62 protein-coding genes (1 of these 62 running past the window's edge) are annotated in these 57671 nt (G+C 40.4%); 32 read left to right on the top strand and 30 right to left on the bottom strand.

Features of this window, described 5'->3' with window-relative positions; all coding sequences use genetic code 11:
• From AB9K32_RS05410 to AB9K32_RS05400, 3 genes are all read left to right on the top strand, one after another.
• Positions 1-454 carry the 3' portion of a hypothetical protein gene (locus AB9K32_RS05410; RefSeq protein WP_369884595.1) on the top strand. Its footprint begins 110 nt before the window's first position, so 454 of the gene's 564 nt are visible here — the last part of the coding sequence; its start codon lies beyond the left edge, outside the window; its stop codon occupies positions 452-454.
• Between the two features lie 55 nt (positions 455-509).
• Entirely contained in the window at positions 510-1061 is a 552-nt protein-coding gene (locus tag AB9K32_RS05405; protein WP_369884594.1) for a hypothetical protein, read from the top strand.
• Positions 1062-1556: 495 nt separating this feature from the next.
• Positions 1557-2207 carry a rhomboid family intramembrane serine protease gene (locus AB9K32_RS05400; protein ID WP_369884593.1) on the top strand — a complete coding sequence of 217 codons (651 nt, stop codon included), beginning with the start codon at positions 1557-1559 and terminating at the stop codon, positions 2205-2207.
• Positions 2208-2270: 63 nt separating this feature from the next.
• Here the strand turns inward: AB9K32_RS05400 and AB9K32_RS05395 are convergent, their stop codons facing one another.
• Both AB9K32_RS05395 and AB9K32_RS05390 read right to left on the bottom strand, forming a co-directional pair.
• Positions 2271-3386 (bottom strand): DUF4369 domain-containing protein, encoded by a 1116-nt coding sequence (locus tag AB9K32_RS05395; protein ID WP_369884592.1) that lies wholly within the window; start codon positions 3384-3386, stop codon positions 2271-2273.
• Between the two features lie 98 nt (positions 3387-3484).
• Positions 3485-3979, bottom strand: coding sequence for a hypothetical protein (locus tag AB9K32_RS05390; RefSeq protein ID WP_224836839.1), 495 nt, complete (start codon positions 3977-3979; stop codon positions 3485-3487).
• Positions 3980-4067: 88 nt separating this feature from the next.
• Here AB9K32_RS05390 and AB9K32_RS05385 point away from each other — a divergent pair, with 88 nt between their 5' ends.
• The gene (locus AB9K32_RS05385) at positions 4068-6983 is read left to right on the top strand and encodes an FAD-binding and (Fe-S)-binding domain-containing protein (RefSeq protein ID WP_369884591.1); all 2916 of its coding nucleotides are present in this window, start codon (positions 4068-4070) and stop codon (positions 6981-6983) included.
• Here AB9K32_RS05385 and AB9K32_RS05380 read toward each other — a convergent pair.
• Positions 6954-7874: a UDP-2,3-diacylglucosamine diphosphatase gene (locus AB9K32_RS05380; RefSeq protein WP_224836841.1), complete on the bottom strand. Its 921-nt coding sequence runs from the start codon at positions 7872-7874 to the stop codon at positions 6954-6956. The genes AB9K32_RS05385 and AB9K32_RS05380 overlap by 30 nt on opposite strands.
• 192 nt (positions 7875-8066) lie before the next feature.
• Here AB9K32_RS05380 and aroC point away from each other — a divergent pair, with 192 nt between their 5' ends.
• Complete coding sequence (gene aroC / locus AB9K32_RS05375; RefSeq protein WP_293295165.1) at positions 8067-9131, top strand: chorismate synthase; 1065 nt, start codon at positions 8067-8069, stop codon at positions 9129-9131.
• Positions 9132-9189: 58 nt separating this feature from the next.
• Positions 9190-10515: a dicarboxylate/amino acid:cation symporter gene (locus AB9K32_RS05370; protein ID WP_224836843.1), complete on the top strand. Its 1326-nt coding sequence runs from the start codon at positions 9190-9192 to the stop codon at positions 10513-10515.
• Between the two features lies 1 nt (position 10516).
• On the opposite strand, the gene AB9K32_RS05365 is transcribed toward AB9K32_RS05370, so the two are convergent.
• The 10 genes from AB9K32_RS05365 to AB9K32_RS05320 all read right to left on the bottom strand — a co-directional run bounded on the left by AB9K32_RS05365 (position 10517) and on the right by AB9K32_RS05320 (position 17543).
• Positions 10517-10924, bottom strand: a complete 408-nt coding sequence (locus tag AB9K32_RS05365; RefSeq protein WP_369884590.1) for a thiol-disulfide oxidoreductase DCC family protein — start codon at positions 10922-10924, stop codon at positions 10517-10519.
• A 65-nt stretch (positions 10925-10989) separates the two neighbouring features.
• Positions 10990-11733 (bottom strand): DUF2268 domain-containing putative Zn-dependent protease, encoded by a 744-nt coding sequence (locus AB9K32_RS05360; RefSeq protein WP_369884589.1) that lies wholly within the window; start codon positions 11731-11733, stop codon positions 10990-10992.
• Positions 11734-12019: 286 nt separating this feature from the next.
• Positions 12020-12433, bottom strand: coding sequence for a DUF6326 family protein (locus AB9K32_RS05355; RefSeq protein WP_252079812.1), 414 nt, complete (start codon positions 12431-12433; stop codon positions 12020-12022).
• 65 nt (positions 12434-12498) lie between these two features.
• A complete protein-coding gene (locus tag AB9K32_RS05350; RefSeq protein WP_252079811.1) occupies positions 12499-13038 on the bottom strand; it encodes a hypothetical protein in 540 nt (179 codons plus the stop codon).
• Between the two features lie 124 nt (positions 13039-13162).
• Complete coding sequence (locus AB9K32_RS05345; protein WP_252079810.1) at positions 13163-13405, bottom strand: hypothetical protein; 243 nt, start codon at positions 13403-13405, stop codon at positions 13163-13165.
• A 643-nt stretch (positions 13406-14048) separates the two neighbouring features.
• On the bottom strand, positions 14049-14969 hold the full coding sequence (locus AB9K32_RS05340; protein WP_369884588.1) for a hypothetical protein: 921 nt from the start codon (positions 14967-14969) through the stop codon (positions 14049-14051).
• Between the two features lie 206 nt (positions 14970-15175).
• On the bottom strand, positions 15176-15979 hold the full coding sequence (locus AB9K32_RS05335; RefSeq protein WP_369884587.1) for an SDR family NAD(P)-dependent oxidoreductase: 804 nt from the start codon (positions 15977-15979) through the stop codon (positions 15176-15178).
• Positions 15976-16857, bottom strand: a complete 882-nt coding sequence (locus AB9K32_RS05330) for a DUF4437 domain-containing protein (RefSeq protein ID WP_338195281.1) — start codon at positions 16855-16857, stop codon at positions 15976-15978. Before AB9K32_RS05330 ends, AB9K32_RS05335 begins: the two co-directional genes overlap by 4 nt.
• A gap of 6 nt (positions 16858-16863) precedes the next feature.
• Positions 16864-17103 carry a nitroreductase family protein gene (locus AB9K32_RS05325; RefSeq protein WP_369884586.1) on the bottom strand — a complete coding sequence of 80 codons (240 nt, stop codon included), beginning with the start codon at positions 17101-17103 and terminating at the stop codon, positions 16864-16866.
• Between the two features lie 17 nt (positions 17104-17120).
• Entirely contained in the window at positions 17121-17543 is a 423-nt protein-coding gene (locus tag AB9K32_RS05320; protein WP_369884585.1) for a nitroreductase family protein, read from the bottom strand.
• A gap of 120 nt (positions 17544-17663) precedes the next feature.
• On the opposite strand from AB9K32_RS05320, the gene AB9K32_RS05315 reads away from it, so the two are divergent.
• Positions 17664-18002, top strand: a complete 339-nt coding sequence (locus tag AB9K32_RS05315) for a winged helix-turn-helix transcriptional regulator (protein WP_338195276.1) — start codon at positions 17664-17666, stop codon at positions 18000-18002.
• 29 nt (positions 18003-18031) lie between these two features.
• On the opposite strand, the gene AB9K32_RS05310 is transcribed toward AB9K32_RS05315, so the two are convergent.
• A complete protein-coding gene (locus AB9K32_RS05310; RefSeq protein ID WP_369884584.1) occupies positions 18032-20206 on the bottom strand; it encodes a DNA mismatch repair protein MutS in 2175 nt (724 codons plus the stop codon).
• A 239-nt stretch (positions 20207-20445) separates the two neighbouring features.
• Here AB9K32_RS05310 and AB9K32_RS05305 point away from each other — a divergent pair, with 239 nt between their 5' ends.
• Entirely contained in the window at positions 20446-21111 is a 666-nt protein-coding gene (locus AB9K32_RS05305) for a uracil-DNA glycosylase (protein WP_369884583.1), read from the top strand.
• Positions 21112-21137: 26 nt separating this feature from the next.
• Here AB9K32_RS05305 and AB9K32_RS05300 read toward each other — a convergent pair whose 3' ends face one another.
• The 5 genes from AB9K32_RS05300 to AB9K32_RS05280 form a co-directional block, all read right to left on the bottom strand.
• Positions 21138-21986 (bottom strand): substrate-binding domain-containing protein, encoded by an 849-nt coding sequence (locus tag AB9K32_RS05300; RefSeq protein WP_369884582.1) that lies wholly within the window; start codon positions 21984-21986, stop codon positions 21138-21140.
• A gap of 80 nt (positions 21987-22066) precedes the next feature.
• A complete protein-coding gene (locus AB9K32_RS05295) occupies positions 22067-22945 on the bottom strand; it encodes a nucleoside phosphorylase (protein WP_369884581.1) in 879 nt (292 codons plus the stop codon).
• A 5-nt stretch (positions 22946-22950) separates the two neighbouring features.
• A complete protein-coding gene (locus tag AB9K32_RS05290; protein WP_224836859.1) occupies positions 22951-23883 on the bottom strand; it encodes a DUF1835 domain-containing protein in 933 nt (310 codons plus the stop codon).
• A gap of 143 nt (positions 23884-24026) precedes the next feature.
• Positions 24027-24356 carry a translation initiation factor gene (locus AB9K32_RS05285; protein WP_224836860.1) on the bottom strand — a complete coding sequence of 110 codons (330 nt, stop codon included), beginning with the start codon at positions 24354-24356 and terminating at the stop codon, positions 24027-24029.
• 2 nt (positions 24357-24358) lie between these two features.
• Positions 24359-25309 (bottom strand): isopenicillin N synthase family oxygenase, encoded by a 951-nt coding sequence (locus AB9K32_RS05280; protein WP_224836861.1) that lies wholly within the window; start codon positions 25307-25309, stop codon positions 24359-24361.
• A gap of 109 nt (positions 25310-25418) precedes the next feature.
• Here AB9K32_RS05280 and AB9K32_RS05275 point away from each other — a divergent pair, with 109 nt between their 5' ends.
• From AB9K32_RS05275 to AB9K32_RS05245, 7 genes are all read left to right on the top strand, one after another.
• The gene (locus AB9K32_RS05275) at positions 25419-27398 is read left to right on the top strand and encodes a thiamine pyrophosphate-dependent enzyme (RefSeq protein ID WP_369884580.1); all 1980 of its coding nucleotides are present in this window, start codon (positions 25419-25421) and stop codon (positions 27396-27398) included.
• An 87-nt stretch (positions 27399-27485) separates the two neighbouring features.
• The gene (locus AB9K32_RS05270; protein WP_293295180.1) at positions 27486-27971 is read left to right on the top strand and encodes a lipocalin family protein; all 486 of its coding nucleotides are present in this window, start codon (positions 27486-27488) and stop codon (positions 27969-27971) included.
• A gap of 4 nt (positions 27972-27975) precedes the next feature.
• Positions 27976-28668, top strand: coding sequence for an OmpA family protein (locus tag AB9K32_RS05265; RefSeq protein ID WP_224836864.1), 693 nt, complete (start codon positions 27976-27978; stop codon positions 28666-28668).
• Between the two features lie 161 nt (positions 28669-28829).
• Positions 28830-29165, top strand: a complete 336-nt coding sequence (locus AB9K32_RS05260; RefSeq protein ID WP_293295181.1) for a hypothetical protein — start codon at positions 28830-28832, stop codon at positions 29163-29165.
• Positions 29166-29259: 94 nt separating this feature from the next.
• The gene (locus AB9K32_RS05255) at positions 29260-30177 is read left to right on the top strand and encodes an EamA family transporter (protein WP_369884579.1); all 918 of its coding nucleotides are present in this window, start codon (positions 29260-29262) and stop codon (positions 30175-30177) included.
• 67 nt (positions 30178-30244) lie between these two features.
• Complete coding sequence (locus AB9K32_RS05250) at positions 30245-30799, top strand: DUF4251 domain-containing protein (protein ID WP_369884578.1); 555 nt, start codon at positions 30245-30247, stop codon at positions 30797-30799.
• Between the two features lie 96 nt (positions 30800-30895).
• Complete coding sequence (locus AB9K32_RS05245; RefSeq protein WP_369884577.1) at positions 30896-32086, top strand: sorbosone dehydrogenase family protein; 1191 nt, start codon at positions 30896-30898, stop codon at positions 32084-32086.
• A 10-nt stretch (positions 32087-32096) separates the two neighbouring features.
• Here AB9K32_RS05245 and AB9K32_RS05240 read toward each other — a convergent pair whose 3' ends face one another.
• Positions 32097-32330 carry a hypothetical protein gene (locus tag AB9K32_RS05240; protein ID WP_224836869.1) on the bottom strand — a complete coding sequence of 78 codons (234 nt, stop codon included), beginning with the start codon at positions 32328-32330 and terminating at the stop codon, positions 32097-32099.
• Positions 32331-32878: 548 nt separating this feature from the next.
• Here AB9K32_RS05240 and AB9K32_RS05235 point away from each other — a divergent pair.
• From AB9K32_RS05235 to AB9K32_RS05200, 8 genes are all read left to right on the top strand, one after another.
• A complete protein-coding gene (locus tag AB9K32_RS05235; RefSeq protein ID WP_369884576.1) occupies positions 32879-33613 on the top strand; it encodes a cysteine hydrolase in 735 nt (244 codons plus the stop codon).
• Positions 33614-33937: 324 nt separating this feature from the next.
• Positions 33938-34483, top strand: coding sequence for a carboxymuconolactone decarboxylase family protein (locus AB9K32_RS05230; RefSeq protein WP_224836871.1), 546 nt, complete (start codon positions 33938-33940; stop codon positions 34481-34483).
• Between the two features lie 30 nt (positions 34484-34513).
• Positions 34514-34981 (top strand): YHS domain-containing (seleno)protein, encoded by a 468-nt coding sequence (locus tag AB9K32_RS05225; RefSeq protein WP_369884575.1) that lies wholly within the window; start codon positions 34514-34516, stop codon positions 34979-34981.
• 67 nt (positions 34982-35048) lie between these two features.
• Complete coding sequence (locus tag AB9K32_RS05220; RefSeq protein ID WP_252079793.1) at positions 35049-35465, top strand: nuclear transport factor 2 family protein; 417 nt, start codon at positions 35049-35051, stop codon at positions 35463-35465.
• A gap of 51 nt (positions 35466-35516) precedes the next feature.
• The gene (locus AB9K32_RS05215; RefSeq protein WP_369884574.1) at positions 35517-36434 is read left to right on the top strand and encodes a helix-turn-helix domain-containing protein; all 918 of its coding nucleotides are present in this window, start codon (positions 35517-35519) and stop codon (positions 36432-36434) included.
• Between the two features lie 9 nt (positions 36435-36443).
• The gene (locus AB9K32_RS05210) at positions 36444-36821 is read left to right on the top strand and encodes a DUF302 domain-containing protein (protein ID WP_369884573.1); all 378 of its coding nucleotides are present in this window, start codon (positions 36444-36446) and stop codon (positions 36819-36821) included.
• A 250-nt stretch (positions 36822-37071) separates the two neighbouring features.
• On the top strand, positions 37072-37230 hold the full coding sequence (locus AB9K32_RS05205) for a DUF2158 domain-containing protein (RefSeq protein ID WP_369884571.1): 159 nt from the start codon (positions 37072-37074) through the stop codon (positions 37228-37230).
• A 10-nt stretch (positions 37231-37240) separates the two neighbouring features.
• Positions 37241-38701 carry a hypothetical protein gene (locus AB9K32_RS05200; protein ID WP_369884570.1) on the top strand — a complete coding sequence of 487 codons (1461 nt, stop codon included), beginning with the start codon at positions 37241-37243 and terminating at the stop codon, positions 38699-38701.
• An 8-nt stretch (positions 38702-38709) separates the two neighbouring features.
• Here the strand turns inward: AB9K32_RS05200 and AB9K32_RS05195 are convergent, their stop codons facing one another.
• Positions 38710-39330: a JAB domain-containing protein gene (locus AB9K32_RS05195; protein WP_369884569.1), complete on the bottom strand. Its 621-nt coding sequence runs from the start codon at positions 39328-39330 to the stop codon at positions 38710-38712.
• A gap of 254 nt (positions 39331-39584) precedes the next feature.
• On the opposite strand from AB9K32_RS05195, the gene AB9K32_RS05190 reads away from it, so the two are divergent.
• Together AB9K32_RS05190 and AB9K32_RS05185 are read left to right on the top strand one after the other, a co-directional pair.
• A complete protein-coding gene (locus tag AB9K32_RS05190) occupies positions 39585-40166 on the top strand; it encodes a YdeI family protein (protein WP_369884568.1) in 582 nt (193 codons plus the stop codon).
• A 55-nt stretch (positions 40167-40221) separates the two neighbouring features.
• On the top strand, positions 40222-41499 hold the full coding sequence (locus AB9K32_RS05185) for an aminotransferase class V-fold PLP-dependent enzyme (protein WP_369884567.1): 1278 nt from the start codon (positions 40222-40224) through the stop codon (positions 41497-41499).
• A gap of 3 nt (positions 41500-41502) precedes the next feature.
• On the opposite strand, the gene AB9K32_RS05180 is transcribed toward AB9K32_RS05185, so the two are convergent.
• Complete coding sequence (locus tag AB9K32_RS05180; RefSeq protein WP_369884566.1) at positions 41503-43113, bottom strand: alanine/glycine:cation symporter family protein; 1611 nt, start codon at positions 43111-43113, stop codon at positions 41503-41505.
• A gap of 106 nt (positions 43114-43219) precedes the next feature.
• The gene (locus tag AB9K32_RS05175; RefSeq protein ID WP_369884565.1) at positions 43220-44347 is read right to left on the bottom strand and encodes a hypothetical protein; all 1128 of its coding nucleotides are present in this window, start codon (positions 44345-44347) and stop codon (positions 43220-43222) included.
• A 111-nt stretch (positions 44348-44458) separates the two neighbouring features.
• Here AB9K32_RS05175 and AB9K32_RS05170 point away from each other — a divergent pair, with 111 nt between their 5' ends.
• From AB9K32_RS05170 to AB9K32_RS05160, 3 genes are all read left to right on the top strand, one after another.
• Positions 44459-44956 (top strand): hypothetical protein, encoded by a 498-nt coding sequence (locus tag AB9K32_RS05170; RefSeq protein WP_369884564.1) that lies wholly within the window; start codon positions 44459-44461, stop codon positions 44954-44956.
• Positions 44957-45751 carry a tetratricopeptide repeat protein gene (locus tag AB9K32_RS05165; RefSeq protein WP_369884563.1) on the top strand — a complete coding sequence of 265 codons (795 nt, stop codon included), beginning with the start codon at positions 44957-44959 and terminating at the stop codon, positions 45749-45751. It abuts the gene before it with no gap.
• Between the two features lie 124 nt (positions 45752-45875).
• Positions 45876-46304, top strand: coding sequence for a peptidylprolyl isomerase (locus AB9K32_RS05160; protein WP_224836886.1), 429 nt, complete (start codon positions 45876-45878; stop codon positions 46302-46304).
• A gap of 222 nt (positions 46305-46526) precedes the next feature.
• On the opposite strand, the gene AB9K32_RS05155 is transcribed toward AB9K32_RS05160, so the two are convergent.
• The 7 genes from AB9K32_RS05155 to AB9K32_RS05125 form a co-directional block, all read right to left on the bottom strand.
• Entirely contained in the window at positions 46527-47237 is a 711-nt protein-coding gene (locus AB9K32_RS05155) for a LytR/AlgR family response regulator transcription factor (protein ID WP_369884562.1), read from the bottom strand.
• Positions 47234-47995, bottom strand: a complete 762-nt coding sequence (locus AB9K32_RS05150) for a sensor histidine kinase (protein WP_338195230.1) — start codon at positions 47993-47995, stop codon at positions 47234-47236. The genes AB9K32_RS05155 and AB9K32_RS05150 overlap by 4 nt, the downstream gene beginning before the upstream one ends.
• A gap of 404 nt (positions 47996-48399) precedes the next feature.
• Positions 48400-49080 carry a hypothetical protein gene (locus AB9K32_RS05145; protein WP_369884561.1) on the bottom strand — a complete coding sequence of 227 codons (681 nt, stop codon included), beginning with the start codon at positions 49078-49080 and terminating at the stop codon, positions 48400-48402.
• Positions 49081-49083: 3 nt separating this feature from the next.
• Positions 49084-49842 carry a hypothetical protein gene (locus AB9K32_RS05140; RefSeq protein WP_369884560.1) on the bottom strand — a complete coding sequence of 253 codons (759 nt, stop codon included), beginning with the start codon at positions 49840-49842 and terminating at the stop codon, positions 49084-49086.
• 6 nt (positions 49843-49848) lie between these two features.
• Complete coding sequence (locus AB9K32_RS05135) at positions 49849-50649, bottom strand: ATP-binding cassette domain-containing protein (protein ID WP_369884559.1); 801 nt, start codon at positions 50647-50649, stop codon at positions 49849-49851.
• Between the two features lie 499 nt (positions 50650-51148).
• Positions 51149-51595 carry a hypothetical protein gene (locus AB9K32_RS05130; protein ID WP_369884558.1) on the bottom strand — a complete coding sequence of 149 codons (447 nt, stop codon included), beginning with the start codon at positions 51593-51595 and terminating at the stop codon, positions 51149-51151.
• Positions 51596-51614: 19 nt separating this feature from the next.
• A complete protein-coding gene (locus tag AB9K32_RS05125) occupies positions 51615-52544 on the bottom strand; it encodes a hypothetical protein (protein WP_369884557.1) in 930 nt (309 codons plus the stop codon).
• 192 nt (positions 52545-52736) lie between these two features.
• On the opposite strand from AB9K32_RS05125, the gene AB9K32_RS05120 reads away from it, so the two are divergent.
• The 4 genes from AB9K32_RS05120 to AB9K32_RS05105 all read left to right on the top strand — a co-directional run bounded on the left by AB9K32_RS05120 (position 52737) and on the right by AB9K32_RS05105 (position 57486).
• Complete coding sequence (locus tag AB9K32_RS05120; RefSeq protein WP_369884556.1) at positions 52737-53348, top strand: hypothetical protein; 612 nt, start codon at positions 52737-52739, stop codon at positions 53346-53348.
• Complete coding sequence (locus AB9K32_RS05115) at positions 53327-53722, top strand: hypothetical protein (protein WP_369884555.1); 396 nt, start codon at positions 53327-53329, stop codon at positions 53720-53722. Before AB9K32_RS05120 ends, AB9K32_RS05115 begins: the two co-directional genes overlap by 22 nt.
• The gene (locus AB9K32_RS05110; protein WP_369884554.1) at positions 53709-54494 is read left to right on the top strand and encodes an ImmA/IrrE family metallo-endopeptidase; all 786 of its coding nucleotides are present in this window, start codon (positions 53709-53711) and stop codon (positions 54492-54494) included. The genes AB9K32_RS05115 and AB9K32_RS05110 overlap by 14 nt, the downstream gene beginning before the upstream one ends.
• 97 nt (positions 54495-54591) lie before the next feature.
• A complete protein-coding gene (locus tag AB9K32_RS05105; RefSeq protein ID WP_094998668.1) occupies positions 54592-57486 on the top strand; it encodes a Tn3 family transposase in 2895 nt (964 codons plus the stop codon).
• Positions 57487-57671 lie beyond the last annotated feature (185 nt).

Here is a 57671-nt window from a genome sequence, read left to right as displayed (position 1 = left end):
TAAATTAAAAGGGAAACCTTCAAGTGGCAATACTGACTTAAAATCTCAAATTAATTCTGTTGTTGGTGGAATCAAAGGTTACGAGGTTGAAAATATGAAAGGCGAAAAACCAAAGGTTCCAAAACAAAATTGGAAACAATTATGTTTAGGGTCTCTAAAGGAAATCAATGCTTTTGTAACAACGCAGGAAATATATGAGTTTGTAGTTAGAAAGAACCCAACTTTTATTAAATATGACAAAGAGGATATGGTTGCTAAACTTTCTACTGCTCTATCGAATTTGTATCCAAAAGGGACTGTAAGAAGAATCAATAATCCATTAGGCAGGGGATATTTTTGGGCTTTACCCATATGGTATTCACCTGAATTAATTTCTTATTACAAAAAGAAACTGGCTTTAAAATACGGGCTTGATGAAGAGTCCCTGTTTAATGAAGGAAAATCTAAAAAATGATTTTTAATGTAGGCACCTAGAAACAATAACTTCAATATCTTCAAAAAAAATTGAATTGGAAAGAAAAAAGCGAAAAAGGATTCCCATGATAAAAGGAACATTGGTAGTAGATAAAGAAGCATTTGTGGAGAATTGTGCTTCACAAAACGCAAAACCTATTCATGAATATGAAGAGTTTAAGGTTGAATTGTGGGTAGACAAACATTATCAAGACAGAAGTCAGTTTGGCGATGAGAACGGTAAGAGGGAGGGAATTGAAGTAGAGAGAGTTCAAGATTTAATGATTAGAGCATTTCGTTACCTACTTGATATATATTTAAGGGGGGTTAATTTTAAGTTCATAAATCATTTTGACCCCAATAAACCTGACAAACCTCCAATAAAAGTAGTTCTGAAAGAGATTCAGGCAGATGGAACGTTAAATGTAGTAGTTCAAATTCACTATCTTGAACCTGGCAAATTCCAAATTACAGTTATTACTGCAATGAAAGTAGATGATTTCAGAATTGCCGATGGTCAGTATGCTATTTCGCTTACCTCTAAAGAGGCTATTTTAAGAAGAAATGTACGTAAGAGCATGGAACTAATCTACAAGGTGAGAGTTTAGGGGATTTTAACAATAATGTGTTAAATGAATCGTTTTCCTTTCTAGAATGATTTTTTTAGCGTATTTTTGATTTATAAAAGATACAGGAACAGGACAGTTGAATCTGAACAGCGAAAGCAGGATTACAAAGTCTGAACAGTTCCGAAATTGGATAGAGCCCGTAAAGCGGGCTCTTTTTTTTCTCCTAATTTGAGTTACAAAGCTATCTTATTTATACCTAATAGAATATATATTAGCTTATAATTGTTTCAAATATTTTGATATTAACACTTTACTAATTGTAGTATAAGCATATGAAAATCTGATGTGGTGGCTTTGTTTCAATGGAATATCATAAAAAGCTGCATGTCAGATGTTTGAGCTTTGTTTTTGCCATGAAAATACTGTGTAAAAAAACTTGGCTATCATGCAAAATGTTGTTTGTCAATATTTTATGTTTTTGTGTGAAATCATGAACAAAATGATAGCTATATTTGAACCCAAACCTTTGTTTACATGCTCAATTTACATATTGCGACCATTGTTATAATGGCAGCCAATGTTTTGGTATCCATCCGAGGATTCAATAGTATGGCTTTCTTTGATCGGTATAAGTTCAGTATCAGTGCAATTCAGGCTGGACAAAATGAAAGAATGGTCTCATCTGGATTTTTACATGTGGATGTATCTCATTTGTTCCTGAATATGTTCACCTTGTATTTTTTTGCCCCGGTGGTTATAAGTTGGTTGGGGTCGGGAAAGTTTTTGATCATTTATTTTGTGAGTTTGGTCGCCGGGAGTCTTTTGGCACTGTTTTTCCATAAAAACGAACCGTTTTATAGTGCCGTTGGTGCCAGTGGAGCGGTAATGGGTGTTTTGTATGCTGCCATTCTTCTTAATCCGGATATGCAATTGGGAATAATGTTTATCCCGATACCTTTGCCAGCCTACGTACTGGGCATAGCTTATCTGTTGTACTCCATTTATGGGATGAAGAGCAGGCACGGCAACATAGGGCATACCGCGCACTTTGGTGGTGCCGTGGGAGGGTATGCGACCACTTTGCTTTTTAGGCCCGAACTTTTTGTTACGGATACATTGATTGTTGTTCTTTTGGCCATTCCCATAGTTATTCTTTTTGTTCTGGAGAAATTGGGCAAAATATAATTCAATAAAAAAAGCCTGGAACAATCCAGGCTTTTATTTTTTTGCGCTTTGTCGACTCAATTATTAATTGAGCAGTTCCGATACTTTTTCTTCCAGTGCGGGACCTCTAAGGTCTCTTGCCACTATAACCCCTTTATCATCCAATAAAAATGCTGCAGGGATTGCGTTGATATTGTACAATCGGGCAATAGGATCTTGGAAACGTTGTAGGTTGGAAATATGGTTCCATTCCAATCCGTCGGATTGGATGGCTTGGTTCCAATGGTCCGCATTGTTGTCCAAGGATACCCCCAGAACATCGAAACCCTTTTCGCGGTATTTTTTGTACACCGCTACAATATTTGGATTTTCTGCTCTACAAGGTCTGCACCATGCTGCCCAAAAATCGACCAAGGTAAGTTTGGCATTGCTTGTTACATCGCTGAGGGCCAATACATCTCCGGAAGGCGTTGGGGCAGAAAAATCTGGAGCTATCGAGCCTATTTGAGTGGACTTTAAGTTTTCCAACTGTTCTGCAATCTGTTTTCCGGGCTCGGTCGCCTTCATTTCTGGGGAGAGCGCTTCGAACATGGAACGGATTTCCTCAACGGGCAATGTTTTGGTGGCCAATAAGTTTCCAATGATCAATACGGATACGTAGGCATTGGGATGCTCTTTGGCGTAGGTGGTGTTGAAATTTTTAGCGTCCTCTTGGAATTCGATGAATTCCTCGCGCAAAGCGGTTACCGTTGCAGTATCCCTCTGTTGTGCAGCTACGCGCATATCGTCCTGCATGGATCTTGCTCGCTGCGAAAGTTTGCGGGTTTCCGTTAGAAAGTCCATGAACATATCGTTTTGTTCTGTGCCCTTGATCTGAGCTTGATCAATACTGTCCTTTTGGAACTTTACCTCAATAGACCCGTTCTCTACGATCACGGGGACATTGCCGCGAAGTTGGTCAACAAAAATATAGTGCATTTTTGGCTCCACTTGATTTCCGCTAAAACTAAAAAGTCCATTCTCCACTTTTACGGTGTCAATGTCCACCAATTGATTTAGGGAATCCGTGGTCTTTAAAAATATTTGGGTGCCGTTTTCGGTTTCCCCGGTTATGGTACCACTCAATGTATATCCTTTTGGGTCTGATTTACAGGAAGCCATAAATACGGCCACTAAGGATAGAACAAATAATTTTTTCATGTTTAATTGTTTAAGTCCGCTAAGGTATTCAATACTTATGGCAAAAAAAAACCCTTGGCTATTGGATGGGCCAAGGGTTTTTGGTAAAATTTTCTTAATTAGAACTGATAGCGGATTCCAAGCGCAATATCAAAATCAAAATCGTTATCAAAGCCATCGTACCCTATAAGGCCTATTTCCGGTCTAAAGTCCAAGGATAGCAACAAGGGGATATCAAAGTCGTATTCAATCCCGATATCACCTGCGGCAAAAACAAAAAGGCCGTCGTTGTCCTCGTCAAATCCGGGATAATCAAAATCGACGCTTCCCAGTCCTCCACCTACACCATAGTACCAGTTAAAGTTTCCATCCAGTTGATGCACCCATTGGTAAACTCCTGTAAGTTTAAAGGCGTCAAAATCCCTGCTGTCCCTCCAACCTAGGTCAAATTCGGCCCTGTTGTAACGCCCGATGGATTTTTGATAGGATATTTCGGCACCAAAACCATCACTATCGCCCAATCTTAGGCCAAGTGCATGTTCGGATATATTTTGAGCGCTAAGGTTTGCTGTAACAAACAAAATAAATACAGAAAATAATGTGGTAATCTTCATGAGGTTCTCGTTAAGTTAAAAATTAGAGATAGTTTTGTACTAGATTTACGATTGAAAAACATTTTTAGTTCCCAAAAAGTATTCCAAATTGGATAAATATTTGTTAAAAGACCTTTCCCAAAACTTGAAAGGCGAGCTCTTGTTCGATGATTTAAGTAAAGCGCTATATGCCACCGACGGCTCCGTTTATCGCATTTTGCCGTTGGCGGTGGCCTATCCTAAAAACGCGGAAGATATAAAAGTACTGGTTGATTTTGCCAATACCAACAAAGTTGGTCTCATACCACGAACGGCAGGAACGTCTCTGGCCGGACAGTGCGTGGGTCCTGGCATTGTAGTGGATGTGAGCCGATACCTTACCAAGATAGTTAGTTTGAACAAGGAGAAAAGGCAGGTTACCGTACAACCTGGTGTGGTTCGGGATGAGCTCAATCAGTATTTGAAACCGTTCGGCCTGTTTTTTGGGCCAAATACCTCAACCTCCAACCGTTGTATGATCGGGGGAATGGTCGGGAACAATTCCTCGGGGACTACATCGATACAATATGGGGTAACAAGGGATAAAGTGGTGGCCATGCAATGTATTTTGTCCGATGGCAGTGAGGCATACTTTTCGAGTCTCACCAAAAAGGAATTCGATGCAAAGAAACAGACCGATTCTCTTGAAGGAAGAATCTATCACAAATTATATGAAGAGCTTTCCAATCCCGACATTCAGGGCAACATAAAGGCAGAATTTCCGAAACCCAGTATACATCGAAGAAATACAGGGTATGCGGTGGACGAATTGCTCAAGAACAACATTTTTGGCGAAGACTCGGATGAATTCAATTTATGTAAATTACTTTCGGGTAGCGAGGGAACTTTGGCTTTTACTACCGAGGTTACACTTCAACTGGATGACTTGCCTCCCCAGTTTTCTGCTATGGTGGCCACGCATTATAAAACCTTGGAAGATTGTTTGGCGGATGTGGCCCCAGTAATGGAACACAAGCTCCATTTATGCGAAATGATGGACAAAGTGATTTTAGACTGTACCAAAAACAATAGGGCGCAATCGGCCAACCGTTTTTTTGTGGATGGCGATCCTGTAGCCATTTTAATGTTGGAAGTAAAGGCCGAAACGGAGGAGGATCTGGAAAATCAGCTGGAATTACTCTTGAAAACCATCGTAAAGTCCGGGTTGAGCTATGCCAGCCCTGTTCTCTATGGGGACGACATCAATAAGGCCATAGAACTGCGCAAAGCTGGTCTGGGACTTTTGGGAAATATGGTGGGCGACAAAAAAGCTGTAGCCTGTATTGAGGATACCGCCGTGGCATTGGAGGATCTAAAGGATTTTATAGGAGAGTTTACCAAGATCATGAAAGGCTATGACCAAAGTGCGGTTTATTACGCCCATGCGGGTGCGGGCGAACTGCATTTACGACCAATTCTGAATTTGAAAAAATCCGAAGATGTGGTCCTTTTCCGTAGCATAACCACCGATGTGGCAAAACTCACCAAAAAATATCAAGGTAGTTTTAGTGGGGAGCACGGCGATGGGATTGTACGTGCGGAGTTTATTCCCTTAATGATCGGGGAGGCCAATTATCAATTATTAAAAAGAGTAAAGAGCTTATTTGATCCCAACGGTATTCTGAACCCCGGTAAAATTGTGGATGCCTACGCCATGGATGAATCTTTGCGGTACGAGGTGGACCGTGAAGAGCCCGAGGTAAAAACGCTCATGGACTTTTCGGACAGTGAGGGCATATTAAAAGCGGCGGAGAAATGTAATGGTAGTGGCGACTGCAGAAAAAGTCATCATATGAGTGGAGCCATGTGCCCAAGTTACCAAGCGACAAAAAACGAGAGGGATACAACCCGTGGAAGAGCCAATGCCCTGCGAGAATTTTTGACCAATTCCCAAAAAACCAATCGTTTTGATCATAAAGAGCTTAAAACCGCATTCGATCTATGCTTGAGCTGTAAGGCTTGTGCCAGTGAATGTCCCAGTAACGTGGATGTGGCCGCGCTTAAGGCCGAGTTCCTGTACAATTATCAAGAAGCCAATGGATATTCTTTACGGAGCAAGTTGTTCGCCCATAACACTCGATTGAACGCATTGGGCAGTAAAATGCCCGGCATTACCAATTGGATGTACAAATCCAAATCGGTGGGTGCATTGCTCAAAAAAGCATCGGGAGTGGCCCCAGAGCGAAGCTTGCCAGAAGTAGGTCGTTTTAATTTTACCAAGCATTTAAAAAAACATCGGGTAAAACGCACGGACCTTTCCAAAAAACAAGTCATCCTTTATGTAGATGAGTTTGTTAAATATTTGGATATCCAAGTAGGTAAGGATGCGATTGAACTGTTGTGCAAATTAGGTTACGACGTTGAACTGTTTTATGGTGAAAGTGGCAGGACATATTTATCTAAAGGGTATTTAAAACAGGCGAAAAAACTGGTTGCCCAGAATATGGAGCGTTTAAAGGATATTTTGAACCGAGGTCTACCCATTGTTGGGTTGGAACCATCGGCCATTCTATCGTTCAGGGATGAGTACCAGCGATTGTACGATGATAAGGAGCAATTACGGAAGTTGGCTTCCCAATCATTTTTGATTGAAGAATTCTTAGCAGCCGAAATTGCAGAAGGGCATATTACATCCGAAAGTTTTACCGATGAGGAGAAGACCATCAAAATACATGGACATTGTCATCAAAAAGCATTGAGCAACCAAAAAGTAACTTTTGATATGCTGAACCTGCCCAAGAATTACAAAGTAACGATAATAGCATCTGGATGTTGTGGTATGGCAGGTTCCTTTGGGTACGAAAAAGAACATTACGAGACCAGCATGAAGGTGGGCAGCCTAAAATTGTTCCCTGCGGTAGCAAAGAGCTCGGAAGAGACCTTGATCGCAGCGAACGGCACAAGTTGTAGGCATCAGATTATGGATGGGACAAAAAGGGAGGCACAGCACCCGGTTTCAATCTTGAGACAGGCCCTTGTCATCTAAAAAATCTCGATCGACACTTTCTTCTTCAATTTCGCTGATGTGCTCTTGGGTAATATCTTCGATATCAACCTCTTTATCGGTAATGGAGGCAATCAGTTCGTTCATGTTCATTTCCTTTAGGTCTTCGTCCACAAAGAAAGGAGAAAGTCTATCGTGGTTGTAATGGTAGACTCTCCATCGCTTAAAGGAATACTCCAAAGCAGTGAGGTTCTCAACCCAATCACCCGAATTTAGATAGGTGCAGCTGCCATATTTGTTCTGGTATATTTCTTTTTTTGGTTGATGGATATGGCCGCAGATCACGTAGTCGTAATCGTTTTCAATGGCAAGCTCTGCAGCTGTCTTTTCAAAATTGTTGATATATTTTACGGCGCCTTTTACGCTATTTTTAATGCGTTTGGACAATGAATATTTTTCGCGCCCCATTTTGGCCAGGCACCAGTTGAGGAAGCTATTGATCAAAATAAGAAGATCGTAGCCATAACCGCCCAGTTTGGCCAACCATTTGGCATTTTGGATGGAAACATCAAATACATCGCCATGAAAAATCCATGCCTTTTTGCCGTCCAAGTTTAATACCAATTTGTTCATTATCTTAAAATTCCCCATTGAAGTATCACTGAACTTACGCAGCATTTCATCGTGATTTCCAGTGATATAGAACACCTCGGTGCCTTTGGAGGCCATGCCTATTATCTTTCTCAGTACCTTTAAATGTGATGGGGGGAAATACCTTTTACTGAACTGCCAAATATCGATAATATCCCCGTTCAGAATCAGTTTTTTTGGCTGTATACTGTTCAGGTAGGTAATAAGCTCATCTGCATGGCAGCCATATGTTCCTAGGTGAACATCCGAGATGACTGCTAAATCTATCTTCCTTTTTTTCAATCTGATAAGGTTTATTACAAAATAAAGGAGTGGGAATAACATAGAAATCAACACGAGGTCAATAATTTATGAGCATATCGTTAAAAAAATATCACCTAAGAATGAAATATGTTATAATAACATTAAGCCAAAGGCTTGTTTTTGAATTAACTTTGTAAGCTCTACCTTTGATGGCATCATATTTTATACCGAATGGCAGGAAATTCTTTTGGACAACTTTTTAGGGTTACCACTTTTGGCGAATCCCACGGAAAAGCATTGGGCGGCATTATTGATGGCTGCCCTGCAGGAATAGAATTGGACTTGGAGCGGATCCAATTGGATTTGAACCGAAGAAAACCAGGGCAATCGTCCATAGTTACCCAGCGAAAAGAACCCGATACGGTAGAGATATACTCAGGTATTTTTGAAGGAAAGACCACAGGAACTCCCATTGGCTTTGCCATTCACAATACCAATCAGAAATCAAAGGATTACTCCCATATCAAGGATTCGTACAGACCATCGCATGCAGATTATGTGTACGATAAAAAATATGGTTTCCGAGATTATCGTGGCGGAGGTAGGAGTTCTGCCCGGGAGACTGCAAGTAGGGTAGTGGCCGGTGCTATTGCCAAACAATTTTTACATGGTGTCCAAATAAATGCTTTCGTGTCGCAAGTGGGTGGCATGAAGCTGGATAAACCTTATCAAGAGTTGGACTTTTCCAAAATTGAATCCAATGCAGTTCGTTGTCCCGATACGGAAATGGCCCAAAAAATGGAAGATTATATCAAATCCATTAAAAAGGAGGGCGACACCATAGGGGGTGTGATCACTTGTGTAATCCAAAATGTACCGGTTGGTCTTGGCGAACCGGTTTTTGATAAACTCCACGCCAAATTGGGCGAGGCCATGCTGTCCATTAACGCGGTAAAAGGATTTGAATACGGAAGCGGATTTGCCGGGGTTGCCATGAAAGGGAGTGAGCACAACGATGCGTATAATGCCGATGGTACCACCAAAACCAATCGTAGCGGAGGAGTGCAAGGAGGTATTAGCAATGGAATGGATATTTATTTTAATGTAGCTTTTAAACCCGTCGCCACAGTTTTACAATCCTACGAAACCATTAACAAGGACGGAGAAAAAGTTGCCACCCAAGGCAAGGGAAGGCACGATCCATGCGTGGTTCCAAGAGCTGTGCCCATTGTGGAGGCCATGGCGGCAATGGTATTGGCCGATTATTCCCTGTTGGCCCGTACCAACAAAATCTGATTGACCCATTAGGAGGTTTCCATACAATAAAGTATATTACCCTCAATAAATATACTTTATGAAGAAATTGGAATTGCACTGGCAGATTCTTATCGGAATGCTTTTAGGTATTCTTTTCGGATTTGCAATGACCCAAATTAGCTGGGGCAAGGAATTTGTATCTGATTGGATCCAACCATTGGGGACCATTTTTGTAAAACTTCTTAAACTAATCGCCATACCATTGATCTTGGCATCCTTGGTAAAAGGTATCTCCGACCTAAAGGATATATCAAAATTCAGAAATATAGGGCTAAGAACCATAGGGATTTACATCCTTACAACTGTAGTTGCGATTACCATTGGGTTATTGTTGGTAAACGTGATGAATCCGGGCAGTGGCATTTCCGAGGATACGGTAACAAAGTTAACTGACACTTATGCGGGAGATGCAGGTGTTACATCCAAAATAGAGGAAGCATCCCGACAGAAAGATAGTGGGCCATTGCAATTTATTGTAGATATGGTCCCCGACAATGCCATGGCGGCCATGACGGACAATGCTTTGATGTTGCAAGTAATATTTTTTACCATTTTCTTGGGAATTTCCATGTTATTGATAGGCGAGAAAAAGGCAAAGCCCTTAAAGGATTTTTTTGATGCCCTGAATGATGTGGTACTAAAAATGGTAGACCTGATCATGCTTACGGCACCCTATGCCGTGTTTGCCCTTTTGGCGGGAGTAGTGGTATCTTCCAGTGACCCAGATTTATTACTGGCGTTGCTTAAATATGCCGGCGTAGTCGTTTTGGGTCTTGCCCTAATGATTGTTTTTTATGCAACAATAGTAGGTGTAGTTACCAAGAAAAACCCATTCTGGTTCTTAAAAGAGATCAGTCCTGCCCAATTATTGGCGTTCTCGACAAGTTCCAGTGCGGCCACTTTGCCAGTTACAATGGAAAGGGTAGAGGAACACATTGGTGTAGATAAAGAAGTGTCCAGTTTTGTATTGCCCGTGGGAGCAACCATTAATATGGATGGTACCAGCCTGTACCAAGGGGTCGCAGCAGTATTTATATCACAGGCACTTGGATTCGACCTTACTTTTGGAAATCAGTTGACCATTGTTTTGACTGCCTTATTGGCATCCATTGGATCGGCGGCGGTACCCGGAGCGGGAATGGTTATGTTGGTTATTGTATTGGAATCCATTGGTTTTCCTTCCGATAAATTGGCCATTGGACTTGCACTGATTTTTGCAGTAGATAGGCCTTTGGACATGTGTAGGACCATTGTAAATGTCACTGGTGATGCAACAGTTTCCATGGTAGTGGCCAAATCAGTAGGTAAATTGGGAGAACCGCACGTGCAAGAGTGGGACGATCATTACGATGAGGTGAAATAAATCAATCCAAGAACTTCGCTCTTAACTCAGGGGTCGGAATCATGCAGGACTCCTGTTTGCCAAACCATTTATAGCGGTTTTTTGCCACAAAATCGTAAATGCGGTTTCTTAAGGTTGCAGGTATCCAGGAGAATATGGCGGATAATTTCCATAATCCGCCCAAATGCTGTGCAATTTCCAAGGCAGCGTCGGACTTGGTATAATAGGCTACTCCCGGCTCGATCAGGATAATGGAGTCCACGGCAATGGTGTCTATATGACGCTGTTTCAATAACTGCTGGCCCACATCACTCTGGAGTACCGCATAGCGGAATACATCGTTTTTATCCCGTTTTATTACAAATTGGACAGAGTTGTTGCAGAGGTTACAGACCCCATCGAACAAAATTATTTTTTTACCATTTTCCACGGGTCAAAGATACGTAGCTTTGCAATGAAAGCCTAGTTTATGGATGTGGGCTCTGCTTTTAAGGGTTAATATCCAGCTAGTTTATAAATTTCATCGGGAGTAAGTTCGCTGAGTTCAAGAACGTCTTTGCCTGAATTGGTCATCGCTTTTCTAATCAGGTAGTTTCCGGTTCTGTAACCAACGGCCTGTCTGCCATCGGGGTGTTGGAACATCCAATGTTGATAGTTCGCATTTAGGGGCAAAGACCTGATCTCTTCCGCCCACTGCTCCGCAATGGCTGCTTCTGGTGGGGTATCCGCTTCCATGGCTTTACCGGTATATTCCTCAGAGAAAACAACGGCCAAACCTTCGTTTATGGCAGCTGTGGAAATACCAGGCCCATATTTGTTGTCCTGAATGGCCCAACCTCGGTACAAATGGTGGAATTCATGGTAAATTGTGTGTTTTAGAGCTACATGCACGGCATTGGTAATGCCCCCTGGATATTTATCAGAGATTTGAATCATCACTAATGGTGGGGAATTGGATTCGGTACGTCCGGTAACACCTCCGACCACATCAAGGTCCCAATCCACAATTTCCAGGGATACGGTTATACTGTCCGGTAGGGTCGGTATTAGGGGTCGAATTTCTTGTTCCGATTCCAGTACTGTTTCTCGAATGAGTTCTTTTTCCGATGTGGTAAATTTACCACCATCTTCGGTAAAGGTGACCATAGAACTTGCTGCTTCTGTACTGTTCGGGCTCTTCTTGCAATAGCTGATAACTAATAACGCAAAAAGGAATAATAGGATTTTGATTGATTTCATTGATGTTCGTTTTACTTGTAGACTCCATAGCCCCAATAATGTTACATCCAAAGAAAAAGACATCAAAACCGGTCATAATGTGGCCAATCATCAGAACGTATGAGAAATTTAGATTTCTACATCGATACTTTCCATTTCATGTCGAAAAGACCTCGAGGGTGTTAGTGCCAGGGCAAAACACGATTACATAACGTTGACATAATTGGTGTAGGATAGGAGGTGACTATGGATTATAGCCAGTTTTGACAACCTCTTTAATTTCTGAGTCGGACCGTTTCTAATTTCCTCAAGATTTTGAAGTCTCTTTGGGCCATTTCCAAGCATACCAAACAATTAGGGCAGTGAGCACGCTTTCCAAAAAAGCTAAAAACACATAAAAAAGGTACCATTCATGGGTGGAATACAATCCTATAATCACCATCATTAGGGTAAACATGGTACCAAATAGGATGTTCAGAATTCGGTTTATTTTTGGTTTGACAAGCACCGATACCACAACCATAAGTGACGAAATAGCCAAAATTATTGATGCGGTCAGTAGTTTGATGGGACTGTCCAGATTATTTTCGCCGGAAATTAAGCTATTCACTTTATCCGGTGTGTATAGCTCAAAGTAGTCTCCATATAAATAGCACAAGGTAACAGAGGTCCACAATACCGCTAGTTTAATTTTAATATTGATTTTTGGGTTTTCAAGCATCCTTAATTGTTTTACACGTCTCTAATTATAAAGACGTGAATTTTGTTTAAAAGGTTGCCTGAATCTTATTCTGTATTACTAATTTTTTTTTCTTTTTCCACGAACAGTTTTGAAATTTGCTTATTGTAGGTGGTGATCACAATTCCAATAAGAATGTTTAGTCCTGACGTAATCCACCAATTATAGTCGATATATTGATGAAAAATAACACCCTCTATTTCATCAAGTCCATTTGCTGAAACTTGTTTTTTGAAAGCCCAATAACAAAAAATTATAAAAGGAGCCAAGTTCTCTACAATCATAAAAATACCAATGATTACCAAACCGAATTTGATTAGTCCGTCGGTATTCAAATTCCTTATTTCAATGGTAGGTGAGTCAAATCCTTTTTGTAGTCTAAATAGTTTAATCAATTTGTCGGTTTGAGATAGAAATAGAAAAGCCATAAACCCCATGACCAGCATATAGATGAGATTAAAAACAAAATTGAATGAATCAAAACCCCATGTTACGGAAAGGCTAGGCAGTAATTGAAATAGCGCATTTATCAAACAATAAAGCCCAAAGATTTTGATAACAACTCTGAAAAGATCGGTTTTGGTCATATTATGGGATTTTCAAATTATTTCGAAATCGCTGGAAATAGAGTTAATTTTATTAAAATAGCGAATTGGTTTTGGAAGGAGTTTGCAAAGGATTTTATTTAGGAGTGTTATGTTTCAGTATCACTTATTCTTCCTCATTATTTATTAAGTCATTAAAATTATTTAATTTTTCTAATTCAAAACCAAAATCATTTGCCTTTTCAACAATCCATAGCATCGCTTGTTCTATAATTCCTTCTGTTATTTTATTCATCCAAAATGAAGCACCAATTTTTTGGCTTTGGGGAACAAAAGAATCATGGTTGCCGATTGTTAAACTTATAGTTTTGTCTTCCTCCTTATTAACTTTTCTAGCTGCAAAGAACAATTTGCTGTCTAAATGTATAAATGAACTTCCAGCATCATAAATTTTTGCGACCCATTCATAACCCTCAATTTCTGAAATTGAATTCTTTAAAAAGTTATCTGTTAAACTTTTTAACTTTCCATTGTCTCCACTTACTGTAGATTTGAGATTATTAATTTTCTTTTCTTCAAATATTACTTTGCGTGCAAATTCGTTAAACTCTAAATTGGAAACCCTGGGAGCATATAATCTTAAATATGTATCAAGATTTATTCGAACTAATGGGGCAGCTGCGATGAAATTATTATTCTTGGAAAGTTCAATAAATGCTCGATTTAAATTGATAGTTCTGTTTAATGCGGCAATTAAAAAGAGGTCAAAATGATAAAAGTTAGGTGTAATTGCGTGAAGTTGTCATCCTAAATTTTTAGTTGCACTACTCAACCTTTGCAATTCATCAAGATATACTACCTGTTTTTTATTCATTTTTAGGTTGTACTAATTACACATAACATGTTTTGTCAGTACTAAGTTCACCGAAATTTCTTTCAAGAACAATGTATCAACCCTCTTATTTGTAAGAAGTTATTAACTAAGAACAGTTAGTTTTGAGGTATAGTAGTTGAAGGCTATTCTCCCACAATGGTTCTTACTATCCGCACGATTATTCGCAATCCTCGTTCAGTTTCTGATATTCGGATAAGGTCACCGTAGGTATTTCCTGTCCGCTTTTTATTTTGATACAGCTTAAGTTCGGATTTCTATCCACACGTAAATCTATCAGCGCTGGATTTTGACTTACGTCCAATTGCGTCATCATATTGGAAGAGGCATAAAAATACAGCAAGTTCGGGTTATCTGCCAGATGGATGCCCTCGAGGCTGTTGTCCGATATTACCAAGGTTTCTAAAGACGGATTGGAACTGAGGTCCACTGAGCCAAGTTGATTGGTGGTCAATAGAATACTTTTTAGATTGGGCACTCCGGAAGAACTAAAAGAGGTCAGCACATTATTGCTGATGAGCAAATGTTCCAGTGACTCGTTGGTAATGCTAAAACCCTCAAAGTAGTTGTAGGACAGGTTCAAAAATTTTAATCGCGTTGCTTGCTCCAATCCAGAAACGGCATTCAACTCATTTTGCAATACATTCACCAAGATCAAACGGGTATTTTTACTTAAATCGATGGTTTTCAGGTTGTTGTTTTGAAGATACAAGGTGTCCAATTTTGTGTTGGAACTTAAATCGATTTCCTGCAGGTTCTGACCGATCGCGGACAAAAAAGTAATGTTTACAAACCCTTCGACGCCCGTGAGGTCCTCTATATCCCCAAAGTGACTGTTCAGGTTTATATCCAGTCGCTCAATTTTTTCGGCATCTTCCTGTAACATTTGTCCGTTAAGTGTACCATCGGTATCGATTCCCTGATCAATAAGTAATTGCTCAAAATGGTTGTCCGGGATAAGAAGATACTGGTCATTTACCAAATTATCGTCGGCACTGTCGTTGGAGCACGAGCCCAAAAGCGCTAAGGAAAAAATACAGATAAGGGCAAAGCATGTATTTGCCATTTTACGGATGGTCATTCTGATTGTTTTTTGATGATGAATCCATAGGACTCAAAATCATCAAAAATGTTACACTTTTTTTAATTAGAATTTAAAAAATCATTGAGGACGGTGAGCAAGAATTACCACCAAGTAAAGGATTACATCAATACATTTATTCACTGTCGGCCGCTCAAGTGGTGTTCAACCATTTTATGCTGGCCGTTTTTATTTCTTTGGAATGCTCATGGCCGATTCCCCAAGATCTTGTTGGTTTCAGAAATCAACCGGGTAATTTTTCCTTTATCATAGGCATCGGGATGGGCTTCGCCAAAGGATCCTTTGTCGTTGTCAAAATATTGACCACTACTTTGGTTATAAACATCCGATAAGGCCAAATCACATAATATTTCTACACCCTTGCTTGCTGGCGACCAATGTTGCCCGAATGCTTCTTGAGCCATTTTGGTGTTTAAAAGCGAGCCTGGGTTCACAGCGATTACATTCAGGGATTTTTTTGTTTTTGCCAAATAAAAACTCCACATGGTCAGTGCCAATTTACTCTGTGCGTATGCCTTTTGCTCCGTTAGCAATTCTTTTCCCATCAAGGCATTGAACGATACCGGGGATTGCGCAGCGGAACTCAAATTAATGATCCGTGGGGCACTGCTTTTTTCCAGAAGTGGTATAAGTCCATAAGTTAAAAGGTATGGAGCAAAATAATTTACGGCAAACCGCATGTCCAATTGGTTTGAGTTAACTCTGTTGGGACTGACATAAATCCCTGCATTGTTGATCAAAACATCGATGGCTGAAACTTCTTTCGAAATTTCACCGACCATGTGTCGTATGCTTTCAAAATCTGATAAATCCGAGACGAAACCGATTATTTTTTCATGGTTGGCTGCTTCCTTTAGTTCAGTGATCGTCTTTTCCAATTTCTTGGGGTTTCTCCCATGCAACAGAATCCGGTTTCCATTTTTGGCCAACGCAATGGCCGTCAATTTACCGATACCGTCCGTGCTCCCTGTAACCAAAATTGTTTTCATTTATTATCAATATTAAGGGAACCGTTGGTTCGTATGTACAGGATTGTTTCCTTATCGGAGGTGTTGGCAATGGAATGTAAAGCCCGATCGGACGAAGTAAAGTAACTACCGATATCCAATGCTTTAATTTCGTTGGTCTGCGGCAAGGTGTAATCCAAACCGCCCTGGACCACGACCGCATGAAAAATATTTCCAGTACTGTGGAGCTTGCCGTTGAATCTTTTTGGAAGCTTAACGAATACGCCTTGGAGCGCATCATCTGTATGGCTTTTCCATAGAAAACTGATTTCCGCTTTGCTGTCCTTGGCAAGCCACTCGCTTTTTTCGTAATTCAACCAAACCACATTGGAAGCATCTATATTGATGGGCCTTTCGCCATTGTCAAAAGCTTTATCCGTGGGCTTTACCAAATAAGGGCCATGGTCAATTTCCACATAAGCAATGTTTTCGTCGCCTTTGGCCGATGTAATGTGTGCTTCTCCTTGCGGTTGTGTCCAAAAGCTGCCAGGGGTCATCCACATATGTTCCGCTTTGGGGTCATCATTGTGTATGGTGCCTTTTAACACCACTGCCCTGTAGGTTACATTGTGAATATGGGGAGGAGAGGAAAATCCATCCGTAAATTTCGCTAGAAAGCCAGTGGCGACCTTTCCATTCCTATTGCCCCATATTGTGCCCGCCTGTGGACTTTGATCGCCACGGGCGGGATTCAATTTTTGCCAAACAATATCAGAGCTCAACACCACCTTGTTTGTGGGTTCAATTGTCTTTTCGGTAGCCCCACCGTTTTTGGGTTCTACAGATTCTTTGTGTTGGTTGCACCCAAGCGCAATGAATAAGGATGTTATCGCTATAAATGTGTTTGTTCTTGTTTGCATGGTACTCTATATCTCTGTGAAAATTTCCGTTTTCGGCAATCGGGACTTTGGTAAGCCGGCATTAAAATCGTTTGCTGATCTATAGCCCAAACCTACCATCACAAGTGAGGTATATCCTTTTTCGCGCAGTCCAAACTCTTCGTCCAGAGCCTTTACATCAATTCCTTCCATAGGGACAGCATCAATGCCAAGGGCCGCGACGCCAAGAAGGAAATTGCCAATGTTCAGATACACTTGTTTTTCCATCCAATGTTGGGCATCCTTTAGATCAAACCTGTGTGGATGTTGGTAAACAATTGTTTTGCCCCAAAATTCTGTGTTTTGAACTCTTCCTTTGCAAATCGGCCGTCTGCATCCTCGATATCCGTTACATGATGGAGGTAATCATCATCTATATCCGTTTTGGAGCAGAACAGAACCACATGCGAGGCATCTAAAACCTTTGGTTTGTTGAAACTGAAAAAACCTTCGGTCCCCTTCGCCAGTCTTTGTTTGCCTTCATCCGTGCTGGCAATTATAAAATGCCATGGCTGTGAGTTGATGGACGAAGCACTCATTTGCAGCAATGCTTTAATGTTGTCTTCGTCTTCTTTTGAGATTTTTTTGGTTGGATCAAACTCTTTTGTGGTATACCTCCAATTCAGTACTTCTTTTAAATCAATTTGACCATTAACTTTTGCTTCCATTTCTAAATACAAATATTTATTACTATACTTTTTATAGTTGCAAACGTAAGTATAGTATTTTATCTTTGCAATAACGGTCATAAATGATAGTATAGCCTTATGGAAGAAAATGAATCAAAGATGCTCAATTATAAAGGGACCAAATATCCATGTTGCGCCAGTTTGACGATGGGGCTGATCGGCGGTAAATGGAAAACTGTGATTCTTTATCATTTAATGCATGATACTTTAAGGTACAGTGAGTTGCGAAAAACAATGCCCACGGTAACCGAGAGGACCTTGAGTCTACAATTAAAAGCATTGGAAGAAGATGGCTTGATCAAAAGAAAGGTGTACACTTCAAAACCGCCGTTAAAAGTGGAATATTCGTTGACCGATTTTGGCAAAACTTTAATACCCTTGATCCAATCTATTGCGGATTGGGGAGATTATGTTGTTGAAAATTATTCAGATGCGTAAAATTTGACCTTGTAAGAGCTGTGGCGTGGCTATTTCTTTTTAGCCTCGACCAAATCCAATTGGTCAACACTTACATTAGTGGTAAACATACCGTAATTTACAACGGCTTTGCCTTTTTCCAAAGTGTCAATGGTGCCCACTGCCTTGCCATCTAATAAACGGACACGGTCGCCAACTTTAAAAACGGGACGGGGTTTGTTCTTTTCGGCCTGGATTTCCTTTTTCTTTTTTATTTTCTTTTCTACACGGACCTTCTTGATTTTTTGCTCCAGCTCTTGGGCCACTTGCTTCTTTTCTTCTTGTTGGGCCTTGGCCTTTTTGGCTGTGGTTTTTTTACGCTTGCTGTTCTCGGTTTCCACAATTCGGAGCATTTCCGATATCAATGGTCGTTTCTTTTTGTCAATAAAATATTTTTCGGCAGCTGTGTTTACTTTATTTCCCAATTGGATCATGCGCTGGTTGTGGTCGTACATTTCCTGGTAGCTCTCCAACTTGGATTTGATTTTGGAGTTTAATTGTTCCAAGCGCTCGGATTCCTCCCTGGCCTTAATTTCTTCTTCCTTTAATTTAGAGCCGGTTTCCACCATTTTGCTGCGTTCTTTTTGCAGTTTGGCAATAGTAGCATCAAAACGGACCTTGCCACGTTCAATTTTCTTTTTCGCCTTGTTGATCAGGGAGTAGGGGATGCCGTTCTTTTGCGCCACCTCGAAAGTGAACGAGCTTCCTGCTTCTCCCAACACCAACTGAAAAGTAGGTTCCAAGGTTTTGGAGTTGAACAACATATTCGCATTGGTTGCATGGGGCAATTCGTTGGCCAAAGCCTTTAAATTGGCATAGTGAGTGGTGATAACGCCATAGGCTTCACGTTCGTAGAATACTTCCAAGAATGCTTCTGCCAAAGCCCCACCCAATTCAGGGTCGCTACCTGTACCGAACTCATCGATCAGGAACAAGGTTTTATCGTTGCATTTTCTTAGAAAATGATTCATGTTCTTAAGTCGATAACTGTAGGTACTCAAATGATTTTCAATGGATTGATTGTCTCCAATATCCGTTAATATCTTATCAAAAAAGCAAACTGAACTGCGCTCGTGTACAGGAATCAGCATACCGCTCTGGAGCATTACTTGAAGCAACCCGATTGTCTTAAGAGTGATACTTTTTCCACCTGCATTGGGGCCGGAAATTACGATAATTCGATTTTCCTGGTGCAGTTTTATGGTCTGCGGCCAGGTTTTTTCGTTTTTTCTTTTATTGGATAAAAACAGTAGTGGATGGTAGGCATCACGAAGGAACAATTCCCTTTCTTCGTTGACCTCGGGCAAAATGCCGTTCATCTCGTTGGCATATTTTGCCTTGGCTGCGGTGATATCCGTATTGGACAAATAGGTTTGATAGTCCATTAGTACATCCCGATAGGGCCTGATGGTATCCGTAAGCTGGTTCAGTATGCGCTGTACCTCTTCTTTTTCCTCAAACTCCAAATTACCAAGTTCCCTGGTATAGGTTAGCGTAGCTTCTGGCACAATGTACACGATACTCCCGGTTTTGGACGTACCCATTACGGTACCTTTCACTTTTTTTCGGTGCATGGCTTTTACCGCCAAAACCCGGCGGTTTTCCACTACGGACTCACGGATTTCATCCAGAAAATCCAAGGACTGATATCGTCCGAGGGCAGCCCCAAAACTCTGATTGATCTTACCGCGGACTTCGTTGATCTGGGTCCGAATGTGCCTCAGTTCAGTGGAGGCGGAATCTTTGATTTCCCCAAATTTGTCGATAACTTCATCGATGGCACCGGGAATGTCCGGCTGTAGCTCCAAAGCATCAATTTTTTCAAAAAGCAATGGGTAGTATTCCTTGAACTTTTTAAAGAATTTTTGATGGATCGCCACAGTTTTGCAGATGCCGCCAATTTTTCGGAACCCTGCAATCTCCAAGGTGCTGTTGTCTATCTTTAAAAGACCAAGTTCACTATTGATTTGATCGAAGCCGTGGTTAGGAATACGGTTGTCGTTGGAAAAGGAAGCCAAATACTCCGAAGTTTCCCCCAGTACATGCATAAGTTCCTCTTTTTGTTTAAATGGAACTATGTTCAAGGCATCTGCTTTTCCCAGTTCCGTATTGCAGCGCAAGGCTATTTGGTTCAATACAGTTGGGAATTCTAAATCTTGAAGTGTTTTGGGGTGGATCTGTTGCATCTATTTCTTCTAGCATCGCAAAGATAGGATTTTGATGTGTTTTTAAAGACACGCCCTTTGGCAAAAACAAGTTGGTTTGTGTACTTTTGATTGCAGCTTAATCCTTTACATAGATCTAAGTTAAAATGAGGGGCGACAATATCGTTATTTATGTTATAGCTGGAGTGATATTGCTACATTTTGTGGTTGGAATCGGGTATTTGATCTATAAACTGACCAAAAAGAAGTAAAGTTATCACATGGACGTAAACATTGGGCCTAGTTGGAAAATTCAACTTCAAAAGGAGTTTGATAAACCTTATTTTAAGGAGTTGACCAGATTTGTAAAACAGGAATATCAGCAATACACTTGCTACCCAAAGGACCAAGAGATTTTTTCGGCATTTAATCATTTTCCGTTTCACGAAACCAAGGTTGTTGTGATCGGTCAAGATCCTTATCATGGCCCCGATCAAGCCAATGGGCTGTGCTTTTCGGTCAAAGACGGGATTCCACATCCGCCATCTTTGATGAATATTTTTAAAGAGATCAATATGGATTTGGGCAAACCTTATCCAGAAAGTGGTAATCTGCAACGTTGGGCCGATCAAGGGGTTCTATTGTTGAACGCTACGCTTACAGTAAGGGCGCAACAGGCCGGAAGCCATCAAAAAAAAGGTTGGGAGCAATTTACCGATGCGGTGATACAAACAGTTTCAAATGAATTGGAGGGCGTTATTTTTTTGCTCTGGGGTGGATTTGCCAAGAAAAAATCATCATTGATCGATACGACGAAGCATCACATTTTGACCTCCGGTCATCCATCGCCATTGAGCGCCAACCGTGGACTGTGGTTCGGCAATCAGCATTTCAGCAAAACAAATACATTATTGGCCCAAATGGGCAAAACGCCCATTGATTGGTAGGACGGTACTTTTGCCCCAACTGGACCTTATTTCCAAAGAAAGGTTTTCGGCGATTTTACTTCGTCAATCAAGTTTAGATCAAATAGTCTAGTCTGAACCTCATTTACGGTTTGTTCAGGCAATTGCTTTTGTCCCCAAGTGGTTTTGGAAAGCCATTCTTTTATGTCTTCCAGTTTTTGCCCGTATCTGTTGGACAATGTCCTGTCTATACTTGGAATTTGCTTAAATTCTGAAGTATAGGTGTTGATGATATCCAGAATATGAGCCAGGGCACCGGCGTTTTTGGAAATAAATGTGTCCGTGGCTGCGATTACAAAACAAGGCCAAGGGGTAGGGCAGTCGCCCAAAAGCCTAAAGGTGCCATTGTCCACGAGTGGTTTTGTGGTAAAATGTTCCCACATAAAATAAGCGTTGGAACCATTCGATAGGTTTTCTACTGCTCCATCCAAATTATTGATGATTTCAAACTCCAGGTTTTCCGTATCCCAGCCACGATCCTGTGCATGGATATAGGCCATTAAATGACTTCCACTTCCTATTCGGCTAATGGCAACTTTATCATCTTTAAGAGCTGTGACAGAATTTCGTTCACTGTTGGCATCCACATGAATGCCCCAAAATAGGGGAGAGGATACATATTCTTGCACAATTTTTACGGGATTTCCCTGTGAAATACTTTTAATGACCCCTTCGGTGAGGATTACGCCAAGGTCCGCTTCGCCGTGTTGAAGCATTTGGGTCATTTTTCCGGTACCTTCGGGTATATCGGTCCACTCGAGTTGGATGCCCCTATCCTTAAAGGCATTGTCCTCGAGTGCCAGGTGCCATGGCAGGTTAAAATGTTCTGGAACCCCAATAATCTTTACTCTTTTCATTTGGCGATTTTTTTCATGGTTTGTTTCATAGGGTTCCGGTCGGTATATTTTAAAAAACTGAAGATATAAAATTATACCAGTTAACTTTTGACTATGCGCTCCAAGGTATATTGTATCAACTCATCTATGGTCTTTTTTCCATCCTTGGAAAACTCGCTTGTTGCCCTATTGGCAATTATGGCATTTAATGAAATAGCTCTATGTCCATGTAATTTGGCAATACCGTACATGGCAGCGGTTTCCATTTCCAGATTGGTGATCTTTAGGTTTTTATAGGTAAAACCAGCAAGTTTTTCGTTAAAGTCAGGAATTGCCGGTTGTAGTCTTAATACTCTTCCTTGAGGCCCATAAAATCCTGAATTTGTTCCTGTTATACCCAATCGTATACGATTTGAACGCATTACTTCACCTAATTTTTCATCAAAATCGACCACATACGGGTGTATATGGTAATCGTCCCATGACAAGTAATTGGTAAGATGAGATTCCAGTTCGGTGTTCCGAATATCCGTACTATCATAAAAGTGCATCAGGTTGTCAAAACCTATTCCTGCAGCACTCATCAAAAAAGAGTCAACGGGAATATCGGCTTGTAGTGAGCCAGATGTACCGACCCGTATAAAATTAAGCTGTTTCTTTTCTGATTTAATTTGTCTAGAAGTAAAATCTATGTTTACGAGTGCGTCGAGTTCATTAAAAACAATGTCGATATTGTCGGTACCAATGCCTGTGGAGATTACTGTAATCCGTTTACCGGAACAATATCCGGTATGTGTAACAAATTCGCGTTTACTCTTTTTTACTTCAATGGAATCAAAGTATTTGGAAACTTCATGGACTCGATTTTGATCGCCCACGGTAATTATGGTATGGGCAATGTCACTTGGGTGCAGGTTCAGGTGATAGATACTTCCATCAGGATTCAGAATAAGCTCTGAGTTGCCCAAAGATGAATCCATTTTGGTTACAATTTAAGAATGCGGTTTGTATCGGTATTATATAAGAAGTTATACTTTAAGGAGCCTCCCAAATACATTTGATTATCACGTATTTCTGAATAATAATTAGTGTCCTGCTTTAAAACATCCAGTCCCTTTTTTGTAAGTTTTACCGGGTCAAAAGAACTAAAAAGCGGTTTTAGGGATAAAATCATTCGTTCGTACTGTGTATCACCAAAACCATAAAATCCTTGATTTGTCAACAACTCGCGCATCAATTCCTTTTTGGATTTAGGTTTTTGGCTCTTTGCGGTTTCCAAAATATGGTTCTCAAGGTCGTTCAATCCATTTTTAATGGTAGGGAATCGTTTAAGATGGGTTTTGAGGGCATCGGAGAGGTATTCGAATTGGAAATCGTTGTTGGCAATTTGATTCTCCAATCGGATAGGGTTGTCGCTACAATATAATTGCCAAATGTAGTCCGCATATTCAATGTCATCCTGGGTCAGTACCTTTCGATTATCGTAAAGCTCCAATAATTTGTCATCGCTCAGTTCGTTAAGACCGTATAGTCTGCCGGAATTGTCTTCTTTACCACTGCATACCAGCGATACTTCGGCATGTCTTCTATGAGTTTTTAGCCAGCTCAATACCGCCAGCATATTTATTTGACAAAAAAGATCGTATTCGAACCACAAAACAATTTGATCTTGTTGTTTATGGTTGCATAGTGATCTATATTCCTTTAAAGTTTTTTCAATAAACCAAGACTTGGAGACTTTGTAATTTTTATTGAGGAATTCGAACCTGGTTTTCCAGAACGATTCGCTCCCTACTGTGGAGAGTGTTTTGCCTTCGCAAAGCATTTCCCTCCATGTAATTACATCTCCTTTTAACTGTAAAGACTGTAGTTTGGATGTGAAACTGTCCCCGTTGGTTATGTGCAACAGTGATTTCATTTTCAGCTTTATTTTCGTTGGTTAGGAATAATAAAAGTAAGACTTAAAGCAACAACACAAAAATTTTTTAAAAAAACATTGGTGTTCCCGGGTTGCTTGACTATCAATAAAACCACTTTATTCTATTGCGGAATGGTTGAACCTCATCCACCGACACGTTTTACCGAAAACCCATTTTCCTTTAGGAAATCCATTATTTTATCCCTGTAATCCCCTTGTATGATTATGGTTTCGTTCTTAAAACTGCCGCCTACCCCTAAAAAAGTTTTTAGGTCTTTGGTCAATTTTTTGAAGTCACTGTTGGCTCCATTGTACCCTTCAATAATGGTTATGGGCTTGCCTTTGCGTTTTTCATATTTGCAGATAACAGGTTCATCCTGCAGCCAATATGGCGATTTTCCCTGTTCTTTATCGGGTTCTTCTTCTGGAACGTGGTCTGGAAATAGGTTTTTTAATTGGTCTCCCAGGTCCATATTTATTTCTTTATCAGTCCTAAATCGATTAATCTTTCGTGCAAAAACTCTCCCGCAGTGATGTCATCAAATGCTTTCGGGTGCTCTTCGTCGATGCAATTTTCCAAACAATTTAAAGGCATATCGCTCACTGGATGCATAAAAAATGGAATGGAATAGCGCGAAGTACCCCAAAGTTCCCTTGGTGGGTTTACTACCTGATGAATAGTGGATTTTAGCTTATTGTTGGACAATCTGGACAGCATATCACCGACATTGATCATCAACTGGTCGGGTTTGGCAATGGCATCCACCCAATTGCCTTGGTGATCTTTTACTTGAAGCCCCTTGCCATGGGCGCCCATCAACAAAGTAATAAGATTAATGTCCCCATGGGCCGCAGCTCTTACCGCATTCTTGGGTTCTTCGGTAATAGGAGGGTAGTGTATGGGTCTCAAAATGGAATTGCCATTTTTAATGTAATCATCAAAGTAGTTTTCCTCTAGCCCTAGGTGCAATGCCAGGGCACGCAACACATATTTTGCTGTTTTTTCCAGCATTTGGTATGTTTCTTTACCAACACTGTTAAAGTTGGGCAGTTCTTTGACTGTTACATTATCCGGATATTCAGCTTCTAGTTTTGGGTTGTCCTCAACGTATTGGCCAAAATGCCAAAACTCTTTAAGATCGCCTTCCTTTTTCCCCTTGGCGTGTTCTTTTCCGAAGGAAGTGTAGCCTCTTTGCCCCCCAATGCCCTCTATCTCGTATGTGTCTTTAACTTCTTGTGGTAGCTCAAAGAATTTTTTAATCTCGGAATAAAGACTTTCGACCAGTTCATCGGATAAAAAATGTCCGCCCAAGGCAACAAAACCGATATCCTCGAAAGCGGCACCAATTTCTTTCACAAATTTATCCTTTCGTTCTGGATCGCCCGAAACAAAATCTTTCAGGTCCACGCTTGGTATAGCACTCATAATATCATCTTTGGAATAATATCAAAAATAGGAAATTCTGCTTTAGGATTTTCTTTTCTTAAGAGTTTGAACGGCTTTTTACTACATTTACCGAACAGAATTTTATTGTATGAGATATCATGTGGGCAACTTGGAAGAACATAAGTTGCTGGATTTGTACAAAGGTATGCTGAAGCCTAGGATGATAGAGGAAAAGATGCTGATTCTACTTAGGCAGGGCAAAATTTCAAAATGGTTTAGCGGTATGGGCCAAGAGGCCATTTCTGTAGGGGTTACACAAGCTCTTAAGGAAAACGAGTACATTTTGCCCATGCACCGAAATCTAGGGGTCTTTACCTCGCGCAACATCCCGTTGAACCGACTTTTTTCCCAATGGCAAGGCAAGCAGAACGGATTTACACAAGGTAGGGACCGAAGTTTCCATTTTGGAACCCAAGAATATAAAATCGTGGGGATGATCTCCCATTTGGGCCCACAATTAGGTGTTGCCGATGGAATTGCATTGGCCGATATGCTAAGGAGAAAAAAGCGGGTAACGGCTGTTTTTACAGGAGAAGGGGCGACCAGTGAAGGGGATTTTCACGAAGCGTTGAACGTAGCCTCCGTTTGGAATTTACCTGTGTTGTTCTGTATCGAGAACAACGGTTATGGCCTGTCCACACCCACAAACGAACAATATAATTGCGAGCACCTGGCGGATAGGGCCAAAGGATATGGCATAGAGTCCAGGATTATCGACGGAAACAACATTTTGGAGGTCTTTACCAAAGTTGATGAGCTTTGCAGGGCAATTCGCAAAAGACCGAGACCTGTATTGTTGGAGTTTAAGACATTTAGGATGCGGGGGCACGAAGAGGCCAGTGGCACCAAATACGTTCCGGATAAATTAATGAAAGAATGGGGAGAGAAAGACCCTATTTCCAATTACGAAAGCTTTTTGTTGGAGGAAGGAGTACTGACCAACGAAATGATCGAGACATTAAAAACTGAGATTACCGAGGAAATCAACTCGAATCTTCAGTTGGCTTTTGATGAACCGGCCGTGACCTGTATTGAAAGTAAGGAGTTAAAAGAAGTGTATCAAGAATTTGATTATCAAGATATTGTTCCTGAAAAAAATGCAACTGAAGAAATCCGGTTCGTAGATGCAATTTCCCAAGGCCTGGAACAATCCATGTACAGGCACAACGAATTGATTATAATGGGGCAGGACGTTGCCGATTATGGCGGAGTTTTTAAAATTACCGAGGGTTTTGTGTCCAAGTTTGGAAAACGAAGGGTTAGAAATACACCTATTTGCGAGTCTGCTATAGTATCTGCTGCGATGGGCCTGTCCATAAACGGGATGAAAGCCGTAATGGAAATGCAGTTCGCCGATTTTGTTAGTTCAGGATTCAATCCCATTGTCAATTACTTGGCCAAGGTGCATTATCGTTGGAACGAAAATGCCGATGTAGTGGTAAGAATGCCATGTGGTGGTGGTGTCGGAGCAGGCCCGTTCCATTCTCAGACCAACGAGGCCTGGTTTACCAAAACACCGGGGTTAAAGGTGGTGTACCCGGCATTTCCGGTCGATGCCAAAGGCTTGCTCAATACCGCAATTAACGACCCCAACCCAGTTCTATTTTTTGAGCATAAGGGACTGTACCGTAGTGTAAAGGGCGAAGTCCCTACGGATTATTACACGCTCCCGTTTGGTAAAGCAAATATTTTGAAGAAAGGAAATGCAATTTCCATTGTTACTTATGGTGCCGGTGTGCACTGGGCTTTGGAAACGTTGGAAAACCACCCGGAGATCAACGCCGACCTGATAGATTTGAGAACCTTACAGCCGTTGGATACAGATACCATTTACGAGTCCGTGAGAAAAACGGGTAAATTGATAATTTTGCAAGAAGATACCTTATTTGGAGGGGTGGCAAGTGACATTTCCGCCATGGTCATGGAAAATTGTTTTAAATACCTCGATGCCCCGGTAAAAAGGGTGGGAAGTTTGGAAACACCGGTACCTTTTGCCAAACCGCTCGAAGAGAATTATCTGCCAAAGAAAAGATTTGAAACAGAATTAATTGAGCTGTATCAATATTAATATGAGTGGTTTACCTATTTTTTTAATACTTTAACAACTGTAAATACGTCCCCAATCGTATATTTTTTGAACATTAACTTAATACTTATGATGAAACGATCACTATTATTAATTGCCGTGATGGGGCTTTTGCTCACATCATGTTCCGTTTCCAAGAGCGCGAGAACACAAAGAAATTTGTTCAGTGGAACTTGGAACTTGGACAACGTTTATTACGAAAACAATTCAGGTAACTTTAAATCCACCATCTTTAACGATGCAGAGGATATCTGCTTTGAGGATAGCGAGTGGTTTTTTAGGGATAACAACAGTACTGGCCGCTACACGATCAAGCAAAGTTCGCTTTGCCAAGGCGGTGACCGCTTTTTTAGATGGTCCGTTGTAGAGCCCCAACAAAATTACCAAAGCCAATTGCAATTTAAGTTTATCGACGAAAAACGAAAGGATATATCCGGAGGATACGGATACCGTTTGAACATCGTTGATCTAACGGAACAATCCATGACACTTAAATCCAATGTGTCCGTTGATGGTCAGCCTGTAACCGTAGTTTATGAATTCTCAAAAAAATAATTAAATGAAAAATATACTTTTAAAAAGTGCAACGGCTTTTTTGGCCCTGACACTAATCATTAGTTGTGATGCCGTTAAAAATGCCAACAATACCCAAAAAGGTGCTGCGATCGGTGCAGGAGGCGGAGCTGTGATCGGCGGAATTATAGGAAACAATGTAGGAAAAGGAAATACTGCCCTGGGCGCCATTATCGGAGCCGTTGTGGGTGGAGCGGCCGGTGGCTATATAGGTAATCGTATGGATCGCCAGGCAGAACAAATCGAAGAAGAAATCCCTGGTGCCGAGGTACAAAGGGTAGGAGAGGGCATCAATGTTACCTTTAGTGGGGAGAATGGTGTTTATTTCGACACTAACAAATCCGACATTAAAGGCGCTTCTGCTGCAACTTTGGATAAATTGGCGGGAATTTTTAAAGAATATCCTAAAACCAATATTCTAATAGAGGGGCACACCGATAGCGATGGCGCGGCCGAATACAATATGGGCCTATCTCAGCGCCGGGCACAATCCGTAACCAGCTATTTAGTTTCCAAAGGAATTTCCAGTGGTCGCTTTACCACGAAATGGTATGGCGAAGAACAGCCTATAGAATCCAACGAAACTGCCGCAGGAAAAGCGGCCAACAGACGAGTGGAGCTTGCTATTATAGCGAGCGATGAGCTAAAACAGGAAGCCTACGAGAAGACCGAAAACTAGGATTCATCTTTTATAACACATCAAGGTCCGGTACTATATCGGACCTTTTTTTGTTTACGGATGTTAAATAAACCATTAAATGTGGGTTAAACTAGCACAATTTGAAAGAAATTATGTAAATTATCTAGGTAAAAGGTTAAAAATGAAACCCTTGAGTTGCCATGGAAAGTAAAGCACCAAAAAGTATTCAAGATCAGCAAGAAATGTTGCTGTTGAGGGTTGAAAGAAACGATAGAATGGTTCAACGGCTTTCCCAAAAATTAAATTCTTATACCTATGAACCAAAATGTCCACAGCGGTTCGAAAAATTCCATGAACTAAAGGATGGCATCCATAATTTTAGAAAGCATCAAAAAAGCCTGATGCAAAAAGTGCAGCAGAAGAAGAACGATCTCTCCCATGGTCTGGAAAAGGAAATAAGGGTTCATTTAGATCGCTTCAAAAAATTGGAAAGCGATTTTGCATCCTATTTGTTCAGCCTTGACCGACCTTTATAATACCTAAGATCCTTTTTTACGTTTATTTTGTTTGGAAGTACTTCTTTACACCATAAACATGCGTAATATTGCAGGACGGTAAAACTGTCGTGGTATGGGAAAATCATCAAACTCTGCATTGGTCGTATTGGCTTTTTTTGCCATCTATGTAATATGGGGGTCGACCTATTTGCTGAACAAGATTGCGGTATTGGAACTAGCTCCGTTTATGTTGGCCAGTTGCAGGTTCACGTTGGCAGGCCTATTTATTTTTCTTTTGGCCAAAATAATGGGTATCTCTCTTCGGGTTACCAAAAAGCAAGCACTAAACACTATAATTGCCGGCATACTTTTTTTAAGTGTGGGCAACGGTCTTGTGGTTTGGGCGTTGCGTTATGTGGATACCGGTTTTGCGGCCTTGGAAATTTCTTCCCAACCTCTGATCATACTTTTAATGATGCGAGTTTTGCAGGGTAAAAAAATTCAACCCATGTCTGTAGTGGGGGTGGTCCTGGGGATAATTGGCATTTATTTGTTGGTAAGCCAAAAAGAGATCATTACTCAAGAAGAATCGATTTTGGGCATGATGATGATTTTCTTTTGTATGGTCTGCTGGGCCTATGCCAGTCTTTTTGTGGCCAAAGCGGATTTACCGAGCAATTACTTTGTAAATACCGGCTACCAGATGTTTTTTGCAGGCCTTATTCTTAGTTTAATGAGCATGGCCTTTGGTGAGGAGTGGTCCTCTCCATTGGTTTGGAGTACAGAAGTGCAGATTTCCATGGTACTGCTCATTATTTTTGGAAGTATTGTCGCATTTACCTCTTTTAATTATTTGTTAAAGACGGTTTCTCCCGAAAAAGTGGCTACCTCCACCTATGTTAACCCCATTGTTGCCTTACTATTGGGCTGGTATTTTTTGGATGAGAAGATTACACTGCAATCGGTAGCTGCGGCCGCCATTCTTTTAACAGGAGTATATTTCATCAACACCAAAAAAACCTTGGCCATATTTGAGCGGTTCAAACGTTAACGCACCGTTATTTCTTTCGGATTTGATGTCAATATTTTGTATTTTATCGGTAACAATGCTGAAATCGATGAAACCATTACAAAAATTCATACTTTATTCGCTGTTATTGTCTTTGGTGGCTTGTGCCTCTTCGCAAAACAAAGCTACACCGGAACAAGTATCGGCACTGGAAGAAATGGTCGCAAACAAGCATTTTGAAATCAGGGCGCTCTGGGCGCAACCATTGGTCACGCAAAGCATGAACAGTATCGCAAATGCAGGCTTGTTGCCTCCGGGCAGCACTGCAAACCGCATAGAAATTACAGGTACTGCAAATTATTTTAAAATGGTAGGGGACAGTGTTATGGCCGATCTGCCCTTTTTTGGAGAACGTAGAATGGGAGGTGGCTACAATCAAAATAAGGGAGGTATTGTTTTTGAAGGCATTCCTAGGGACTTGACCATAGTTCCAACAAAAAAAGATAATGGGAAAACCATCCGTTTTTCGATCAATGGTGATTCCGAAGGGTATCAGGTAATTGCCCAATTATACCCTAACGGTACCGCCAGGCTCAATATTTCCAGTACCCATCGGACCAATATGTGGTTTCAGGGGGATCTTGTCCCATTCAAAGAGGAATAAACGGTTTATCAAAAAAAGTAATGCGCAGTGACGCATGGTTTTCTTCATTTTGTCTTAGCTTTATCAATTCAAAACCACAACACTTAAAAAATCACTATGAAAATGTACGCGCTGACCTTTAGGTCATTATGTTTGCTCACATTTGCGATTACTACGCTTTCCTGCAATGGAAAAAAAGAAGACAAAGACAAAGAAACTTCCGAAGAGATCACCGAGAACACAGAAGAATCTAATGGCGATTTACCCTTGGAAAGGCTGAATCTTCCCGAGGGCTTTAATATCGAGTTATATGCAGAAAACCTCGAGGGAGCGCGCTCCATGGCCATGGGAGACGATGGCACCTTGTTCGTGGGAACTCGTAACGAGGGAGTGGTGTATGCATTGAAGGACACCGATGGTGATTATAAAGCGGACAAGACCTACACCATTGCCTCCGATTTGGAGCAGCCCAATGGTGTGGCTTTCAAGGATGGTGATCTGTATGTGGCCGCAGTAAGCAGACTCTTCAAGTTTTCTGATATAGAAAAACAATTGGAAAACCCTGCGGAACCAGAATTGATCTATGATGATTATCCAACGGAGTTCCATCACGGTTGGAAATATATTGCATTTGGACCAGACGATAAACTCTACGTGCCGGTTGGAGCGCCCTGTAATATTTGCGATAGTGCAACGGTAGATAAACGCTATGCTTCCATAACACGAATGAATCCCGATGGGAGCAACCGGGAGATAGTGGCACATGGTGTGCGAAATACGGTTGGCTTTACGTGGCACCCAAATACCAAAGAGTTATGGTTTACCGATAACGGAAGGGATATGATGGGAGACGATATTCCTCCCGGTGAGTTGAACAAGCTTACCGAAACCGGGCAACATTTTGGCTATCCGTTCTGCCATGGGGGAACCGTAAAAGATCCTGAGTTCGGCGATCAACGACCTTGTTCCGATTTTGTACCTCCTGTTCAACCTTTGGATGCGCATGTAGCTGCTTTGGGCGTAAAATTTGGTAAAGGACCCATGTTCCCGGAGTCGTATCAAGGACATGCTTTTCTGGCAGAGCACGGCTCATGGAACCGCTCGTCTAAAATTGGCTATCGGGTAACTTTGGTAAAATTGGAAAATGGCAAGGCAATAAGTTATACTCCTTTTATCGATGGTTGGTTAAACGAAGAAACCCAAGAGGCATTTGGTAGACCGGTGGACCTGTTGTTTTTGGAAGATGGCTCGCTGTTAATTTCGGACGATTATGGAAATGCCATATATAGGGTTACCTATAAAGGTTAGGGCAATAATATCATAAATTTAAAAGGTACTTGGGAATGGTCAATTCGTTCATTTTCCAAGTACTTTTTTTTTGGTCTTTGCTCACCACTTCAACAAAATAGTAATTAATACCGCCCTCAATTTTGGAGACCAAATGTTCTATGGTAAAAGTGGAGCCTTCGTGGTGGAAAACATACTGTGTAATTCTTTTGTTTGGGTTTTTGGTGACCTGTCCGTTCCTAAGGATCAATTGGGGCCTGCCCAAAATGCTTCTCTTATTGTGCCAGCATAGGTAGCGGAATTCTCCGGTACGGAGCCTATCGATCCTTACAGTGAACTGCTCATCGCCAAAATAGGCCAGTATACGATCAAGTGATGGGTCGCTCCAAAAAATAGCTGCGTAGGTTTAAAATGATTTGGAATTAGTGGTAACGGCAAAACAGGGCATTATATTACACCCTGTGTCTGGATCCCCAATGGGCACCGGCCAACCAACCGATCATAAAAATAATAATTCCGGCCATGATCAAACAAAAGATCTGTAAGGCATTTATAGTTTCGAGTGTAGTCATATTCCCGTTTTTTTAGCAAGCTACACGTTGTGCAATTATTTTACGCAACCAATTGACGAATGTAGGTTTTCAATTGATGAATACTGCATTTGAATATACGGATAGCTGTTCTTTGCACTTAAAAATTCCGGAAAAGGAAAATTGTCCATTCACTGGCGAACTCTGTCCATTTTTTAAGCCTCTTCATTACCGGAACTTTGTCTCATCAAAATTTAAGTTTAATCAGTTAAAGAAAAATAGAATGAAAAATTTAATGCGAACACTTAGCTTGTTTATGATCACCATTTCGGGGCTGCATGCCCAATTGCCAGAACCCGGTTTTGTAATCGATGGCTCTACTGCCATTGTGATCACCGATCCACAAAACGATTTCCTTAGCCCGGACGGAGTGGCTTGGGGGGCCGTAGGGCAAAGTGTACAGGAAAACAACACTATCGAGAACTTGGAGACCATGTTCAAATTGGGAGAAAAGTATAACATTCCTGTGTTTATTTCTCCACATTACTATTACGAGCACGATCACCAATGGAAATTCGAAGGAACCCTGGAAAAGTTGATGCACAACATTACCATGTTCGATCGTGGAGATCAATTGAACGTAAAAGGATTTGAAGGCTCTGGCGCCGACTGGTTGCCACGGTACAAAAAATACATTAACAAGGATAGGGTAGTGGTTACCGGTCCCCATAAAGTGTTCGGTTCCGAATCCAACGATTTGGCCCTACAGCTTAGAAAACAAGGGGTGGACAAGGTGATCTTGGCCGGAATGTCCGGTAACCTTTGTGCAGAATCGCACATGAGGGAGTTGGTGGAAAACGGTTTCGAGGTAGCTGTTGTTGGCGATGCCACAGCTTCTGCCAAACTACCTGGGTTGGATGGCGACCAAGCTGCTCAGACCAATTATAAAATGATCTCCAGTAAAGTGTTTACCACGGACGAATTAGTGAAAGAACTAAAAATGCACGGCATAAAGTAAGACTTAAGTGTTTGTGATGTTGCAGTAGGTTGACAAGGGGTTCGATGTAGATCGGCCCCCTTGTTTTTTTATGGTTCGATGGTAGTGGAATCAACAAAAATTGTCCAGACCATTGAAATACATCAATCTTAACCTACTTATTGGCAAACAGGTTTAGCGCTATTGCACAACCTCTTTTGTGATTGGCTTTCAGGTATTTATCATAATTGGGGGAAAATTGTCCAAGGACTGGCGAAATCTGTCCATTTTATACTAGCTATCATCAACGCACCTTTGTATTGTCAATAAAGACAAAGCATTTACGAATTTAAAAAACAGAAAATTATGACACGTTTACAAGCATTAGATCCAAAAGAAGCAACCGGAAGATCAAAAGAATTATTTGAAGGTATCCAATCCAAATTGGGAATGGTTCCCAATATGATGAAAACCATGGGGAACTCCTCTGTGGTGTTGGAAAGTTACCTAAACCTTAGCGACACATTGGGGAAAGGCTCTTTGGGCGGAAAATTGGGCGAATTATTGGCCTTGTCCGTAGCAGAGTCCAACGCCTGTAACTATTGCCTTTCCGCACATTCTTTTATAGGTGAAAAATTGGTAGGGATAGACACAGATACCCTACAGGCCGCAAGAGGTGGTGAAAACGGGGACGCAAAAATCGAGGCAGCGCTTCAATTTGCCAAAACCTTGATCGCCAAGAACGGACGGGTTTCTGCAGAAGATGTGGCAGCTGTTAAAGATGCCGGATATACCGATGGCGCCATCGGCGAGATCGTTGCCCATGTGGCCTTGAACATTTTTACCAATTATTTTAACAATACGGCCAATACCGATATCGATTTCCCAGTAGTGGAAGCTGCAACGGTATAACCCATCATTACAACTTAAAATCAAAAACAGATGAAAACATTTAGAAATCTATTGCTTGTGGCATTCACATTGTTTGCAGCCATAAGTGTACAGGCCCAGACCCCACCGGTAGACGATAATGGTCTTGCCATTGGTGGGTACGATGTAGTCTCCTACTTTTCCGGAGAAGCCAAAAAAGGAAGCAAGAGTTATGCGGTAAAGCATCACGGGGCTACCTATTACTTTACCAGCAAGGCAAATCAGAACGCCTTTAAAAAATCGCCCAAGAACTATTTGCCCCAATTCGATGGGTATTGTGCGTGGGGCGTAGGTGCCAAAGACGCCAAGTTTCCCATCAATCCGGAAACCTATACGGTGATCGATGGAAAATTGTACCTGTTCTTTAACGGACCTTTTAACGGAGAACCCTTTAATACGTACCAAGATTGGGCACAACGCACCACCGAGCTTAAAAAAGCGGCGCATGCCAAATGGCCCAAAGTAAAAAATAGCAAGTAGGTTTTAATTGTCTGAGAGGGGTGGGGTCGTAAAGGTCCTGCCCTTTTTCAATCTAAAAAACACGATTATGGAAACAGAAAAGAAATATCCGTTGCCTCCCTTTACCGAGGCAACCGCAAAGGAAAAAGTACAATTGGCCGAAGATGCCTGGAACAGCCAGAACCCGGAAAAAGTGAGCAAGGCCTACACCGTGGATACCGAATGGCGCAACCGTTCCCAATTTGTGAACGGACGAGAAGAGGTGGTTGCCTTTTTGACCGAAAAGTGGCAAAAAGAAAAAAACTACAAACTACGAAAGGAACTATGGGCCTTTACCGACAATAAGATTGCAGTTCGTTTTGAATACGAATACCAAAATGCCGAAGGGGCGTGGATACGCGCGTACGGGAACGAAAATTGGGAGTTCAACGAGCACGGGCTTATGCAAAAGCGCTTTGCCAGCATCAACGATCTGCCGATAACCGAATCGGAGAGAAGACTTTAATTTCAGAGGTCAGATATAAGATTTCTAATTACTCAAAACTAAAACTGATCATTGATAATTGACAACTGTTTATTGAACATTGATATGGACATCTACAACACCAACACACTTATTAACGAACAGACCGGGAACTTGGCCTTTAAACTCTCCGAATTTGATAATAGCTGTCAGTTTTGCGATACCCATCGGTTCAATTACTATTCCCTGATCTGGATAAAAAAGGGGAGGGGCACCGCCCAAGTGGATTTTACGGAATATCCCTTTACCCCGAACACGCTTTTTGCCGTAACGCCCTATCAACCCTTTACCTTTACCGAAGAAGAACCTTTGGAGGGCGTGGTTTTGAATTTTCACCCCGATTTTTTCTGCATTCACAAACACCACGAACAAGTGGCCTGCAACGGGATCCTTTTTAACAATATCTATAGCCCGCCCATGCTCTGTGTTACGGACGATATGAAAAACGAACTGGAACGCATTATAGAGCAAATGTATGCCGAAGTGCAAAAATCCGAATTGGCACAGTACGAACTTTTGGTATCCTATCTTAAAATATTTTTGATATCCGCCTCCCGCGCCAAGGCCAAGCAACAGCCCGAAGCCTTGGAGGGCAGCACCGACGAAAAAGAGCCGTTTATATTACAAAAGCTCAAAAACCTGATAGAGACCCATTACAAGACCATGCACTCCGCAGGCGAATATGCCGACCTGCTGAACATTAGCCCCAAAGCCCTGGCCAAAATGACCAAGAACCATTTTAACAAGACCATGACCAACTTGATCAGCGAGCGGATCATTATAGAGGCCAAGCGGGAGCTGTACCTTACCAACAAAACGGTAAAGGAGATCGCCTACGACCTGGGGTACGACGATGAGCACTACTTTAGCCGATTTTTTAAGAACAATGCGGACATATCCCCCAAAACCTATCGCGAAACGGTGGGCTTTGCCCGTGCCGCCATGGCCTAACCCAAGCCTATGAAATCACATGTAATACGCCAAACCGTGCCCGTGCCCTTTGGGCAGTTGTACGGTGCATTAAAGAAACGGATCGTAGATCACGACTTTTTGCTCCTGCACGAAATAGACACCCAGGCCATTGTGGCCAAACATGGGGTGCGCATAGCGCCATTGCGGCAATTGCTCTTTTTTCACCCGAAATATATTGCTGAGATTATGGCGAACGACCCCTTGGCCATAAACGATATTCCCCTAAAACTGGTGCTGCACCAACTGGATGAGACCACCACCCAACTGAGTTTTAAAAACCCTGTGCACAGTTTACAGGATTATGGGTTGAAGCCCGAAATGGCAGCCGAGTTGTTGAAGCGGGTGCAGGGGATACTTTCTTTTTAAGGAGGGTTGGATTATTGGATTTTTTGGAATAGTTGGAGAAAGCCCTTTAGGGCTTTTTTTATGGGGTTACGGATTTGTGTAATTATATACTTGTTAAAAGTAACATTTTTGCAATAAATGACACTGAATATGACATTATTTTATTTTTTAAGACATATTGTCATATTAATCACATTTGAAATGTGAATTTTGTGTGTTTTTTATAATGGTATAATCATTGATTCTTAAAATTAAATTTAAAATATTGATTATGAGTAATTTAAAATTAGGAGACGTAGTTTGCTTGAAAGCAGGGGGGCCAGACATGACTGTATATACGATTAATGGAAATGACATTGGATGCAAATGGTTTGATGGAAATGAATTGAAATTTGGAGGTTTTATTATCCAAGAATTAGAAATAATTTAATCTCATTATTATGTCTATGTTAAATTGGGATAGTCCTAAAGGAAAGCAAATTCAATATCTAGAGGAAGAAAGAAAAAAACTTTGGGAAAGATTGTCTGGTTTAGAAAGTTATGTTGGTGAATTAAATAAGGAGATTGAAAGAAAAACCTCTGATGATGAAAGAGAAGCAAAACAACACTCTAGAAAGGCTTCAGAATTTAGAAACAAGATTGAAGCAAAATTAGAAGAGGCCAATAATCTTACTGAGCAGTTAATATCTGAGTTGGATTCAGCAAGGATTACCAAAAATCAAATTAATGATTATAGCGTAGAGGCTAACGAACAAAAATTGCTTGTTGAAGAAGCGAAAAGTAGGTTAGATGATGCAGAATCCGAACTTGAAAAAAAGTTAGAGACTATCAATTCCAGAATCCGAAATGTGGACAGTATTTTCGAGAAATATCCAGAGCTAGATTCGGAACTAACAGAGATTGATGAATTTATAGACCGAGTAGAAGAAAATCTTGAAAAATCAAATATTAGTCTTACCGCTATCAACAAAAGAAAAAAAGATGTAGATGATTTACATAGAGAAGTTTTTGGATATACTCAAACTGATGAAGAAACAGGAGAAGAAACAAGAATTGAAGGCTTAAAAGGAGAGTTGGATACTACTTATAATGACTTAAAGCAAAAAATTGAAGAATCTTTTGAAAATGTTGAAAGTTTAAAAGGTAATTACCAAGATAGATATAAGGAATTTGAAAAAGAATTCAAGAAAAAGTATCAAAAAATTAATGATGATATTGCGTCACTACTTCCAGATGCAATGACTGCAGGCTTAAGCTCAGCTTTTTCAAAAAAGAAAGATGACGAGGTTGGATCATCTAATGTTCTACAAAAGAGATTTAACCAAGGTATTTACTTTATGATTGGAGTAAGTTTTATTCCAGTTGCTATAAGTATATTCTTTTTGGTTCAAGGGATAACGGTACAAGAAGTTATAATAAGGTTGCCAAGATTAGTTTTGGCTATTGTTCCAATGTATATTCCTGTTCTTTGGTTTACATACTCAGCAAATAAAAAATTGAATTTATCTAAAAGACTTATTGAAGAATATTCTCATAAAGAAGTTTTAAGTAGAACTTATGAGGGTCTTTCAACTCAGATTGAGAGTTTGAATAACCCTGAAGAGTCGGAAGAGTTAAGATTTAGACTTTTGTCCAACTTTCTGCAAATTTCAGCTGAAAATCCAGGAAAATTGATTTCAAATTATGAAGCATCGGACCATCCAGTTATGGAGGCGTTGGAGCAGAGTTATAAGTTTCAAATGACAGTTGACAAATTATCTGGTATACCTGGTATGGGAAGAGTAGCAGCCATGTTGGAGAAAAAAGCAAAGAAAAAGGTATCTGCCAAAAAGGAAATAATAAATAAGGCTCTTGAAAATATAACAGAAAACGGCCATGAGTTAGAAGCAGAGGAGGAGTAAAATGAATTCTATATCCCCCCAATCACCTTTAAACTCAAGCCTGTATACTTTTTAATGGTTTCATCGTCAAGGCCATCAGCTTTCATCTTCTTTGCAATTTCAAGAGAGTTCTTTTTTTTGGCCCGCTTTTTCTCGGTTTCAATTTTAAATTGTTCCAATTCTTGCTTTTCGGGGCCCATAATTTCAAAAAGGCCACTTTTTTTCAGTTCGTCCATTACGCCTTGGTCGGCAAAACTGGTGTAGTGGGTCTCGGTGATCACCAAATGGTCGAGCACTTCCACTTTTATGAGTTTCCCCACTTTTAGCATGTGGTCGGTAAAGGTAATATCGGCATCGGTAACCTCGTGCGTTCCGCTGGGATGGTTGTGCACCAAGATGAGCTTGCTTGCCAGTTTGTAGATCGCCATGCGGAACACATCGGGCGGGTCGGCATTAACGCGGTTGCTCGCACCCAGACCAATAAGCTCCACAAACAGTATTTTGTTGTTGTGGTTGAGCCCCACCACCCAAAAATGCTCTTGGTTGCGGCGTATCTTGTTTTCGCGCAGCAAAACCTGTTGCATGATCGCATATATGTCCGCAGAGTTGAGCACTTGTATCTTTTGATCTTTGGTAAGCCGTACGTTCATGGTAGGTGTTTATAATTTTTGGGTAGGGGAAAGGTAGTCCATGCCCGGGAGAAAAACAAAAATGCGATTTGGGCATAAAAAACCGCTCCAAACTATATTCGCAAGGGCGGGGAATTTATTTTTTATAGCTGAGGATCATCTCTTAAATTTAATGGACCATTTTTCAGCTTACAAAAACTAAAGTTGTGATAGGAATAATAAATCCTCAAGGAATTTGTATTTTTTCGGAGCAGACCCTCCTCAAACTAAAAGTTATGAACCCTAAAGTCGATTTCTTTTTTGAAAAACCATCCCAATGGCAAAATGCATTCAGGGAATTACGAAGAATTGCACTCGAAACAGGTTTGACCGAAGAGCTTAAATGGGGCAAGCCCTGCTACACCTTAAATGGCGGCAATATATTTTTAATACATGGATTTAAAGAGTACTGTGCCTTGTTGTTCCACAAAGGAGCATTGCTAAAGGATACCAAAGGTATTTTGTTTCAGCAAACAAAAAATGTACAATCCGCTCGGCAGCTGCGCTTTACCAATGTAGATGAGGTTAGGGAACAAGAAAAGGTGATAAAGACCTACATATACGAAGCTGTTGAGGTGGAAAGGGCAGGTCTACAAGTAAAAATGAAGAAGACTTCCGACTTCGATATGCCCGAAGAGCTTGAACATAAACTGGAAAAGGATAAAGATTTTAAAACTGCTTTTGAAGCATTGACCCCGGGACGGCAGCGTGGGTACATGCTGTACATTTCTGAAGCCAAACAATCCAAAACCCGCGAAAACCGCATCGAGAAATGTGTTCCTAAGATTTTGCAGGGCAAAGGATATAACGAAAGGTAAATGATCGGCAATTGCCCTTGTACAATAAACCAATAACCTAAAAACCAACCGAACTATGACCCAACGTAGAAAATTCCTGAAACAAGGTGCAGCGGCGATGATGTCCCTGCCCCTCCTGTCTTTCGACCATCAAAAAGAGTGGTCGCTGACCCCATTGCAAACCAATGCCCCAAAGGATGAAACCTATTGGGGCATGGTACGCAAACAGTTTCCTTTAAAGGAAGGTCAGACCTATTTTAACAACGGAACCATGGGGCCTACATCGGGCTATGCCCTGGACAAAATGTTCCACCACATGATGCACTGGAACGTGGAAGCCGCTACGGTGGACTATAAAAACGGCTCGGGCCCCGAACTGTTGACCGGCTATTTTCCATACGAGGAACTTCGTACCAAATTGGGCAACATTATCAATTGTGATTTTAAGGAGATCTCCTTGGTGCAGAATGCCACTTTTGGAATGAACTACGTGGGTATGGGCCTCGATTTAAAAAAAGGCGACGAATTGCTCAATACCAATCAAGAACATGGCGGTGGTTTTGGGGCTTGGCAATTGCTCGCCAAGCGAAAGGGCTGCGTGTATAAACAAGCCATTATGCCAGAACCTGCCAACGACCCACAGGAAATTGTAGATGCCATTTTTAAGGAAGTCACCCCTAAGACCAAGATAATCGCCATTCCACATATTATTTCCGGTTTTGGAACGGTAATGCCGGTAAAGGCCATTTGTACCGAAGCCAAAAAACGGGGCATTTTTACCATTTTGGACGGAGCACAATGTGTGGGCCATGTTTCGGTGGACGTTAAGGATATCGGTTGCGATGCCTATTACTCCAGTCTGCATAAATGGCTGTTGGCCCCTGCAGGAAGTGGGTTGTTGTACATTAACAAAGAGGTGGTGGGCGATATTTGGAGCACCATTGCCAGTTATAATTGGGACAATCAAGATGATCATGGTTTTCGTTTGATGCAAAACGGAACGGGCAATGCCGGACTTATGGCCGGATACGATGCCGCCGTGGACTTTTTTAACACCATTGGCCAAGATGTGTGGTTGGCCCGAGTGAAAGAATTGGGTAAATACCTGCGCGATGGCCTCAAGGAAATAAAGCATGTCACTTTTTATTCATCCACCAACGAGGAATTGGCAGCGGGCATCACCACCTATGGTGTTAGTGGCATGAGCGGCCCTGAGCTTCAAAAATATATGTGGGAAAAGGAACGTTTGCAGCCACGCTCGGTGGGCAACGAAATGTTGCGCCATTCCGTGCATATTTACAATTCCAAAGCAGAAATCGATACCGCTCTGAGATTGATAGAGGGGTTGGGCTGATTTTTAAGGCCGTCGTATCAATTTCAAATATTTTGAAAACTCTTGCTTCACTTTAGGGAACAGGATGAGTAGCCCTATCATGTTGGGGAAAACCATGGCCAGGATCATGGCATCCGAAAATTTGATGACCGCGTCCAAGGTAATGGCCGCCCCGAGTACGGTAAACAACAGAAATATGATCTTATAGGTAAGATCTATCCATCTTCCGCGGCCAAAAAGGTATTTCCATGCCTGTAAACCATAGTAGGACCACGACAAGATCGTGGAGAAGGCAAAGAGACAAACGGCGGCCATAAGTACATAAGAGGAGCCGCTTATCGAATTTTCAAAAGCCATGGAGGTAATGTTCACGCCGCCCAAGCGGCTGCCATCGTACATTAAAGCCTGACCATTTACCACATCGCCATACACGAACATGCCATCCATGTTAAAAAGGATGATCACAATGGCCGTCATGGTACAGATCAGTACGGTATCGATAAAAGGCTCCAGCAGTCCCACCAGACCTTCGGAAGCAGGGTGCGCCGTATTTACCGCAGAGTGTGCAATAGCGGCCGAACCGGCTCCGGCTTCGTTGGAGAAGGCGGCCCTTCTGAATCCTTGGATCAGCACGCCTACAAATCCGCCCGTAATGGTGGCCTTGGGGGTAAATGCTTCGGAAACGATCAGTCCAAAGGCATCGTCGACCCATTCGATGTGGGAAAAAATGATAAAAAGCGAAGCGCCCACATATAGAATGGCCATAAAGGGCACCACTTTTTCGGTCACTTTGGCAATCCGTTTAATGCCGCCAATGATCACAATTCCTGCCAAAAGGGCAAAAACAAGCCCGATAATACTACCGGAAGAAGCTCCGCTGAGCCCAAAACGCTCAATGATCTGTGCCGCAGCCTGATTGCTCTGGAAGGCATTTCCGCCACCAAAGGAAGCACCCACGCAGAGCACTGCAAAAACAATAGAAAGGAACTTGCCCAACTGCGTTAATCCCATTTCTTTTAATCCTTTGGACAAATAGTACATGGGGCCACCGAACACATTTCCCTCACTATCGATATCCCTATACTTTACGCCCAAGGTACATTCCACAAATTTGGAGGACATGCCGAGCAGTCCCGCCAAGATCATCCAAAAAGTCGCGCCGGGACCACCAATGGAAATGGCTACCGCCACCATGGCAATATTGCCCAGGCCCACTGTGCCAGAAACTGCTGTTGCCAGTGCCTGAAAATGGTTGACCTCGCCAAAGTGGCCTTCGTCTTTAATAGTATCCTTTAAATCACCTTCGACCTCAAAAACGTGTGGTTGTAATGGGGGTTGATTTTTTTCTAGGTTATCGTACTTGCCACGTACCACTTGAATGGCGGTTGGAAAATGCCGGATGTTCACAAAACCAAAATAAAGGGTAAAAAAAAGTGCACCCACTATCAAAATAATGAGCACTACCGGAATGCTATGACCAAAAATGGGGATTTCTGCCAACACTAGGCTTTCCCACCAAACGGCAAATGGCATAAAACCATCATTGATTTTTTCATCCAACCCTTTGGTTGAGGTTGATGCTAACAATGTAGTACTTGATAGTGATAATAAACTGAATAACAGCGTTCTGCCCATGACTTGAAATTTCCCTGAATTTCTATCCCTGATTTGGATTTTTGGGCAATTGTCGGAAAGAATCCTAAAATGTCAGTAATGCCAAAACTGACAAATCATGCCTAAGTCACTCATTTTCAAAATAAATATTTTCTTTGGGCAATTGAAGACGAATTTTTCGTTCTCGGTTTTCCGACATTTCGAACAAGGTGTTTTTTAGGGGGATATAGTGTTTGTCCTTGGTCCAATTCTGTTTGCCAAAGAGTCCGTTGAGCAAAGCTTGTAGCAAACGCTTCAGCTCATTGTGGTCGTTTATATCGTAATTTTTGGAGCCATCAAAATTTTTAGGTTTGATCTCGAGCCAATCTTCGGTCGAGGCCAATCTACGTTCCGCAAAAGTTTTGAGCAACTTGTACAATGCAGGTGTCAGGGATATATTTCTATCTGTTTGGCCGGGAAATCCTTTTAGGATGACTTCGCAGGTATTGCGATCCCCTTTTCTAAAATTCAGCCGTAATTGATATGCGCTTGGGATAACGGTTTCGGTAAGCTCTTTTACCCAACTTAGTGCCAGGGCGAAAAAGAGCATGATCAACGATGTTTTAAAAATGGCCGAGAACAATAACAAATTAATGGTATTGTCCATAAGCTTATATACTTGTGCTACCAAGGTAATCAATACCGTTAACAAAGAGAGTATCCCAAGTAATGGTAGCCTACGTTTTGTAAAGGATTCCCAGAGTACAAAACCCAAAAAAACAAGGGTCATAAGGGCATAATATACATCCAGTTCGTTTATGGCCGATGCGGACCGGCCCAATATCATTTTATGAAGGGTAGGGAGCAGGGCAAAAACAAAGGGTATTCCAATAACAAAGGGCCAGAACTTGTTTTTTATTAAACCAGAGAACGGTTTGGGCAAATATTTGAACCAAGGGAGGGCCATAAGGATAAATAGGCTGTTCAATAGGGAAAAAACACTCCGAAATCCTTCCTTGGCCGTGGAGCCCCAACCATTTTCGTTGGGCAACAATACCTCCGATAGGCCAGAAAATGCCCAACAGAGTATGGAAAGTGCTAGCCAAACGGGCCCAAAATCCCGTTGCCTTCGACCAATGTGGTACCAAATGGACATAAGGGCCATAAAGGCAAAAAGGCAGACAGCAAATTGCCACCAGCCATAAAACTTGGATATCTCCAAGGCGGAGGCTGCGATGGACCATGCTTTTTGGTATGCTGGACTAAGTAGAAACAATTGGGTCGGTTATTGTTTGTGCAACAATATATGAAAATAGTAGAGGATAGGGATTTTTAGTTCTTTCATTATTAGTATATTGGCCGTTAACCATTAACGAATCCTTTTTTTTTGAAAAGCAAACTCAACATTTGGCTGTTGGTCAGTTTTCTTATAGCAGGCATATTAACGCTTTGGCTCTATTTTAAATTGACCGGATATATTTGGGACATTTCGTATGATGAAGCAGTGGATTCAGAGGAATTCAGTCCCTGCGGAGAATATAGTATTTACCCCTATTATCATGTCGGTACGTATCATCGAGGAGGTAAAAAGCAAATCAAAAAGAAGCTGTTATCAAAAATAAATACAGAAGGATTACCGTCAAACGGTTTGTTAACGGTTCGTTTTGTAGTGAATTGCAAGGGTGAAACGGGCTACTTTAGAACCAAGATGACCGATGCGGAGTTAAAAGAAATCAATGTACCAACCAGTACATTGGAACATTTTTACAATTTAATCTTGGAATTGGAAGAATGGATGCCGGGAAAAATTAAGGGCACGGTAGTGGACAGTTATGCACAGATCGTTTTTAAGGTGGAACAAGGTAAGATTACGGATATTTTTTAGATGAGGATAGTTTTAAAAATCATAAAAATAGTTCTGGCTACGGTATTTACGCTTTACGTTGGCTTAATTGCTTATCAACTGGTGTTCCAATCCAAAGAAGCACGATTTAAACTTGCCGCAGGTGCGCAGGGAAATAATCTTTCACAGGCCATATTCGGGATACTTAACTGGCAGCATCCGGAGTATGATGCAGCGTTTTTTGAGCGATCGGTACCTTTCAATAAAAATGGCGACTACGAAACCGGTTTTTCCTATTTGAACAGGGCTGTGGAATTGAACCCCTTGAACCATCTTGGGTATCGCGGGTACATGAAGTTACGTTTCTTAAGGGACTACAATTCGGCCTTGGCCGATTTTGACCGATTGGATGCCTTGACACCCGAGGTTGTGGATGCTCCCTGGGGAGAGGATATCGATTTTTTGCGTGGAGAATGTTATTACGGCCTTGGTGATTACCCAAAAGCACTAAAACATTTTAAGCAAAGTATCACCAACCAAGGAGCAGAATGGGTAGATGTTCAGGCCTTTGTTTATGTTGGCCTTTGCCATTACAATATGCAAAATTATGATGAGGCCATTGGTGCTTTTAAAACAGGAATAGAGCAATATGGGAACACTTGCGAAGCCTATTATGGTCTGGCCAAGACTTACTTGACAATGGGGGACTCCATAAATGCCCAAATTAATTTACAGAAGGCACAGGATAATATTCAATATAAATATTCCGATGGCTATAAAGAATACCTCAATGAAATCTACCAAGAGGATTTGGATGAACTGAAAACCAAATTTTAACTCCAACACGGTTTTTATGTCCTAAAACCAACTTTTACAAAAGCTATGGTCAACTTCTTCGTTGAACCATTATATACCCTGTATATTTGCAACGTTTTGATTTTTAAAACTGTAAAACAAAATTATGAGTAAAGTAAAAGAAAACGATACCGTAAAAGTACATTACACGGGCAAACTTGTTGATGGGCAGATATTTGACAGCTCATTGCAAAGAGAGCCCTTGGAAATAAAATTGGGTGAGGGCCAGCTGATACCCGGATTTGAAAAAGGACTTATTGATATGGCCGTTAACGAAAAGAAGACGATTACCATAGATAAGAAAGATGCCTACGGAGAGGTGAACGAAGCACTTTTTCAAAAGATTTCCAAGTCACAATTGCCAGAAGACCTTGAACCAGAAGTAGGTATGGGGTTAGTGGGGGCCAATGCCGCCGGACAGGAACAACAGTTCAGGGTCGCCAAAGTAGAGGAGGAGGACATTATTATCGATGCCAACCACCCATTGGCAGGACAAGATTTGGTGTTCGATTTGGAATTGGTGGAGATACTATAGTTTACGTAGCCAACATTGTTGGGAACCAAATATTGAAAAGGAGAAAGCCCGGTTTGCGGTTTTCTCCTTTTTTGTTGGATATCACCTTCTTTTTATAAAACCGAACACAACCTGTGCTTAGTTAATTGGGAGGCGATTTGGTGGGATTAAAAGTGTACAGAATTGGTTTGAGGCTCAGGTTCCACTAATTCTACCTGCAAAACAACTGCTTGCAAGTGTTTTTTATGTAATCTGTAATTTTTGCAACAATTCCTCCTTGTATTTACTGCCAATCGGCAATTGAATCTCTGTTCCAATTTGGACCGTGTTTCCATAAACTGCCGTAATAGTTTCGTGCGGAACAATATAGGACCTATGGATTCTGGTAAATTGCTTTTCGGGTAAAAGGGTTTGTAATAATTTTAAGTGCATACTGACCAAAAGTGTTCCGTCTGTTTTAAAAACCGAACTGTATTCTTGCTCCGCTTTGATATATAGGATATCGGAAAAATTAAGCTTTAAGAGCTTTCCATCGTGTTTTACAAAAAGATAGGTTATTTCTTTTTTACTTGGTATGGATGCATCATTTAGCAATTCCAATGTTTTGTTCACTTTCTCCACAGTTTGATAAAAGCGAGCAAAAGAAATAGGTTTTAACAGGTAATCCACCGCATTTAATTCAAACCCCTTAAGGGCATACTCGGAATAGGCCGTGGTAAAAACTACCAAAGGCGGGTTTTGTAACGATTCTATAAATTCAATTCCGGTTATTACCGGCATTTGAATATCCAAGAACAACACATCTATTTTGTTCTTTACCAGTATTTCAAAAGCTTCTTTGGCATCTATGCAGGTATCAACAACCGTCCAATTTGGGATTTTACTTATATGCGTTTGAATTATTTCTCGCGCCAGCGGTTCATCATCAACAATTAAAACATTAATATTCTTCATGCTAAGACTAATTTCAACGATACCTTGTACACGGAATTATCAATGTCCATATCGTACGTATAATTTTCTGAATAATGTAAATCCAAGCGTTTTTTTAAATTGGTCAATCCCAAGCCTCCGTTATCATTTTTAGTTTTGGCCTCTGCAAAGCCATTTTCGACTTTCAATTGTAGCGTATTTGAATTTACCGATAAATCTATACGAATGTCCGTATCTTTTTTATCCACATTATACTTAAAGGCATTCTCGACTATAGGTATAAACAGTAAAGGCGGAATGTTGGCATTGGTATTGTCAACCTGGGTTGTAAAAGAGACTTTTGTATGGTTTAACCGCAAACTCTCCAACTCGATATAATTACGGGTCAATTCAATTTCATCTGACAATGGGATACTTTTCTTATTGGCATTATCCAAGGAATATCGCAAATAATCCGACAAACGTGTCACGGTTTCCGCTGAAGCATCTGTGCGATCATGTAAAATTAATCCATATAGATTGTTCAATGTATTGAACAGGAAATGCGGATTTACCTGAGCCTTTAGAAAGTTCAATTCCAACTGTACTTTCTCTTTCTCCAATTCAAGGTTTCTAGTGTGGATTTGATAATACCCCAGACTGCTTTTTATGGCTATGGGCAGCAATAAACCGGAAAACAGGTTAAAATATAAACCAATACTTGACGATTTAAACAAAAAATTATCGAGAACCGGTTTTTGAAGAATACTTAAATAATCAGGATCTCTTTCCTGCGCCATCGCCGCACAGGTATCACAATAATGAAAGGTGATTTTTTCACCTACTGCTTCAATAAAAATAATAAAAAATAGGAGTAAGAGGAGATATAAAATAAAAGGAACCCAGCGTTTTCTTTCGAAGAAATACGGAATCAATACGTACATCAACGGATAAAAAAACAGTATTAATTCCAGTGTCCGTCTTAGGGGGAACAAATAGCCCAAAGGGGTCGCAGAATATGGATCATAGGACGATTTTGATAAGAAATATGAACTGAAAAACAGAACTATCCAAAATAGGATATGAGAGCCAATTCTAATGGTTTTCGAAGAATTTCTTTGTTTTATGAATGTATCTAATATCATAAGTGGCAACAATATACTTTTTTATATACAATAGATCTTGGCTATAGAATTATACCAACTTATTTTTTCAGGAGGTTTTTAAAAACCTCTTTGGACAATACCAAAGTAACGTTGTCACTCAAAACCGGATGCATTTTTTTAAAGGCAACGTCGGTTAAATTTGCTACAGAAGTATTCGTCATCTTTAAAGCTATAGAATCTGCTAAATTGTGCTCTACAAATTGAAGATGACTCTTATTTTCCATAGCAATCGATAAGGTTTGTACGTTACAGTTCTGCAATTCTACATGCGAGTATCCCTTTAAATTTAATGTGAAATGTTCGGTCTCAAATCCAGAAACCCTTTGGTGCGTGTTCGTGGCAATTATTCCGGCGAGATTGTTTTTATAAATTATAATTCCAGATGGAGTAGTGCTCAAAAAGCTTTTTTGCATTGAAATATTAGCTCCTGTAAACTCAATAAAGAGTGTATCGTTCTTCACCACACTTTTAAAATGCTCCAATCTCGAACGCAGTACTTTTATGGCATTGGTATCCTTTTTTACAATTTCTATGGGATATCCATTACTTCCGGAAACCGATAGGACAGTATAGGGTTCCGAACTTACCGAGACATAGTTTTTGAAAACATCGTCCAGATCAATTTTATCATACTCTTTTTTTAGGCTTAGATTGGTTACAAATAGCATTCCGGATATGGAAATACTTAAAATGATGATAAATACATTACTTGTCTTCATATCTTAAATTTCTTTTTCTTTCAATTTCAACCAAACCAAGATCCATAGTGCAATGGGGAAAATTATACGTACAAAAAGAGCACTGTATAAGTTGACGTTATCGGGTAAAAACACTTTTACATTTTCTCCGTGGTGCGAAAACAAAAAACTATCGAAGGCAATGGTGGAAACTATGGTGGCCTCGGGGATCAGAAAGCTCAATAACCATCCGTTTAGATAGTTTAAAAGGAAGAAAAGCACGGCAATGGTCAACAGCATTTTTATAAAACTGTTTTTGTTGAAGATGATACTTCCCAATAGCATTAATGCGTTAAATGTTAGGTAGATAAAAAAGAATTGATAAAAACCGTTCTTAAACGGATTCAGCATGGCCTTAAAAGTTAATGTACCAGCAAAAAGCAAATAGAAAAAATCCGCGATGTAAAATATGATCACATAAGCAGTTAAAAAGAAAACAGTGGAAATCACTATGCTCGACACCACTTTTTCCGAAGCTTTTGCCGGAATGCCCAAAAGCCACATGCCACTCTGCGGAGTGGAAAACTCACTGAACATAGCATTGGAAAACACACTGCCGGCAATAAATAGACCAATTACAAATACCCCATTTTGTACAGCCCCCGAAAAGCTGTCTTTCCATTGATGTACGACCAGGAACATAAAAACCAGTAAAATGAGCAAGACCAATAGACCAATTACATAGGTTTTATAATGCTCTTTATATTGTCTTTTGATCAATAAGCACAGCGTTGAATAATTCATGGTGTTTTATAATTTTAGTTTTTGGGCCAACACTGCATTAAAGAGCAGTTCAATGTCTACATATCCCAATATGTCGGAGGTGTTCTTTTGAATGGAAGCGAATCCGTTGCTGACTTTTTCTTGGTACAGTACTGCGGCATCATCCTTTTTGTTGTCAGACAATTCAAACTGTAATTTTTTTGCGATATCATCCTTATCAAGGTTCAGTAAAATCTGTCCATCGTGCATAATGATCACGGTATCGATCAATTCATCCAGATCCCTCACTTGGTGAGAGGTGATGATGACAATCCTATCCTCTTTAAACGCATCCTTGATCATATTTCTAAAGGTGATTTTGGAAGGAATGTCCAAGCCATTGGTGGGTTCGTCCATGATCAACACTTTGGTATTGGCGGACAGGGCAAAGCCAATTAAAATTTTCTTTTTCTGACCTAAGGAGAGCTCGGTAGTTCTTTTGTCTTTAGATATGTTGAATTCTTTGATGTAGGCATCAAATTGATCGACATCAAATTTTGGATAAAAATCTTTATAAACGGAAATAAGCTCTTTAATGGTCAGGTTGGGTAAATGATATTCTTCTGGAACAAAAAACAAGTATTGTAGAAATTTAACCTCTCGTTTACCAGGTGTCAGACCAAAAACTTCACAACTGCCTTTGGACGGAAAAAGCATGCCGGTAATATTTTTGATCAAGGTAGATTTTCCTACACCGTTTTTTCCCAATAAACCATAAATTTTCCCAGAAGAAAACTCAAGGTTCATGTCTTTAAATATGTTGATTTTCTTGGAATAGTTATATTCCATGCTTTGAATTTTTATCATACCCTTTTTGTGCGCTATGTGTTGTTGTGCAACACTATAAAGGATTTTCCGATACATAAAATAAAATCAACGAATGCGATCGATCGCTCAACAAAGGATATGTTTTAACTAATGGAGAAAATCAACAATTTTGCAAATAGATTGATCGTAGTGCAAAAACGTGGTAAAACAAAAGTTTAAAGCAAATTGCTTTGACATAAAATCGTTGTCTTACTAAAGGTTCTTCATAGAACCAGCCGCACAAGTCTTGCCACCAATCTAAAAAGTCTACTAGACTTTCCAGATTGTCATGTGTACTATAATGTTCCGCGTTATGTAACTTGAGCTTTGGTAAAAGCGAAAGTTTACCGTGCAGCTCGTGGAAAATTTCTTCTAAAAATCTTCTTCAAGAAAAGGTAATGGAACACTTTTTACACGACCCGAGGTAGGAGGGGAGGTAATGTGTGTGGAATGGAAATTAAATTTTAATTACACCACTTAGCTATTTGTTATTTAGATATTCACGCTCTTTTAAAATTATGTTTATTGTTTTTAATATTTCATAGTGCTTTTTCTCTATTTCATTAGTTTTCCATAAATCACTTATAGGATTCAGGATAGCCATAAAAGATCCCAAGCTACTTATTATCAAGGAAATCTTTTTATCTAGAATCAATTTTGAAAAGAAAGTGATAATTGTATTTTCCCCATTGCCATAATTGCTAAGTAAATAGGGTAGACCTAAATAAAGCAGGAAAAATACCAAAACCCCAAAAATCAACCAATTCACTGATTTTTTCAATTTAGAAGAGCTTTCTCTATTTAAAATTAGCTTAGACTTATTTTTACTTTCAGCTAATTCATTAGTACTTAAGTTCTCAAAATTCTTCTTATTTATTTGAATGTTTATGTCCCTACCGACATTGATGTTTTTATTCTTGTTAAACATATTTATCTTTTAAGATAGTCTATGACGCTTTATTATATAAATCCAATAATTTGTGTAAATCAATTGATGGGTAATTTAGTTTGACGTAGTCCTGAAAATCTATCAATGAACCATTATATGTTTTTACAAACTCAATTAGTTTATCCTTAGGTTTTCTATAGTGCTTATTGATATTCTTGATTATGGCTTTCTTAGAACCGTCTTTCAATTCAGTTATGAATTCACCGTCAGAATCAAGGGCAATGGTACCATTCAATATTTCTTTGGAAATATAGTTGCTAGAAATGAACCAATTATACCTATTTGTGTAAACTCTTTGGCCACTTGCAAGAAATTGTGGGACGAGGATTATATGTTTACCCTTGTAAAGCGGAAGATTAACCTTTTTAAGTTCCCATTTGCCCTCCGTGTGGTCGTAAAATTCAATTTCAGTTTCAAAAACGTCAATACCATATTTTATACATTGCTTAAGTGTAAAATCTGACAAGATATCTCTACAAACATTAGCTAGAGTATCAGACATATTATCTTGACCAATACCCTTTACCAACAGTAATACATTATGTGCCTCATTGGTTACAGAGATTCCAGCTTTAGCAAATTTGTTTGCAGATAAAGAATCATAAACTACTTCCGCCTTAGTTGGCCCTATACCTTTTCCTTTGTTTTCGTGTGAATATCCTAAATGATATTCATTTGCCTCTCCTAGATGTGATAAAAAAACAAGCCCATTTTTTCTGTCATTTGGAACAATAAAATTTCTATTTAGTTTTTCCAAAAATGACTTACTTCTCACATACATTTTTTTGGCTATAATATTGCCCAAATTGTTTGCAATGTGATAAGGATCAATGAACGCTTCTAAATCATTATCCATCAAAATGTTCAGGTGTTCCGTTTTCTTTTCAGTAATCCCAAAATGTTCGTTAAATGTAATTGACTTTTTCATATAAAATGTTTAAGATTAATATTTAAAAATTGTAAGTTTAAACTCACAATTTTTAACTTGCTTTCTAGTAACAAAATCAAAATGCATAAAGTAGCTTGTGATATTGTCCTCAATTGAATATGCTCACGAGTTTATTTTTTTTGCCATTGACATGGAAGTTTTTTCTATTTAATGAGCATACCTAATTGAATTATGGCAATAGCTAGTAAAAAAGATATTCTTACACACCTAGAATCCATTGACTTGAATGAACTATTGGATAGGATGGAGCTGTATGTCCGAAATCGTTTTTATAATAAGTCTGAAAAAATAAGAGAAGGGTTTGATTACTTGGATTTTTGCTATAATGTCATAATCAAAGCGTGCTCTGGTGTTAGAAATTGGGATAAAGAAAAGACTTCTTTTGAAAGCTTCATTTTTGGAGCATTGAAAAGTGATTTGTATAATTTTTTTAGAAAGCAAAGACAAAAAGAAGATGTTGCGAAGGAAGAATTGGATACCGAAGAGGAGGAGTATTTGATTGAAATTAATGATTTTGTTGATTTAGATTCAGTTGAAGATTTGGATGAACCCCCTGATATGGATTTCGATTATGTTTCACAAGACTGTTTAAGTTATTTGAAAGAACAAGGCGCTGATGAATTGGAAATAGGTGTGTTTGAGTGTTGGCTGTCTGGTTACGATAAGCCAATTGAAATTGCCGAGTTATGTGGTGTAGATACAGCTGAAATATATAATGCTGTCAAAAGACTTTCAAGAAAGACAATAAAGCTAAAAGGTAAATGGATAAGCTTAAAAAAATAATAGAAAAAAGTATTACTGAAAGCTATCTTCAAGGAGATATAGATTATGTCCGTAAAAATTTATCGGATTATGGTGTGAATATGGATGAAAACCGTAACCGGCAGGATAAGTTAATTAAACAATTAAAATTCAAGATTCGTTCAGCCATAAACGAAGAAAAATATGAAGGTCTTTTGCTTAGAGCTGCAGAATCATTTCAAGATGCTATAAATAAGGGGTTGGAAAAGCCTATAGCTTATTTAAATACACTTATTAAAGAAGATCGATTAGTTGTACAGTACAATAATTTAGAAAAGTTGAGTACTGATGAAATTAAAGAAATAATCAAAGATCAAAATTTGATAGAAATTATTGAGTTGCTTGAAAACGAATAATAAAGGAAAAGATAGAGCTAAGAAAGTATTGGAAGAAATAGGTTTTGATGAAATTACAGAGCTAACCAATTCTCAATTAGTTACAGGTTTCGGAATAATCTTCATTGCTGAACCTTTGGATAATGCCGATGGAAAAATAATTAGAGGTAAATCTAAAACCATAATTAAAGTAAATAGTTCAATACCTTACCCTCAGAGAATTCGCTATGTTGTTGCGCATGAGTTGGGGCATTATTTTTTACACAAAAAATTAGAGGTTCATACTGAAAATTCTAGAACTCTAAATTGGTTTAATGTTGAAAATCAGGCAAGAAGGGGAATTCAAGAGTATGAAGCTAACGATTTTGCTTCTGAGCTTTTAATGCCCGAAAAGGTATTTCGTGAGTTTGTTAAAAATAAATCTTTCAGTCCCGATTTGATTAGAGATATTTCCAATAGGTTTTTAACTAGCTTAACATCTGTTGTATACAGATTAATTGCTTTAGATGTGGCGCCAATTTTAGTTGTTTTTATGGCTGATGGAATTGTAAAATACTGGAGAAAGTCGGAAGATTTAAAAGGATGGGTTAGGGACATAACAAAACTTGCACCTCCTGAAGATTCTGTTGCTAGCGAATATATTGACGCTGACTATGATTTCATATATAAAGGGAATGAAAAAGCACAGGAAATAGATCGCTCAACTTGGTTTAACCTATATGAAAATCAACCAGATTCTAAATTTTTAGAGTATTGTATACCAACGAGGGGTAGTGACCTCATAGCTGCATAAAGCGACAACTTAGCCCACAAGCCCTGTAAACACTGATATCGAATTTATCTCAAATATAGCGTATTAAGATAAATATGCTAATTTGTGGCAAAAACACATGGAACAAAACCAGTATCAGGATTGGTACCTGACCTACGATGAGTCAATATTGTTGAAGAATAAAAGCTTTCCCCATAAACTGGCTTTTGCAGTCCAATTGAAACAATATTTATCCACAGGTTCATTTCCTAAAAGTAAATCAAGTTTGGTAAGTGGTCTGGTTTCCCATTTAAGTGAACAGTTGGAGACCAATGAATCTATTTTAAATGAGTATGATTGGTCGCAAAGAACCGCAGAACGTCATCGTAAAGAAATATTAAAATTCTTGGGCGTTGAAAAAACAAATGAAGAACACCGCGAAGATCTTATCGATTTTTTGATTGACGACATCCTTCCCTTTGGAAGTACAAAAACAGAAATCGAAGATGTTTGCCTTAAATGGTTCTTTGAACATAAACTTTCAGCTCCTACGGAAAAAGTACTTTCCCGTATAATTTCCACTGCACTCTCGAAATTTGAAAACAGATTTTTCGATCAGGTTGCATCATTGTTGGGAAGGGGTACAACGGAATTATTCGACCGTTGCCTGAGAAGCGATCCAGGCGAAAAGGGTTCGTTTACTTGGCTTCGTTCAGATCCTGGACGTGTTGGCCTTCTAACCGTTCTTGATGAGCTGGACAAATTGGCATTTATAGAGGATTGCGCAATTCCTATTCAAGAAATCGGTGGGATACATCCCAAGATTAGGGAAAGATTGTACAAAAGAATAGCTTCGGAATCCGCTTGGGAGATAAGGCGACACCCACCATATATTAGGGATACCCTGATGGGTGTCTTTCTTTTTTCCAGAAGGCAAAAAATCATAGATGACCTTGTGGATCTTTTCATTCTCATTGTGGGAAAACTATCAAAGAAGGCAAAAAAGAAAGTAGAGACCGCACTGGTAAAGGAATTGAAACGCGTTTATGGTAAGACGACAATATTGGCCCGAATCGCCGAGGCATCATTGAAGGACCCTAAAGGAACCATCAATAGGGTAATATTTCCCATTGCAAATAAATCGAAGCTTTCCGATATCGTCAAGGAGTATAAATATTCCGGTAAGGGTTTCAAAAATGAAATCCATGGATTGGTGCGTTCCAGTTATTCCTCACATTATCGGAGAATGGTCCCGAAAATATTGGGCAGTCTTACCTTCAGGTCGAACAACGATCTGCACGTACCTATTTTGGACGCGATAGATTGGCTGTTGGAGAACCCTATGCCAAACTCAAAATTCTCAATGGACGATGACTCGATTCCCACTTCGGACATCATCAAGCCCAGCTTTGTAAAACTTGTCAAAGGGATGGGCAAAGGCGATATGGATCGGATAGACTATGAAATAGCAGTACTTGAAGCTTTGAGAAAGAGGCTCCGTTGCAAGGAAATATGGGTTGAAGGAGCCGATAGGTACCGTAATCCCGATGAGGATGTACCTAAAGACTTCAATATGAACAGGAAATTTTATTACGACCGGTTGGGCGTAGAGAACGACCCCGTGGAATTTACCAAGGGATTAAAGGAAGAAATGGAAATCGCACTGAGAACGTTAAATGAAAACTTGCCGTCCAACAAGTATGTAAGATTACGGCAAAGCGGCATCAAGAACATTGTTCTCTCCCCCATGGACCCGCTCGTGGACCCACCGAACATAAATGCGCTCAAGGGAGATGTACAATCCAGATGGCCAATGACATCACTTTTGGAAATCCTTCGCGAAGCGGACAGTTGGTCCGGGTTCACAAAATTGTTCAAGAGTATCCGGACATCTGAACGTTTGACACCGGAACAGCTCAGAAAAAGACTATTGTTGGTTCTTTATGGGCTTGGAACCAATATGGGACTTAAAAGAATAGCGTCAGGTAATAATGTAAGCTACAAGGAGCTCCGTCATGTAAAGAATGTATATGTACACAAAGATTCCCTGCGCAGTGCCATTAGGGAAGTGGCCAATGGGGTATTCTCCGTAAAGGACACCAAACTCTGGGGCGAGGCAACGACCTCATGTGCCTCCGATTCCAAAAAGTTCGGGTCCTGGGACCAGAACCTGATGGCGGAATGGCACATCCGGTATGGAGGAAGGGGCGTTATGATCTATTGGCACGTGGACACGCGATCCACCTGCATCTATTCCCAACTAAAGAAATGTTCCTCATCAGAAGTGGCCAATATGATAGAAGGTGTACTCAAGCATTGTACCGATATGAAGGTGGAAAAACAGTTTGTGGACACCCACGGTCAGAGTGAGGTCGCGTTTGCTTTTTGCAAGCTCTTGGGGTTTGAACTAATGCCAAGGTTGAAGAATATTGCCTCCCAGAAACTTTACCTACCCGATATTTCCCTAAAGAAAGAACTTAAAAACCTTTTACCGATACTCAATAGAGGTATCAAATGGGAAATCATCGAGAGGCAATATGATGAAATGGTAAAATATACCGCTGCTTTGGAACAGGGTACCGCCGACCCTGAATCAATTTTAAAGAGGTTCACCAGGGGTAACGAGAGCCATCCGACATACAGGGCCCTGCAGGAACTAGGAAAGGCGGTGAAAACGATATTCCTTTGCAGGTACCTTGCCGATGGGGACATCAGACGTGAAATACACGGGGGGCTGAACGTGATAGAGAATTGGAACTCTGCCAACGGTTTCATTTTTTTTGGAAAAAGTGGTGAAGTTTCCTCGAACCGATTGGAAGAACAGGAACTATCCGTACTTGCACTTCATCTGCTCCAGAACTGTTTAGTCTATGTGAACACACTTATGATCCAACGTGTGGTTTCCGAGAACGGATGGATGGACAGGTTTTCAAAAGAAGATTACCGAGCATTGAGCCCGTTGATACATGCACATGTGAACCCTTACGGGAAGTTTGAGCTTGATATGGACAAAAACCTCGGTCTGGCCGTGTAGGGTAATCATCCTCTGTACCAAAAATGGTTCGTTTTATGACACTACAACGGTTGGGCTATGAGTAGTTGCGTGGTTTAGCACCTAACTTTGCAAGTACACACCAAACTGAAAATCCGCGAGGATTTTCAGAAGTAGGCGAGAACCAGCAATTACTTATAGCCAATGTTGGCAATAGTTATAGTTTA

This window comes from Allomuricauda sp. XS_ASV26 (assembly GCF_041224615.1).
Lineage (GTDB): Bacteria > Bacteroidota > Bacteroidia > Flavobacteriales > Flavobacteriaceae > Flagellimonas > Flagellimonas alginolytica.
The sequence above is the reverse complement of the archived record's forward strand: the minus strand, read 5'-3'. Positions and strand labels throughout refer to the sequence as shown.

Excerpts from the sequence above, each read along its gene's own strand:
- AB9K32_RS05400 (WP_369884593.1), top strand. The coding sequence starts at position 1,557 with ATGCTCAATTTACATATTGCGACCATTGTTATAATGGCAGCCAATGTT.
- AB9K32_RS05395 (WP_369884592.1), bottom strand. The coding sequence starts at position 3,386 with ATGAAAAAATTATTTGTTCTATCCTTAGTGGCCGTATTTATGGCTTCC.
- AB9K32_RS05390 (WP_224836839.1), bottom strand. The coding sequence starts at position 3,979 with ATGAAGATTACCACATTATTTTCTGTATTTATTTTGTTTGTTACAGCA.
- aroC (WP_293295165.1), top strand. The coding sequence starts at position 8,067 with ATGGCAGGAAATTCTTTTGGACAACTTTTTAGGGTTACCACTTTTGGC.
- AB9K32_RS05370 (WP_224836843.1), top strand. The coding sequence starts at position 9,190 with ATGAAGAAATTGGAATTGCACTGGCAGATTCTTATCGGAATGCTTTTA.
- AB9K32_RS05360 (WP_369884589.1), bottom strand. The coding sequence starts at position 11,733 with ATGAAATCAATCAAAATCCTATTATTCCTTTTTGCGTTATTAGTTATC.
- AB9K32_RS05355 (WP_252079812.1), bottom strand. The coding sequence starts at position 12,433 with ATGCTTGAAAACCCAAAAATCAATATTAAAATTAAACTAGCGGTATTG.
- AB9K32_RS05350 (WP_252079811.1), bottom strand. The coding sequence starts at position 13,038 with ATGACCAAAACCGATCTTTTCAGAGTTGTTATCAAAATCTTTGGGCTT.
- AB9K32_RS05340 (WP_369884588.1), bottom strand. The coding sequence starts at position 14,969 with ATGACCATCCGTAAAATGGCAAATACATGCTTTGCCCTTATCTGTATT.
- AB9K32_RS05335 (WP_369884587.1), bottom strand. The coding sequence starts at position 15,979 with ATGAAAACAATTTTGGTTACAGGGAGCACGGACGGTATCGGTAAATTG.
- AB9K32_RS05330 (WP_338195281.1), bottom strand. The coding sequence starts at position 16,857 with ATGCAAACAAGAACAAACACATTTATAGCGATAACATCCTTATTCATT.
- AB9K32_RS05325 (WP_369884586.1), bottom strand. The coding sequence starts at position 17,103 with ATGGAAAAACAAGTGTATCTGAACATTGGCAATTTCCTTCTTGGCGTC.
- AB9K32_RS05320 (WP_369884585.1), bottom strand. The coding sequence starts at position 17,543 with ATGGAAGCAAAAGTTAATGGTCAAATTGATTTAAAAGAAGTACTGAAT.
- AB9K32_RS05315 (WP_338195276.1), top strand. The coding sequence starts at position 17,664 with ATGCTCAATTATAAAGGGACCAAATATCCATGTTGCGCCAGTTTGACG.
- AB9K32_RS05310 (WP_369884584.1), bottom strand. The coding sequence starts at position 20,206 with ATGCAACAGATCCACCCCAAAACACTTCAAGATTTAGAATTCCCAACT.
- AB9K32_RS05305 (WP_369884583.1), top strand. The coding sequence starts at position 20,446 with ATGGACGTAAACATTGGGCCTAGTTGGAAAATTCAACTTCAAAAGGAG.
- AB9K32_RS05300 (WP_369884582.1), bottom strand. The coding sequence starts at position 21,986 with ATGAAAAGAGTAAAGATTATTGGGGTTCCAGAACATTTTAACCTGCCA.
- AB9K32_RS05295 (WP_369884581.1), bottom strand. The coding sequence starts at position 22,945 with ATGGATTCATCTTTGGGCAACTCAGAGCTTATTCTGAATCCTGATGGA.
- AB9K32_RS05290 (WP_224836859.1), bottom strand. The coding sequence starts at position 23,883 with ATGAAATCACTGTTGCACATAACCAACGGGGACAGTTTCACATCCAAA.
- AB9K32_RS05285 (WP_224836860.1), bottom strand. The coding sequence starts at position 24,356 with ATGGACCTGGGAGACCAATTAAAAAACCTATTTCCAGACCACGTTCCA.
- AB9K32_RS05280 (WP_224836861.1), bottom strand. The coding sequence starts at position 25,309 with ATGAGTGCTATACCAAGCGTGGACCTGAAAGATTTTGTTTCGGGCGAT.
- AB9K32_RS05275 (WP_369884580.1), top strand. The coding sequence starts at position 25,419 with ATGAGATATCATGTGGGCAACTTGGAAGAACATAAGTTGCTGGATTTG.
- AB9K32_RS05270 (WP_293295180.1), top strand. The coding sequence starts at position 27,486 with ATGATGAAACGATCACTATTATTAATTGCCGTGATGGGGCTTTTGCTC.
- AB9K32_RS05265 (WP_224836864.1), top strand. The coding sequence starts at position 27,976 with ATGAAAAATATACTTTTAAAAAGTGCAACGGCTTTTTTGGCCCTGACA.
- AB9K32_RS05260 (WP_293295181.1), top strand. The coding sequence starts at position 28,830 with ATGGAAAGTAAAGCACCAAAAAGTATTCAAGATCAGCAAGAAATGTTG.
- AB9K32_RS05255 (WP_369884579.1), top strand. The coding sequence starts at position 29,260 with ATGGGAAAATCATCAAACTCTGCATTGGTCGTATTGGCTTTTTTTGCC.
- AB9K32_RS05250 (WP_369884578.1), top strand. The coding sequence starts at position 30,245 with ATGAAACCATTACAAAAATTCATACTTTATTCGCTGTTATTGTCTTTG.
- AB9K32_RS05245 (WP_369884577.1), top strand. The coding sequence starts at position 30,896 with ATGAAAATGTACGCGCTGACCTTTAGGTCATTATGTTTGCTCACATTT.
- AB9K32_RS05235 (WP_369884576.1), top strand. The coding sequence starts at position 32,879 with ATGAAAAATTTAATGCGAACACTTAGCTTGTTTATGATCACCATTTCG.
- AB9K32_RS05230 (WP_224836871.1), top strand. The coding sequence starts at position 33,938 with ATGACACGTTTACAAGCATTAGATCCAAAAGAAGCAACCGGAAGATCA.
- AB9K32_RS05225 (WP_369884575.1), top strand. The coding sequence starts at position 34,514 with ATGAAAACATTTAGAAATCTATTGCTTGTGGCATTCACATTGTTTGCA.
- AB9K32_RS05220 (WP_252079793.1), top strand. The coding sequence starts at position 35,049 with ATGGAAACAGAAAAGAAATATCCGTTGCCTCCCTTTACCGAGGCAACC.
- AB9K32_RS05210 (WP_369884573.1), top strand. The coding sequence starts at position 36,444 with ATGAAATCACATGTAATACGCCAAACCGTGCCCGTGCCCTTTGGGCAG.
- AB9K32_RS05205 (WP_369884571.1), top strand. The coding sequence starts at position 37,072 with ATGAGTAATTTAAAATTAGGAGACGTAGTTTGCTTGAAAGCAGGGGGG.
- AB9K32_RS05200 (WP_369884570.1), top strand. The coding sequence starts at position 37,241 with ATGTCTATGTTAAATTGGGATAGTCCTAAAGGAAAGCAAATTCAATAT.
- AB9K32_RS05195 (WP_369884569.1), bottom strand. The coding sequence starts at position 39,330 with ATGAACGTACGGCTTACCAAAGATCAAAAGATACAAGTGCTCAACTCT.
- AB9K32_RS05190 (WP_369884568.1), top strand. The coding sequence starts at position 39,585 with ATGAACCCTAAAGTCGATTTCTTTTTTGAAAAACCATCCCAATGGCAA.
- AB9K32_RS05185 (WP_369884567.1), top strand. The coding sequence starts at position 40,222 with ATGACCCAACGTAGAAAATTCCTGAAACAAGGTGCAGCGGCGATGATG.
- AB9K32_RS05180 (WP_369884566.1), bottom strand. The coding sequence starts at position 43,113 with ATGGGCAGAACGCTGTTATTCAGTTTATTATCACTATCAAGTACTACA.
- AB9K32_RS05165 (WP_369884563.1), top strand. The coding sequence starts at position 44,957 with ATGAGGATAGTTTTAAAAATCATAAAAATAGTTCTGGCTACGGTATTT.
- AB9K32_RS05160 (WP_224836886.1), top strand. The coding sequence starts at position 45,876 with ATGAGTAAAGTAAAAGAAAACGATACCGTAAAAGTACATTACACGGGC.
- AB9K32_RS05155 (WP_369884562.1), bottom strand. The coding sequence starts at position 47,237 with ATGAAGAATATTAATGTTTTAATTGTTGATGATGAACCGCTGGCGCGA.
- AB9K32_RS05150 (WP_338195230.1), bottom strand. The coding sequence starts at position 47,995 with ATGGCGCAGGAAAGAGATCCTGATTATTTAAGTATTCTTCAAAAACCG.
- AB9K32_RS05145 (WP_369884561.1), bottom strand. The coding sequence starts at position 49,080 with ATGAAGACAAGTAATGTATTTATCATCATTTTAAGTATTTCCATATCC.
- AB9K32_RS05140 (WP_369884560.1), bottom strand. The coding sequence starts at position 49,842 with ATGAATTATTCAACGCTGTGCTTATTGATCAAAAGACAATATAAAGAG.
- AB9K32_RS05135 (WP_369884559.1), bottom strand. The coding sequence starts at position 50,649 with ATGGAATATAACTATTCCAAGAAAATCAACATATTTAAAGACATGAAC.
- AB9K32_RS05130 (WP_369884558.1), bottom strand. The coding sequence starts at position 51,595 with ATGTTTAACAAGAATAAAAACATCAATGTCGGTAGGGACATAAACATT.
- AB9K32_RS05125 (WP_369884557.1), bottom strand. The coding sequence starts at position 52,544 with ATGAAAAAGTCAATTACATTTAACGAACATTTTGGGATTACTGAAAAG.
- AB9K32_RS05120 (WP_369884556.1), top strand. The coding sequence starts at position 52,737 with ATGGCAATAGCTAGTAAAAAAGATATTCTTACACACCTAGAATCCATT.
- AB9K32_RS05115 (WP_369884555.1), top strand. The coding sequence starts at position 53,327 with ATGGATAAGCTTAAAAAAATAATAGAAAAAAGTATTACTGAAAGCTAT.
- AB9K32_RS05105 (WP_094998668.1), top strand. The coding sequence starts at position 54,592 with ATGGAACAAAACCAGTATCAGGATTGGTACCTGACCTACGATGAGTCA.